The organism is Achromobacter sp. ISS7, assembly GCF_056523125.1.
The window spans coordinates 5,510,680-5,567,581 of sequence record NZ_JAWRZD010000001.1 but is presented as its reverse complement, the minus strand read 5'-3'; the positions used below and the strand labels follow the sequence as shown (position 1 = coordinate 5,567,581).

General features: G+C 67.2%; 49 protein-coding genes and 1 pseudogene (1 of these 50 cut by a window edge). 30 read left to right on the top strand and 20 right to left on the bottom strand.

Annotated features, from left to right (window positions below):
• The 11 genes and pseudogenes from AC1HFW_RS25255 to AC1HFW_RS25205 form a co-directional block, all read left to right on the top strand.
• Positions 1 to 94, top strand: the 3' end of a protein-coding gene (locus AC1HFW_RS25255) for a 2-hydroxymuconic semialdehyde dehydrogenase (RefSeq protein WP_116519845.1). The gene continues 1,364 nt to the left of window position 1, outside the view; only the last 94 of its 1,458 coding nucleotides appear in the window; the start codon falls outside the window, past its left edge; its stop codon occupies positions 92 to 94.
• Positions 95 to 120: 26 nt separating this feature from the next.
• Positions 121 to 552, top strand: a complete 432-nt coding sequence (locus AC1HFW_RS25250; protein WP_006391321.1) for a RidA family protein — start codon at positions 121 to 123, stop codon at positions 550 to 552.
• Between the two features lie 17 nt (positions 553 to 569).
• The gene (locus AC1HFW_RS25245; protein WP_116519888.1) at positions 570 to 1,622 is read left to right on the top strand and encodes a LysR substrate-binding domain-containing protein; all 1,053 of its coding nucleotides are present in this window, start codon (positions 570 to 572) and stop codon (positions 1,620 to 1,622) included.
• 146 nt (positions 1,623 to 1,768) lie between these two features.
• A complete protein-coding gene (locus AC1HFW_RS25240) occupies positions 1,769 to 2,320 on the top strand; it encodes a 3-hydroxyanthranilate 3,4-dioxygenase (RefSeq protein ID WP_006391323.1) in 552 nt (183 codons plus the stop codon).
• Positions 2,321 to 2,347: 27 nt separating this feature from the next.
• Positions 2,348 to 3,349, top strand: a complete 1,002-nt coding sequence (locus AC1HFW_RS25235) for an amidohydrolase family protein (protein ID WP_198486719.1) — start codon at positions 2,348 to 2,350, stop codon at positions 3,347 to 3,349.
• Between the two features lie 50 nt (positions 3,350 to 3,399).
• Positions 3,400 to 4,575: an ABC transporter substrate-binding protein gene (locus tag AC1HFW_RS25230; RefSeq protein WP_479285493.1), complete on the top strand. Its 1,176-nt coding sequence runs from the start codon at positions 3,400 to 3,402 to the stop codon at positions 4,573 to 4,575.
• A gap of 35 nt (positions 4,576 to 4,610) precedes the next feature.
• Positions 4,611 to 5,531: a branched-chain amino acid ABC transporter permease gene (locus AC1HFW_RS25225; RefSeq protein ID WP_006391326.1), complete on the top strand. Its 921-nt coding sequence runs from the start codon at positions 4,611 to 4,613 to the stop codon at positions 5,529 to 5,531.
• 19 nt (positions 5,532 to 5,550) lie between these two features.
• A complete protein-coding gene (locus AC1HFW_RS25220) occupies positions 5,551 to 6,537 on the top strand; it encodes a branched-chain amino acid ABC transporter permease (RefSeq protein ID WP_479285492.1) in 987 nt (328 codons plus the stop codon).
• 62 nt (positions 6,538 to 6,599) lie between these two features.
• Positions 6,600 to 7,046, top strand: a pseudogene (locus AC1HFW_RS25215) (ABC transporter ATP-binding protein); the annotation flags it as partial.
• A gap of 6 nt (positions 7,047 to 7,052) precedes the next feature.
• Positions 7,053 to 7,313, top strand: coding sequence for an ABC transporter ATP-binding protein C-terminal domain-containing protein (locus AC1HFW_RS25210; RefSeq protein ID WP_479286552.1), 261 nt, complete (start codon positions 7,053 to 7,055; stop codon positions 7,311 to 7,313).
• The gene (locus AC1HFW_RS25205) at positions 7,310 to 8,020 is read left to right on the top strand and encodes an ABC transporter ATP-binding protein (protein ID WP_479285491.1); all 711 of its coding nucleotides are present in this window, start codon (positions 7,310 to 7,312) and stop codon (positions 8,018 to 8,020) included. Before AC1HFW_RS25210 ends, AC1HFW_RS25205 begins: the two co-directional genes overlap by 4 nt.
• A 26-nt stretch (positions 8,021 to 8,046) precedes the next feature.
• Here the strand turns inward: AC1HFW_RS25205 and AC1HFW_RS25200 are convergent, their stop codons facing one another.
• A complete protein-coding gene (locus AC1HFW_RS25200; protein WP_479285490.1) occupies positions 8,047 to 9,690 on the bottom strand; it encodes a mannitol dehydrogenase family protein in 1,644 nt (547 codons plus the stop codon).
• Between the two features lie 267 nt (positions 9,691 to 9,957).
• Between AC1HFW_RS25200 and AC1HFW_RS25195 the strand changes: the two genes are divergently transcribed.
• The 3 genes from AC1HFW_RS25195 to pyrF are packed head-to-tail and all read left to right on the top strand — an operon-like array spanning position 9,958 to position 12,554.
• Positions 9,958 to 10,356: a diacylglycerol kinase gene (locus AC1HFW_RS25195; protein ID WP_006391332.1), complete on the top strand. Its 399-nt coding sequence runs from the start codon at positions 9,958 to 9,960 to the stop codon at positions 10,354 to 10,356.
• Between the two features lie 52 nt (positions 10,357 to 10,408).
• Positions 10,409 to 11,728: an NAD(P)/FAD-dependent oxidoreductase gene (locus AC1HFW_RS25190; protein WP_006391333.1), complete on the top strand. Its 1,320-nt coding sequence runs from the start codon at positions 10,409 to 10,411 to the stop codon at positions 11,726 to 11,728.
• Between the two features lie 7 nt (positions 11,729 to 11,735).
• A complete protein-coding gene (gene pyrF / locus AC1HFW_RS25185) occupies positions 11,736 to 12,554 on the top strand; it encodes an orotidine-5'-phosphate decarboxylase (RefSeq protein WP_061073317.1) in 819 nt (272 codons plus the stop codon).
• Positions 12,555 to 12,623: 69 nt separating this feature from the next.
• Here the strand turns inward: pyrF and AC1HFW_RS25180 are convergent, their stop codons facing one another.
• The 6 genes from AC1HFW_RS25180 to ribBA form a co-directional block, all read right to left on the bottom strand.
• Positions 12,624 to 13,190, bottom strand: a complete 567-nt coding sequence (locus AC1HFW_RS25180; protein WP_061073316.1) for a CinA family protein — start codon at positions 13,188 to 13,190, stop codon at positions 12,624 to 12,626.
• A complete protein-coding gene (locus tag AC1HFW_RS25175) occupies positions 13,187 to 13,693 on the bottom strand; it encodes a phosphatidylglycerophosphatase A family protein (protein WP_479286550.1) in 507 nt (168 codons plus the stop codon). Before AC1HFW_RS25175 ends, AC1HFW_RS25180 begins: the two co-directional genes overlap by 4 nt.
• A gap of 136 nt (positions 13,694 to 13,829) precedes the next feature.
• The gene (thiL, locus tag AC1HFW_RS25170; RefSeq protein ID WP_061073314.1) at positions 13,830 to 14,795 is read right to left on the bottom strand and encodes a thiamine-phosphate kinase; all 966 of its coding nucleotides are present in this window, start codon (positions 14,793 to 14,795) and stop codon (positions 13,830 to 13,832) included.
• Positions 14,796 to 15,046: 251 nt separating this feature from the next.
• On the bottom strand, positions 15,047 to 15,538 hold the full coding sequence (nusB, locus tag AC1HFW_RS25165; RefSeq protein ID WP_006391338.1) for a transcription antitermination factor NusB: 492 nt from the start codon (positions 15,536 to 15,538) through the stop codon (positions 15,047 to 15,049).
• Positions 15,507 to 16,037, bottom strand: coding sequence for a 6,7-dimethyl-8-ribityllumazine synthase (ribH, locus tag AC1HFW_RS25160; RefSeq protein WP_006391339.1), 531 nt, complete (start codon positions 16,035 to 16,037; stop codon positions 15,507 to 15,509). Before ribH ends, nusB begins: the two co-directional genes overlap by 32 nt.
• A 10-nt stretch (positions 16,038 to 16,047) precedes the next feature.
• Entirely contained in the window at positions 16,048 to 17,223 is a 1,176-nt protein-coding gene (ribBA, locus tag AC1HFW_RS25155) for a bifunctional 3,4-dihydroxy-2-butanone-4-phosphate synthase/GTP cyclohydrolase II (protein WP_035359520.1), read from the bottom strand.
• Between the two features lie 147 nt (positions 17,224 to 17,370).
• Between ribBA and AC1HFW_RS25150 the strand changes: the two genes are divergently transcribed.
• The 6 genes from AC1HFW_RS25150 (at position 17,371) to phnE (AC1HFW_RS25125) (ending at position 22,710) form a co-directional block, all read left to right on the top strand.
• Positions 17,371 to 18,177, top strand: coding sequence for an HAD-IIB family hydrolase (locus tag AC1HFW_RS25150; RefSeq protein ID WP_006391341.1), 807 nt, complete (start codon positions 17,371 to 17,373; stop codon positions 18,175 to 18,177).
• A 10-nt stretch (positions 18,178 to 18,187) separates the two neighbouring features.
• Positions 18,188 to 19,003, top strand: a complete 816-nt coding sequence (locus tag AC1HFW_RS25145) for an IclR family transcriptional regulator (protein ID WP_006391342.1) — start codon at positions 18,188 to 18,190, stop codon at positions 19,001 to 19,003.
• 212 nt (positions 19,004 to 19,215) lie between these two features.
• Entirely contained in the window at positions 19,216 to 20,214 is a 999-nt protein-coding gene (phnD, locus tag AC1HFW_RS25140) for a phosphate/phosphite/phosphonate ABC transporter substrate-binding protein (protein ID WP_061073312.1), read from the top strand.
• A 5-nt stretch (positions 20,215 to 20,219) separates the two neighbouring features.
• Positions 20,220 to 20,990: a phosphonate ABC transporter ATP-binding protein gene (gene phnC, locus AC1HFW_RS25135; RefSeq protein ID WP_006391344.1), complete on the top strand. Its 771-nt coding sequence runs from the start codon at positions 20,220 to 20,222 to the stop codon at positions 20,988 to 20,990.
• A complete protein-coding gene (gene phnE, locus AC1HFW_RS25130; protein WP_006391345.1) occupies positions 20,990 to 21,889 on the top strand; it encodes a phosphonate ABC transporter, permease protein PhnE in 900 nt (299 codons plus the stop codon). The genes phnC and phnE (AC1HFW_RS25130) overlap by 1 nt, the downstream gene beginning before the upstream one ends.
• Positions 21,886 to 22,710: a phosphonate ABC transporter, permease protein PhnE gene (gene phnE, locus AC1HFW_RS25125; RefSeq protein ID WP_479285489.1), complete on the top strand. Its 825-nt coding sequence runs from the start codon at positions 21,886 to 21,888 to the stop codon at positions 22,708 to 22,710. The genes phnE (AC1HFW_RS25130) and phnE (AC1HFW_RS25125) overlap by 4 nt, the downstream gene beginning before the upstream one ends.
• A gap of 110 nt (positions 22,711 to 22,820) precedes the next feature.
• Here the strand turns inward: phnE (AC1HFW_RS25125) and AC1HFW_RS25120 are convergent, their stop codons facing one another.
• Entirely contained in the window at positions 22,821 to 27,035 is a 4,215-nt protein-coding gene (locus AC1HFW_RS25120; RefSeq protein ID WP_479285488.1) for an autotransporter domain-containing protein, read from the bottom strand.
• A 320-nt stretch (positions 27,036 to 27,355) separates the two neighbouring features.
• On the opposite strand from AC1HFW_RS25120, the gene AC1HFW_RS25115 reads away from it, so the two are divergent.
• Positions 27,356 to 29,014: a CYTH and CHAD domain-containing protein gene (locus AC1HFW_RS25115; RefSeq protein WP_479285487.1), complete on the top strand. Its 1,659-nt coding sequence runs from the start codon at positions 27,356 to 27,358 to the stop codon at positions 29,012 to 29,014.
• 123 nt (positions 29,015 to 29,137) lie between these two features.
• Here AC1HFW_RS25115 and ftsY read toward each other — a convergent pair whose 3' ends face one another.
• Entirely contained in the window at positions 29,138 to 30,091 is a 954-nt protein-coding gene (gene ftsY / locus AC1HFW_RS25110) for a signal recognition particle-docking protein FtsY (protein ID WP_479285486.1), read from the bottom strand.
• Between the two features lie 469 nt (positions 30,092 to 30,560).
• Here ftsY and rsmD point away from each other — a divergent pair, with 469 nt between their 5' ends.
• From rsmD to AC1HFW_RS25090, 4 genes are all read left to right on the top strand, one after another.
• Positions 30,561 to 31,127, top strand: a complete 567-nt coding sequence (rsmD, locus tag AC1HFW_RS25105; protein ID WP_479286549.1) for a 16S rRNA (guanine(966)-N(2))-methyltransferase RsmD — start codon at positions 30,561 to 30,563, stop codon at positions 31,125 to 31,127.
• 58 nt (positions 31,128 to 31,185) lie between these two features.
• Positions 31,186 to 31,689: a pantetheine-phosphate adenylyltransferase gene (gene coaD, locus AC1HFW_RS25100; protein ID WP_006385942.1), complete on the top strand. Its 504-nt coding sequence runs from the start codon at positions 31,186 to 31,188 to the stop codon at positions 31,687 to 31,689.
• A gap of 120 nt (positions 31,690 to 31,809) precedes the next feature.
• Positions 31,810 to 32,061: a YfhL family 4Fe-4S dicluster ferredoxin gene (locus AC1HFW_RS25095; protein WP_006391351.1), complete on the top strand. Its 252-nt coding sequence runs from the start codon at positions 31,810 to 31,812 to the stop codon at positions 32,059 to 32,061.
• Positions 32,058 to 33,278: a benzoate/H(+) symporter BenE family transporter gene (locus tag AC1HFW_RS25090; protein ID WP_006391352.1), complete on the top strand. Its 1,221-nt coding sequence runs from the start codon at positions 32,058 to 32,060 to the stop codon at positions 33,276 to 33,278. The genes AC1HFW_RS25095 and AC1HFW_RS25090 overlap by 4 nt, the downstream gene beginning before the upstream one ends.
• A gap of 55 nt (positions 33,279 to 33,333) precedes the next feature.
• Here the strand turns inward: AC1HFW_RS25090 and AC1HFW_RS25085 are convergent, their stop codons facing one another.
• Positions 33,334 to 33,717, bottom strand: coding sequence for an MOSC N-terminal beta barrel domain-containing protein (locus tag AC1HFW_RS25085; RefSeq protein WP_006391353.1), 384 nt, complete (start codon positions 33,715 to 33,717; stop codon positions 33,334 to 33,336).
• A complete protein-coding gene (locus AC1HFW_RS25080; RefSeq protein ID WP_479285485.1) occupies positions 33,714 to 36,215 on the bottom strand; it encodes an AsmA family protein in 2,502 nt (833 codons plus the stop codon). The genes AC1HFW_RS25085 and AC1HFW_RS25080 overlap by 4 nt, the downstream gene beginning before the upstream one ends.
• Before the next feature lie 336 nt (positions 36,216 to 36,551).
• Here AC1HFW_RS25080 and AC1HFW_RS25075 point away from each other — a divergent pair, with 336 nt between their 5' ends.
• From AC1HFW_RS25075 to AC1HFW_RS25055, 5 genes are all read left to right on the top strand, one after another.
• Positions 36,552 to 38,150, top strand: coding sequence for an MDR family MFS transporter (locus tag AC1HFW_RS25075; protein ID WP_035359525.1), 1,599 nt, complete (start codon positions 36,552 to 36,554; stop codon positions 38,148 to 38,150).
• A gap of 3 nt (positions 38,151 to 38,153) precedes the next feature.
• Positions 38,154 to 38,600: a MarR family winged helix-turn-helix transcriptional regulator gene (locus AC1HFW_RS25070; protein ID WP_006391356.1), complete on the top strand. Its 447-nt coding sequence runs from the start codon at positions 38,154 to 38,156 to the stop codon at positions 38,598 to 38,600.
• A 133-nt stretch (positions 38,601 to 38,733) separates the two neighbouring features.
• Entirely contained in the window at positions 38,734 to 39,231 is a 498-nt protein-coding gene (locus AC1HFW_RS25065) for a DUF2938 domain-containing protein (RefSeq protein WP_035359527.1), read from the top strand.
• Positions 39,232 to 39,400: 169 nt separating this feature from the next.
• Positions 39,401 to 41,014, top strand: coding sequence for an ABC-F family ATP-binding cassette domain-containing protein (locus AC1HFW_RS25060; protein ID WP_479285484.1), 1,614 nt, complete (start codon positions 39,401 to 39,403; stop codon positions 41,012 to 41,014).
• Positions 41,015 to 41,258: 244 nt separating this feature from the next.
• Positions 41,259 to 43,553, top strand: coding sequence for a TonB-dependent siderophore receptor (locus AC1HFW_RS25055; protein WP_479285483.1), 2,295 nt, complete (start codon positions 41,259 to 41,261; stop codon positions 43,551 to 43,553).
• 58 nt (positions 43,554 to 43,611) lie between these two features.
• On the opposite strand, the gene AC1HFW_RS25050 is transcribed toward AC1HFW_RS25055, so the two are convergent.
• From AC1HFW_RS25050 to AC1HFW_RS25010, 9 genes are all read right to left on the bottom strand, one after another.
• Positions 43,612 to 44,322, bottom strand: a complete 711-nt coding sequence (locus AC1HFW_RS25050; RefSeq protein ID WP_238888900.1) for a M48 family metallopeptidase — start codon at positions 44,320 to 44,322, stop codon at positions 43,612 to 43,614.
• 3 nt (positions 44,323 to 44,325) lie between these two features.
• A complete protein-coding gene (locus AC1HFW_RS25045; protein WP_479285482.1) occupies positions 44,326 to 47,451 on the bottom strand; it encodes a type I restriction endonuclease subunit R in 3,126 nt (1,041 codons plus the stop codon).
• 4 nt (positions 47,452 to 47,455) lie between these two features.
• On the bottom strand, positions 47,456 to 48,511 hold the full coding sequence (locus tag AC1HFW_RS25040) for a PDDEXK nuclease domain-containing protein (RefSeq protein WP_479285481.1): 1,056 nt from the start codon (positions 48,509 to 48,511) through the stop codon (positions 47,456 to 47,458).
• Positions 48,508 to 50,370, bottom strand: a complete 1,863-nt coding sequence (locus tag AC1HFW_RS25035; RefSeq protein WP_479285480.1) for a restriction endonuclease subunit S — start codon at positions 50,368 to 50,370, stop codon at positions 48,508 to 48,510. Before AC1HFW_RS25035 ends, AC1HFW_RS25040 begins: the two co-directional genes overlap by 4 nt.
• Positions 50,361 to 53,141: a type I restriction-modification system subunit M gene (locus tag AC1HFW_RS25030; RefSeq protein ID WP_479285479.1), complete on the bottom strand. Its 2,781-nt coding sequence runs from the start codon at positions 53,139 to 53,141 to the stop codon at positions 50,361 to 50,363. Before AC1HFW_RS25030 ends, AC1HFW_RS25035 begins: the two co-directional genes overlap by 10 nt.
• Positions 53,142 to 53,534: 393 nt before the next feature.
• A complete protein-coding gene (gene ychF / locus AC1HFW_RS25025; protein WP_061073300.1) occupies positions 53,535 to 54,626 on the bottom strand; it encodes a redox-regulated ATPase YchF in 1,092 nt (363 codons plus the stop codon).
• Between the two features lie 96 nt (positions 54,627 to 54,722).
• Positions 54,723 to 55,502 carry a CPBP family glutamic-type intramembrane protease gene (locus tag AC1HFW_RS25020; protein ID WP_006391361.1) on the bottom strand — a complete coding sequence of 260 codons (780 nt, stop codon included), beginning with the start codon at positions 55,500 to 55,502 and terminating at the stop codon, positions 54,723 to 54,725.
• On the bottom strand, positions 55,502 to 56,098 hold the full coding sequence (gene pth, locus AC1HFW_RS25015) for an aminoacyl-tRNA hydrolase (protein ID WP_026384832.1): 597 nt from the start codon (positions 56,096 to 56,098) through the stop codon (positions 55,502 to 55,504). The genes AC1HFW_RS25020 and pth overlap by 1 nt, the downstream gene beginning before the upstream one ends.
• Before the next feature lie 97 nt (positions 56,099 to 56,195).
• Positions 56,196 to 56,810 carry a 50S ribosomal protein L25/general stress protein Ctc gene (locus tag AC1HFW_RS25010; RefSeq protein WP_006391363.1) on the bottom strand — a complete coding sequence of 205 codons (615 nt, stop codon included), beginning with the start codon at positions 56,808 to 56,810 and terminating at the stop codon, positions 56,196 to 56,198.
• Between the last annotated feature and the right edge of the window lie 92 nt (positions 56,811 to 56,902).

Sequence of the window (56,902 nt, the reverse complement as noted above, 5' to 3'; positions counted from 1 at the left end):
CGGCGGCAGCGGCCTGTCCGGCATCGGCCGCGAGGGCGGCCGCCATTCGCTGCATTTCTATACCGAACCCACCAACGTCTGCATCAAGCTGTGAGCCACAGCGCCTCCAAGGACTCCGCCATGACCCAAGCTTCCATCAGCGCCACCGTCGTCGCCGGCAAGGCCACCCCGCGTGGCAAGTATCCCCACATCAAGCGCGCCGGCGACTTCCTGTTCGTCTCGGGCACCAGTTCGCGGCTGCCGGACAACCGCATCGCCGGCGCCGAGGTCGACGCGATGGGCACCACCACGCTCGACATCCGCGTGCAGACGCGCGCGGTGATCGAGAACATCCGCGACATCCTGGCCAGCGCCGGCGCGGGCCTGGCGGACGTGGTCGAGATCAGTACTTTCCTGGTCAACATGAACGACTTCGGTGGCTACAATCAGGTCTACGGCGAGTTCTTCGACGCCGATGGGCCGGCACGCACCACCGTGGCGGTGCATCAGCTGCCGCACCCGCAATTGCTGATTGAGATCAAGGCGGTCGCCTACAAGCCGCTGGCGCGTTGACCGACACCCGCGCGGCCATGGCGCCAGACCGCCTTCCGGCTTTCCCTTCGGAACAGGATCGCCGCCCCGGCCGCCGCGCCGGGACGGCCGCGCGCATGTCGAACTTCCGCATCACGCCCAACGCGCTCAGCCACAAATTGAAGCTGCACCAGCTGCAGATCTTCGAGCGCGTGCTGGCGCGCCGCTCGCTGTCGCGCGCCGCCAGCGAAATGCACCTGACCCAGCCCACCGTCACCAAGGCCATCCACGACCTGGAAGCCTTCTTCGGCGCGACGCTGTTCGAGCGCTCCAACCGCGGCGTCACGCCGACCGAGCTGGCGCTGGTGCTGGGCCGCCGCGTGCACGCCATGATGGCCGAGATCCGCTACATGGCCGACGACATCGACGCGGTGCTGGGCGGCGCCAGCGGCCACGTGGTGGTGGGCACGCTGATCGCGGCCTCGGCCAAGCTGCTGCCCGAGGCCATCGCGCGGCTGATGACCGAGCACCCCGGCATCCAGGTCACGGTGCGCGAAGGGCCGTCGGCGCAGTTGCTGCCGGCGCTGGCCACCGGCGACGTCGACATCGTGGTGGGCCGGTTGCCGGGCGCCGACATGGCGTCGATCTCCGGGGTCGCCGTCGATCATCACATGCTGTACCGCGAAGACCTGTGCCTGGTCGCCGGCGCGCGCCATCCGCTGGCCGGCGCCGCGCACGTGACGCTGGCCGAGCTGGCCGACCACATCTGGATCCTGCCCGCGCCCACCTCGCCGCTGCGCGCCTCGATCGAGCGCAGCTTCTTCGACGCCGGCGTGCGGCTGCCCACGCGCCACGTCGAATCGCTGTCGCTGCTGACCAATATCGGCATCCTGATGCACAGCGACGCCCTGGCGCTGATGCCCTATGACGCCGCGGCCCAGTTCCTGGCCATGGGCGTGCTGACGCGCCTGCCCACCGACGCCTTCGGCGCGTTCGGCGACGTCGGCTATTCGATCCGCGCGGACCGGCCGCTGACGCCCGCCTGCCTGCGCCTGGTCGACTACCTGAAGCAGATCGCGGCGCAGCGCGCGCCGGGTCCCCAGGACGCCTGATCCGGCGCATCCGGGATATCCCGTTCAGGGAAACCCCGCAATAGATACCCCGCATATCCAACCGCGCAATTTCTATTGTGCCGCGGCCCCTTCCCCCGCCTAGACTTGCCTTCAGCGAAGTCCGCAAGAGCCTCCCGGAGACCGTCATGCCCGCCTATGGCCCGCCCCTGAATTTCCAGCGCTGGATCCAGGACCACGCCCACCTGTTGCAACCGCCGGTGGGCAACCAGCAGATCTGGCAGGACGCCGATTTCATCGTCACCGTCGTCGGCGGGCCCAACCTGCGCACCGACTACCACGACGATCCGCTGGAAGAGTTCTTCTACCAGGTGCGCGGCAACGCCTGGCTGTCGCTGTGGATCGACGGCAAGCCCGAGCGCGTCGACCTGAAGGAAGGCGACATCTTCCTGCTACCGCCGCACGTGCGCCATTCGCCGCAACGTCCCGAGACCGGCAGCGCCTGTCTGGTGATCGAGCGCCAGCGCCCGCAGGGGCTGCTGGACGGCTTCGAATGGTATTGCCCGCATTGCGGCCACCTGGTGCACCGCGTCGAGGTGCAGCTGAAAAGCATCGTGACCGACCTGCCGCCGCTGTTCCAGGCCTTCTACGCCAGCGAGGAAAAGCGCGCCTGCCCCGGCTGCGGCGCGATCCACCCCGGCAAGGCGCAAGCCCCCGCCGCGCAGCCGTCGCCCGCCTGACGCCCCCAACCTGTCATCCGTCCTTCTATGACCTTGAAAATCGATATGCACGCGCACTTCTTCCCGCCCATCACGCGGCAGGAAGCGGCGGCGCTGGACCCGGTGGATGCGCCCTGGCTGCGGCGCGACGGCGATGGCTCGACCGGCCAGATCATGGCCGGCGACCGTCCGTTCCGTCCGGTCGACGCGACCCTGTGGGACCCGGCCCTGCGCGTGGCGCAGATGGACCGCCACGGCGTCGACCTGCAGATCCTGTGCGCCACGCCGGTGATGTTCGGCTACACCTATCCGGCGCAGGCCGCGGCCGATTGGGCCGCGCGCATGAACGACCTGGCGCTGGAGCACTGCGCGTTCGCGCCCGACCGCCTCAAGGCCCTGGCGCAGGTGCCGCTGCAGGACCTGGACCTGGCCTGCCGCGAGGCCTCGCGCGCCCGCGCCGCCGGCCACCTGGGCGTGCAGATCGGCAACCACGTCGGCCCGCGCGACCTGGACGACGACACGCTGGTGCAGTTCCTGGTGCATTGCGCCGAACACGACATCCCGGTGCTGGTGCACCCCTGGGACATGATGACCGACGGCCGCATGAAGCGCTGGATGCTGCCATGGCTGGTGGCGATGCCGGCCGAGACGCAGCTGGGCATCCTGTCGCTGATCCTGTCCGGCGCCTTCGAGCGCATCCCGCGCAGCCTCAAGCTCTGTTTCGCCCACGGCGGCGGCAGCTTCGCCTTCCTGCTCGGCCGCGTCGACAACGCCTGGCGCCACCGCGACATCGTGCGCCAGGACTGTCCACGGCTGCCCTCGTCGTACACCGACCGCTTCTACGTCGACAGCGCCGTGTTCGATCCGCGCTCGCTGCGCCTGTTGATCGACGTGATGGGCGAGGACCGCGTGCTGCTGGGCTCCGACTATCCGTATCCGCTGGGCGAGCAGGAGGTCGGCCAACTGGTCTCGAACTCCGAGCTGCTGCCCGCCGTGCAGCAAAAGATCCTGTCGGGCAACACGCAGACCTTTTTCGGGCTGGGCCGTTGAAGCACCCGCCAACCATGACCGTGAGACACGGCAACGCAAGGGGAATCACCATGAAACGCATCTATCTGCTGGCCGCCGCCGCGGCCATGGGACTGGCGCCCGGCGCCGCCGCCTGGGCCGACGTCAAGATCGGCCTGCTGACCACGCTGACCGGTCCCGGCTCGGTGCTGGGGCAGGACCAGCTCGACGGCTTCATGCTGGCCGTCGAACAGGGCGGCGGCAAGCTGGGCGGCGTGCCGGTGCAGGTCATCAAGGAAGACGACCAGTTCAAGCCCGAGGTCGGCGTGCAGGCCGCGCGCAAGCTGGTGCAGAGCGACAAGGTGCCGATCATCACCGGCGTGGTGTATTCCAACGTGATGCTGGCCGTGGCGCGGCCGGTGACGGGCGCCGGCGTGTTCCTGGTGGGCTCGAACGCCGGCCCCACCAACCTGGCGGGCAAGGACTGTTCGCCGTTCTTCTTCTCGACTTCTTGGAACAACACCCAGCGCCATGAAGGCAGCGGCGAGATGGCCAACCAGATGGGCTTCAGAAAGGTCTACCTGCTGGCGCCCAACTACCAGGCCGGCAAGGACGCCATGGCGGGTTTCAAGCGCTTCTTCAAGGGCGAGGTGGTCAACGAGGTCTTCACCCAGGTCAACCAGCCCGACTACTCGGTCGAGCTGGCGGCCCTGGCCGACGCCAAGCCCGATGCCGCCTATGTGTTCTTTCCCGGCGGCATGGGCGTGAACTTCATCAAGCAGTACCGCCAGGCCGGCCTGTTCGACAAGATCCCGCTGCTGTCGGTGGACACCATCGACGGCGCCACGCTGCCCGCGCTGCAGAAGGATGCGCTGGGCGCGGTCACCAACGTGCCGTACTCGCCGGACCTGGACAACGCCGCCAACAAGGCCTTCGCTGCCGCCTTCCGCCAGAAGTACGGCCGCGAGCCCTCCAGCTACGCGGCCCAGTCTTGGGACGCGGCGCAACTGATCGGCTCGGCGCTCAAGCGCACCGGCGGCAAGACCGACGACAAGGAAGCCTTGCGCAAGGCATTGGAAGCGGCCGACTTCCAATCGGTGCGCGGCGAGTTCCGCTACCAGCCCAACCACTTCCCGGCGGCCGGCTTCTTCCGCGCCGACGTGGCGGCGGGCGCGGACGGCAAGATCGGCTTCGTCAACAAGGGCCCGATCTTCGCCGACCTGTCCAAGGTCTCCGACCAGTACGCCGCGCAATGCGCCATGAAATGACGCCGGCCTGCCGGGCAAGAACGAGGTAAGGCGCCATGTCCGCGACATTGCTGCTGGTGCAGGCCCTGAACGGCCTGCAGCTGGGTATCCTGCTTTTCCTGCTGGCCGCCGGCCTGACGCTGGTGTTCGGCATCATGAACTTCATCAACCTGGCGCACGGCTCGCTGTACATGATGGGCGCGTTCATTGCGGCCACCGTGTTCCGCCACAGCGGCTCGTTCCTGCTGGCCGCCGCCGCGGTGGTGGCCGGCATGGCGCTGCTGGGGCTGCTGCTGGACCGCATCGCGCTGGCGCGGCTGTATCCGCGCGAACACCTGGACCAGGTGCTCGCCACCTTCGGCTTCATCCTGTTCTTCAACGAACTGACGCGCATCATCTGGGGCCCGGCGCCCATCAGCATGGGCCTGCCGTCGTGGCTGTCGGGCACCATCGACCTGCTGGGCGTCACCTACCCGCTGTACCGCTTCCTCATCATCGTGGCGGGGCTGGCGGTGGCGGCGGGCTGCTACGTGCTGATCCACCGCACGCGGCTGGGCATGCTGATCCGCGCCGGCTCCACCGACCGCATGATGGTGGGCGCGCTGGGCGTGAACATCGCGCGCCTGAACACGCTGCTGTTCGTGCTGGGCGCGGTGCTGGCGGGCGTGGCCGGATTGATGGCCGGGCCGATCCTGTCGGCGCAGACCGGCATGGGCGAACCGATCCTGATCCTGACGCTGGTGGTGATCGTCATCGGCGGCATCGGCTCGGTGCGCGGCGCCTTCCTGGCGGCGCTGATGGTGGGGCTGGTCGACACGCTGGGGCGGGCGCTGCTGCCCGCCCTGCTGCGCGCCGCGCTGCCGCCGGCCGCCGCCAACGCGGCGGGGCCGGCGATCGCCTCGATGCTGATCTACATCGTCATGGCGCTGGTGCTGGCGCTGCGGCCGCAGGGCCTGTTTCCCGTGCGGCACGGATAGCGCCCAAGGAGGCCACGACATGCTTCGACTCTCTCCCCGCACGCTCGCCGCCGGCGCGCTGTTGCTGCTCCTGGCGCTGGTGCCGCTGTACGCGCAATGGCAGGGCGAACCTTTCCTGCTGGCGCTGTTCGGCCGGGTGCTGGTGTACGGCATCGCCGCGCTGGCGCTGAACCTGCTGCTGGGCTACGGCGGCATGGTCAGCTTCGGCCACGCGCTGTACCTGGGCCTGGGCGCCTACGCGGTCGGCGTGCTGAACCACTACGGCATCGAGAACGGCTGGCTGCACCTGCTGGCCGCGCTGGGCGCCTGCGCCGTGGTCGGCCTGGTCAGCGGCTACGTGGTGATGCGCACGTCCGGCATCGCCTTCATCATGATCACGCTGGCGTTCGCGCAGATGTTCTATTTCCTGGCCACGGGACTGGAGGGCTTCGGCGGCGACGATGGCATGTCGCTGTTCGCCGGCAGCGACTTCGGCCTGTTCCGGCTGGATACGCCGCTGGCGCTGTACTACACCGCGTTCGGCGTGCTGCTGCTGGCGCTGGCCGCGCTGCACCGGCTGGTGCACGCGCCGTTCGGCATGGCCCTGCGCGGCTGCCAGGCCAACGAGCGGCGCATGCGCGCGCTGGGCTTCGCGACGCTGCGCTACCGCCTGGCGGCCTACGTGCTGTCGGCCATGGTGTGCGGCGTGGCCGGCGTGCTGCTGGCCAACCTGACGCTGTATGTGTCGCCCTCGTACCTGGCCTGGACCACCTCCGGCGAACTGATCGTGATGGTGGCGCTGGGCGGGCTGGGCACGGTCTTCGGCCCGGTGGCCGGGGCGCTGGCCTTCCTGTTGCTGGAGGAAGGCCTGAAGCTGCTGACCGACCACTGGATGCTGGTGATGGGCCTGCTGATCGTGGGCGTGGTGCTGGTGTCGCGCCGCGGCCTCTATGGCGGCCTGTCGGACGCGCCGATACGCCTGCGCGCCACCCGCGCCCTGCCCCATCCCACCGGAGAACCGCGATGAGCGCGCTGCGCGTCGAACACCTGGTCAAGCGCTACGGCGGCCTGACCGTCACCGACGACCTGTCGCTGGACATCCGGCCGGGCGAACTGCATGCCGTGATCGGCCCCAACGGCGCCGGCAAGACCACGCTGATCGGCCAGTTGAGCGGCGAGCTGCGGCCCGACGGCGGCCGCGTGCTGCTCGATGGCGAGGACGTGACGCGCCTGCCGGTCGAGCGGCGCGTGCGCCGCGGGCTGGCGCGCTCGTACCAGATCACGTCGGTGTTCAAGCCGTTCACCGCGCTGGAGAACGTGGCCATGGCGGTGCAGGCGCGGCGCGGCCACAGCTTCCGCTTCTGGCGGCCGATGCTGTCCACCCCGGCGCTGCGCGAACCGGCGCGCGACGCGCTGGCGCTGGCCGGACTCGACGGCCGCGCCGATACCCCGGCCGCCGCGCTGGCGCATGGCGAGCTGCGGCAACTGGAATTGGCCATGGTGCTGGCCTGCCAGCCGAGCCTGCTGCTGCTGGACGAACCCATGGCCGGCATGAGCCAGCACGAATCCGAGGCCATGACGCGGCTGCTGCAGCGGCTGCGCGGGCAGTACACCATCTTGCTGGTGGAGCACGACATGCAGGCCGTGTTCGCGCTGTCCGACCGCATCACGGTGCTGGTCTACGGCCGCGCGCTGGCCTGCGGCGACGCCCACCAGATCCGCAACGATCCGCAGGTGCGCGAGTGCTATCTGGGCAGCGAGCGCGGCCATGCCGGCCGCCGCGCGCAGGGAGCCCCCGCATGAGCGCGCTACTGTCGCTGCGCGGCGTGACCGCGCATTACGGCGCCAGCCAGGCGCTGTTCGGCATCGACCTGGATATCGGACCCGGCGAATTCGTGACGCTGCTGGGCCGCAACGGCATGGGCAAATCGACCACGGTCAAGGCCATCATGGGCCTGAACCGCGCCAGCCACGGCGTCATCACGTTCGGCGGGCGCGACGTCGCCGCCCTGCCGGCCTACAAGGTGGCGCAATGCGGCATCGGCCTGGTGCCCGAGGGCCGCCACGTGTTCCCCAACCTGTCGGTGCGCGAGAACCTGGTGGCCACCGCGCACAACCGCCAGGGGCTGGCGCAGCCGTGGATCCTGGAACGCGTCTACACGCTGTTCCCGCGGCTGGCCGAACGCGCGCGCCACCTGGGCAGCCACCTGTCGGGCGGCGAGCAGCAGATGCTGGCCATCGGCCGCGCGCTGCTGACCAACCCGCGCCTGCTGATCCTGGACGAAGCCACCGAGGGACTGGCGCCGGTGGTGCGCGAAGAGATCTGGCAGGCCCTGGAAAGCCTCAAGCGCACCGGACTGGCGGTGCTGTGCATCGACAAGAACCTGGAGCCGCTGCTGGCCACCGCCGACCGCCACGCCATCATCGAGAAAGGCCGGGTGGCCTGGAGCGGCACGTCGCAGGCCTTCATCGACGACGAGCCGCGCCTGCTGCACTACCTGGGCGTGTAGCGCGACGGCGGCCGCCGCCGCGCGGGTCACGCGCCGACGCTGGCCGACTCTTGCGATGCCAAAGCCGTGTCGCCGGCCTCGTCGAGCGGTGCGGCCGGCTCAGGTGCGGCCGGCTCAGGCGCGGCCGGCTCAGGCGCGGCCGGCTCGGGTTCGCGCGCCACCGCCGCCAGCGCGTGCAACACGCCATGCTCGCGCAGGCTCTCCAGCTGCGCGGCCAGCGCCGCCACGAACACCGGCTTCTCGCCAAGGTCGCCGAACACCGGCCGATAACCGGCCAGCACCAGCGCGCGGCGATACGCGGCCTGCTTGGGCGCCGCCGCCCGCGCCGCGACGTCGGCGCGCGCCACCAGCCTGGCCAGCGGCCGGGCCAGCGGATCCTGGATCTCATGGCTGGCGCCGTTCTCGTCCTCGCCGCGCAGATAGTGCAGCCAGGCCGCCACCGCCAGCGCCAGGCGGCGGATATCGTCACCGCCGCGCAGGCGGTCGCGGATGGTGGCCAAGAGCCGCTGCGGCAACTTCTGCGAGCCGTCCATCGCGACCTGCCGCGTCGGCTGCGGCAGCGCCGGGTTGTCCACGCGCGCCAGGAAGCGCTGGCGATAGCCTTCCAGCCCCGAGTCCGGGATGCCCTTGAGCGTCGGCGCGATCTCGTGGCGCATCATGTCATCGAGATACTCACGCAGCGCCGGCAGAATCGCGGCTTCGCGGATGGTCTCGATGCCCAGCAGCGCGCCCAGATAGGCCAGCGCCGAATGCGGACCATTGACCATGCGCAGCTTCAGGCGTTCGTAGGGCGCGGCGTTGGCCACGAAGGTCACGCCCGCCGCTTCCCAGGCGGGACGGCCGGCCGCGAACTTGTCCTCGATCACCCAGTTCAGGTAGGGCTCGCCGACCACCGGCCAGGCGTCTTCCATGCCCAGCCGCTGCGTGATGCGCGCGCGGTCGTCGTCGCGGGTGGCCGGCACGATGCGGTCGACCATGGAATTGGGAAAGGTGCAGTGGGCGTCGATCCAGCCGGTCAACGCCACGTCCAGCCGCAGCGCGAAGGCCAGCACCAGGCTGCGCAGGGTATCGCCGTTGGCCTGCAGGTTGTCGCAGGACAGCAGCGTCAGCGCCGGCAGGCCGCGCTCGCGCCGCAGCGCCAGGCCGTAGACCAGCAGGCCGATGGCGCTGCGCGGGCGGATCGGGTTCTCCAGGTCATGCAGGATGTCCGGATCGTCCCATCGCAGGTGGCCGCTGGCCGGCTCGTGGCAATAGCCCTTCTCGGTGATGGTCAGGCTGACGATGCGCGTCTGCGGATAGGCGATGCGCTCGAGCACGGCGTTGGGGTCTTCCTCGGCCACCATCACGCGCTGCACCGCGCCCACCACGCGCAGTTGCTCGCGCGGCTGGCCGTCGGCGTCCTGGTCGCGCAGCGCCAGCGTATAGAGGCCGTCCTGCGGCGCCAGCGCGTCGCGGGTGGCGGGGCTGCGCAACGACACGCCCAGGATGCCCCAGCTCAGGTCCTGGCTGGCGGCCATGGCGATGTCCGTCGCCACCGCCTGGTGCGCGCGGTGAAAGGCGCCCAGCCCCAGGTGCACGATGCCCGGCGTGAGCCGGCTGCGGTCGTAGCCGGGTTTTTCCACGTCTGCGGGAAGACGCGCCAAGGACTCCGTATTCAAGCGTTCGAGCATGGATTGCCGTGCCATAGAGCGCCGTCATGCGTCTGCCGCGTGGCCTGCAGATAGGCGCGTTGGTAGGGAAATTGCACGCGGCGGACGAGATCGATGGCCCCGTCGCGCATCCGCGCGTCGCAAGGGTATCGCATGGGCGTGACGAAGGCAAAACGTAACTCGACGTTACCAAGACGATGTGCTGCCGGCCTGCCCGCCGTGCGTCGCGTCACGCCGGCAATCCATATCTGTTAAAAAGCCGCCACACCCGGCCTTATTACGCTCCCCATGTCGACCGATCCGCATCACTCGCCCTACAAAAGCACTGGCGGCCTGCGCCGCATCCTGAACGCCCTGCGCTATTCGCTGCAGGGCCTGCAGGCCGCCATCAAGTACGAGGCGGCCTTCCGCCAGGAACTGGCGCTGGCCGTGCTGCTGATCCCGGCCGCGTTCTTCCTGGGCCGCACCACGGTCGAGGTCTTCTTCCTGATCGGCACCGTGGTGCTGGTGCTGGCGGTGGAACTGCTGAACTCGGCGGTCGAGGCGCTGGCCGACGCGCTGTCGGTGGACACCCATCCGCTGCTGGGCCGGGCCAAGGACCTGGGCAGCGCCGCCGTCATGCTGCTGCTGCTGTTCACCGTGGCGGTCTGGGTCGGCGTGGCGGTCAGCCGCTTCGTGATGCACTGAATCCCGGCGCAGGCTTGCCCGTCCAGGGGCCCGCGCCTCTATACTGGGAGCCATGATGCCCAACTCGACGCCAGCCACCTCGGAACGTATCGTCATCGTCGGCGGGGGTGCCGGCGGCCTTGAACTGGCCGCCAAGCTCGGCCGCATCCACGGCCGCCAGCACGTCACCCTGGTCGACAGCCGCCCGTTCCACATCTGGAAGCCGTCGCTGCATGAAGCGGCGGCCGGCACGCTGGACATCCACCAGGAAGGCCTGTCCTACCTGATGCTGGCGCACCTGAACGGCTTTTCGTTCGCGCAGGGCCAGCTGGTCGGCGTCGACCGCGAACGTCGCCAGGTCACCGTGGACGCCGTGGCCGACGCGCAAGGCCAGGAAGTGCTGCCGCGCCGCGAACTGGCCTACGACACGCTGGTGCTGGCGCTGGGCAGCACCTCCAACTTCTTCAACACCCCGGGCGCGGCCGAGCACGCCGTCACGCTGGACACCACCGAGAACGCCGAGCAGTTCCGCCTGACCATGCTCAAGGCCATGGCGCTGGTCGACCAGGCCAAGGTGCGCGATCCGTCGGCGCGGCTGGACCTGGTGATCGTCGGCGGCGGCGCCACCGGCGTCGAACTGGCGGTCGAACTGGTCGAGGCCAGCCACGTCGTCAGCGCCTACGGCCTGCCGAATTTCCGCGCCGAGCGCGACCTGGCGATCACGCTGGTCGAGGGCGCCCCGCGCATCCTGTCGGCGCTGCCCGAAAAGATCTCCGCCGCCGCCACCGCGCGGCTCACCGAACTCGGCATCCGCGTCGAAACCGCCTGCCGGGTCTCGGAAGTCACCGCCGATTCGGTCAAGACCGCCGACGGCCGCGAATTCCCGGCGCGGCTGTGCATGTGGGCCGCCGGCATCAAGGGCCCGGCCCTGCTGGCCGAGCTGGACCTGCCGCTGAACAAGCTGGGCCAGCTCGAGGTCAATGAACGGCTCGAAACCGCCGACCCGCATATCCTGGCGCTGGGCGACTGCTGCGCCGCGCCCTGGCGCGAAGGCCGCACCGTGCCGGCCCGCGCCCAGGCCGCGCACCAGCAGGCCGACTACCTGTGCAAGAAGCTCACCGCGCGCCTGCGCCGCACGGCCGAGCCCACCGCCCCCTACGTCTACGAGGACCACGGCTCGCTGGTCTCGCTGGGCCAGGACGCCGGCGTGGGCAGCCTGATGGGCAAGCTGGCCGGACGGGGACTGTTCGTAAGCGGTACACTGGCGCGCCTGATGTACATGAGCCTGCACCTGATGCACCACAAAGCGGTGCTGGGCATCTCACGCACCGCCTCCCTGGCCCTGGCGCGCCTGCTCATGCGGCGCACGCGCCCCCGGGTCAAACTGCACTGAACTCCCCATGAATTTCCTTCAAAGACTCGAACACGCCTGGACCACCAGCAACTCGCTCCTGCAAGTCGGGCTCGATCCCGACCCGCAGCGCTTCCCGCGCGAACTGCAGGACAAGCCGGACGCGATCTTCCAGTTCTGCCGCGACATCGTCGACGCCACCGCGCCGTACGCCTGCAGCTTCAAGCCGCAGATCGCCTACTTCGCCGCGCACCGCGCCGAAGAGCAGCTCGAAGCGCTGTGCCAGCACATCCGCGACAAGCATCCCGACCTGCCCATCGTGCTGGACGCCAAGCGCGGCGACATCGGCTCCACCGCCGAGAACTACGCCCGTGAAGCCTACGAGCGCTACCAGGCGCACGCGCTGACGGTCAGCCCGTACATGGGCCTGGACTCGGTCGAGCCCTACCTGGCGTGGCGCGACCGTGGCGTGATCGTGCTGTGCCGCACCTCCAACCCGGGCGGTTCGGACCTGCAGTTCCTCAAGATGGATAACGGCGAGCCCCTGTACCTGCACGTGGCGGGGCTGGTGGCCGACAAGTGGAATGCCAACGGCCAATGCGGCCTGGTGGTGGGCGCGACCTTCCCGAACGAGCTGGCCGCGGTGCGCCAGCGCATCGGCGACGCGGTGCCGCTGCTGGTGCCGGGCATCGGCGCCCAGGGCGGCGACATCACCGCCACCGTCAACGCCGGCGCCAACGCCGCGCGCAACGGCATGATGATCAACTCGTCGCGCGCCATCATCTACGCCAGCGGCGGCGACGACTGGCGCGAAGCCGCCGGCACGGCCGCGCGCGGCCTGCGCGACGCCATCAACGCGGTGCGCTGACCCGCGCTTGCGGGGGCCGCCCGGCCCCTGCCTGCGTGTTTCCCGACCGCGCCCTCGCGCGCGGCCGCCTCAACGCCGGTTGACCGGCGCTCCCAGCAGTTCAAGCAAGCCGCGCAACGCGAATTCGACCGAGGCGTGGCGCACCTGCGCGCGGTCGCCGCTGAACACGTGGGTGACGGCGCGGCTGCTGATGCCGTCGCCGACCCGCTGCGCGAAGCCGAAGCACACCATGCCCACCGGCTTGCCCGGCGTGGCGCCGCCCGGGCCGGCGATGCCGGTGGTGGACACCGCCACCTGCGCCGCCGGCGACGCCAGCAGCACGCCGTTGGCCATTTCCAGGGCCACCGGCTCGCTGACCGCGCCGAAGTGATGCAAGGCATCCGGCGACACGTCCAGCTCGGCCACCTTGGCGTCGTTGCTGTACGTGATGAAGCCGCGGTCGAACCATTCGCTGGAACCGGGCACCGCGGTCACGGCGCCGGCCAGCAGGCCGCCGGTGCACGACTCGGCCGTGCCCAGGATCAGGCCCTGGCGCCGCAGCGTGTCGCCCAGCCGTTCGGCCAGGCCGTAGGCGGTGGCTTGCGCCAGTTGTTCGGCCGACAGATTGGACCGCGTGCTTTCCTGTTGCTGGTTCATCCCAAGACTCCTGTGCGCACGGCCAGCGCCATGATCAGCAAAGCGTATCCGGCCGCGACGATATCGTCCCACATTACCCCGAAACCGCCCTTCAGGCGGGCATCGAAGAACTTGATGGGCGGCGGCTTGACGATGTCGAACGTGCGGAACAGCAAGAACGCCAGCGTCTGCGACAGCCAGCCGGCCGGCGTCAGCCACAGCACCAGCCAGAACGCCACCATCTCGTCCCACACCATTCCGACATGATCGGGCTGCTGGAGTTCGCGGCCGACGCGATCGCAGGCCCAGCAGCCGTACAGGAAGGCCAGCGCCAGGAAGATGCCGATGGCCAGGTCGGACGCGGCCGGCGCGGCGGCGACCCAGATGATCCAGGCCAGCAGCGTGCCCCAGGTGCCCGAGGCGGGCCGGACCAGGCCGCTGCCCAGGCCGAAGGCGATCAGCCGACCGGGATCGCGGCAGACCCAGGAAAGCGACGGATAGACCGCGCGCGAGCGTTCGCGCATCGACGGGGAATGGGGGGATGAGGACGGCATGGATGAGGGCCCGATGATGACAGGGGGAATGGCGCTATTGTTGGCGGCGCGTATGGCAGCGATTGTGGCAGGGTTTGGCGGCGCTCGCCGCCAAACCGGCGGCCGCTCAGGCGGCGGGAAAATGGTCGAAGCCGGCAGGCAAGCGCGCCAATGGCTGCCCCGCGGCGTCCAGCACCGCCAATCCCGACTGCGCCACGATGCTGCCCACCCGGGTCACGCGCGCGCCCGCCGCCTGCGCGGCGGCCAGCACGGCGTCGCGGCGGGCGGCCGGCGCGGTGAAGCAAAGCTGGTAGACGTCGCCGCCGCCCAGCACGGCGCGGCGCACTTGCTCGGCGGGCATGCCGGCCAGCGCGGCCGCCACGGGCATGCGGTCTTCATGCAGCACCGCGCCCACCCGGCTGGCCGCCAGGATGTGGCCCAGGTCCTGCAACAGCCCGTCGGAAATATCGATGGCGGCGTGCGCGATGCCGCGCAGCGCCAGGCCCAGCGCCACCTGCGGCGCGGGCCACTCCAGCGCGCCGCGGGTCGCGGCCAGCCGCGCCGCGTCGGCCGGATACTGCCCGTCGAGCAGGCGATAGGCCACGTCGGCCGCGCCCAGTTCGCCGGACACCCAGATATCGTCATCCGCCCGCGCGCCGTCGCGGCGCAGCGCGGCGCCCGCCGGCACGGCGCCGAACACGGTCACGCTGATGGCCAGGTCATGGGCGCTGCGGGTGGTGTCGCCGCCGATCAGCGGGCAGCCATGGACCGCCGCCAGCGCATGGAACCCGTCGGCAAACGCCGCCAGCCACGGCTCGTCCAGGCGCGGCAACGCCAGCCCCAGCACGCAACCGATGGGCCGCGCGCCCATGGCGGCCAGGTCCGACAGGTTCACCGCCAGGGCCTTGTGCCCCAGCGCCTTCGGATCGACATCGGGAAAGAAATGCCGGCCTTCCAGCAGCAGATCCGTGCTGGTGGCCACCTGCTCGCCCGCCGGCACCGGAAACAACGCGCAGTCGTCCCCCACGCCCAGCAGGCCCGCCGGGGCGGAGCGCGTGAAATAGCGCGCGATCAGATCGAATTCGGACGCCACGACAACTCCGCAGTCCGGCGCAACAGCCGGTATTGACTCCCAACCAGGAGCCACGCCCCAAAGGGAGAATCGCCAAAGGAACGAGGGAAAGCTCCCCCAATAGGAAGCTTGCCCCAGGAAGCTCCCCCAAAAAATGGGCTCCCCAAACGAAATAGGCCTCCCCAAACCCGGGCCGCGCGGATCCGGGCTCCGCCGGTCCGCAGCGGCGCCCCCCTGGGGGGGAAGCGCTCCGCGCTTCGGGGGGGGGGAAACTACTTCTTAATTTCGTGCGCCCGCACGTCGGCAGCCAGCTTGTCGAGCACGCCGTTGACGAACTTGAAGCCATCGGTGCCGCCAAACGACTTGGCCAGCTCCACGGCTTCATTGATGGCGACCTTGTACGGCACTTCGACATGATGGATCAGTTCGAAGCTGCCGATCAGCAGGATGCCATGCTCGACCGGCGACAGCTCGGCCAGCGGGCGGTCGACGTAGGGCGTGAAACGCTCGCGCAGCGCGGGCGCCTCGCGCAGGACGCCATGCAGCAAGGTCTTGAACCACTGCGCGTCGGCCTCGGAGAATTCCTCGGTGTCGCGCAGGTGGGCGTCGATCTCGCCGGCGTCCTGCGTGCCTTCGCCGCCGCGCAGCAGCCACGCGTACACGCCCTGCAGCGCGAATTCGCGCGCACGGCGGCGCGCGCTGCGGGCGTTGGCGCGGGCTTGCGCCGCGCTATCAGCGCTGGTCGTCGTCTTCTTCGTCGTCAAAATCTTCGTCCTCGTCTTCGTCGTCTTCGTCTTCTTCCTCGGGCTCCAGGGCCGCCACCAGGTTGGCCATTTCAACGGCCACCTGCGCGCAGTCGCGGCCCTTGCCGGCGGCGCGGGCTTGCGCCTGCTCGTCGGTGTCCACGGTCAGCACGCCGTTGGCGACCGGGATGCCGGTCTCGAGGGAGATGCGGGTGATAGCAGTGGCCATTTCATTGCTGACCACTTCAAAGTGATAGGTCTCGCCGCGGATGACCGCGCCCAGCGCGATCAGGGCGTCGAACTCGAACGTCTCGGCCATGTGCGACAGGGCCACGCCCAGTTCCAGGGCGCCCGGCACGGTGGCGACCATCACGTCGCGCTCGTCCACGCCGAGTTCGGCCAGTTCCTTCAGGCACGCCTCGAGTTCGGCCTGGCCGATCTCTTCGTTGAAGCGGGCGCGTACGATGCCGATGTGCAGCCCTTCGCCGTTCAGGTCGGGGGTAAGGATGTAAGGGTTCATGTGTCGGCCTTCAGTGTGTTGCGGGAGTGTTCAGAGGGTCGCAATCGTAACCCGTAATGGTGAGCGAGAAGCCCGCCATGCTGGGCATCTTGCGCGGCCGGGCCAGCAGCCTCATCTGGCCCACGTTCAGGTCGCGCAGGATCTGGGCGCCGATGCCGTAGGTGCGCAGGCCGAAACGGTCGGCGTTGGCGGGGTTGGCATTGGCCTTGGGGTCGCTCCAGCCGGCGATCTGCGCGAACAGGTGCTCGGTGGAGGACTGGCAGTTCATCAGCACCAGCACGCCGGCGGGCGCCTGCGAAATGGTCTGCAGGGCCTGCGCCACGCCCCAGCTGTGCGGGCTGGCGCCGGTATCCAGCACGTCCAGCACCGAGGCCGGCTCGTGCACGCGCACCAGGGTCTCGACGTCAGGCGCCACGGTACCATGCACCAGCGCCAGGTGGGCCGAGCCGGTGGCGGCGTCTTCGTAGGCCACGGCCTCGAAGGTGCCCCAGGCGGTCTGCATGCTGCGCTTGCCGACGCGCTTGACGATGGATTCGTGCTCGCTGCGGTATTGGATCAGGTCGGCGATGGTGCCGATCTTCAGGCCGTGCTCGCGGGCGAACTGGACCAGGTCGGGCAGGCGCGCCATGGTGCCGTCCGGCTTGAGGATCTCGCAGATCACGGCGGCCGGGGTCAGGCCGGCCATGGCGGTCAGGTCACAGCCGGCCTCGGTGTGGCCGGCGCGCACCAGCACGCCGCCGGGCACGGCCCGCACCGGGAAGATGTGGCCGGGCTGGACCAGGTCGGACGGCTTGGCGTCGCGCGCCACCGCCACCTGGATGGTGCGGGCGCGGTCGGCGGCCGAAATGCCGGTCTCGACGCCTTCGGCGGCCTCGATCGACTGGGTGAAATTGGTGCCGTATCGCGTGCCGTTGCGGGCGGCCATCAGCGGCAGGTCCAGCTGGCGGCAGCGCTCTTCGGTCAGGGTCAGGCACACCAGGCCGCGGCCATGGGTCACCATGAAGTTGATGGCTTCGGGCGTGACGAATTCGGCGGCCATGACGAGGTCGCCCTCGTTTTCGCGGTCTTCCTCGTCAACCAGGATGACGATGCGGCCGGCGCGCAGCTCGGCGATGATCTCGGCGACCGAGGCGATATCGAAGGATTCCGGCTCGGAGCCGGGCAAGGGGGACAACTGGACGGACATGGCGGGCACGTAAACCAGGCGGGAAAGCCCGGATTTTACCGCCCCTGGCGCCATATCCCCTACCGGGCCGCGCCGCCCCCGCCCAAACAGGGCCATCCGGTTAAACTTTCGGCCGGAGAACACCCCATAAAACCAAGGAAAAACGCCATGCAAGCCCTTGCGGCCATGCCTTTGACCGTCGCCGCGGGGATCCGCGTCGTGCTCACCGACATCGACGACACCCTGACCACCGAAGGCCGGCTGCCCGCCGACGCCTACGCCGCCCTGGAACGCCTGGAACAGGCCGGCATCCAGGTGGTGCCGATCACCGGCCGCCCGGCCGGTTGGTGCGACCACATCGCCCGCATGTGGCCGGTGCGCGCGGTGGTCGGCGAGAACGGCGCGTTCTACTACGCCTACGACCGCCAGGCGCGCCGCATGGTCACGCACTACTGGACCGACGCGGCCTCGCGCCAGGCCAGCCGCAAGCAGCTCGACGCGATCCGCGACCGGGTGCTGGCCGAGGTGCCCGGCGCCGCCGTGGCCAGCGACCAGGACTACCGCGTGGCCGACCTGGCCATCGACTTCTGCGAGGACGTGCCGCCCCTGCCCGAGGCCGACATCGGCCGCATCGTGCGCATCTTCGAAGACGCCGGCGCCCAGGCCAAGGTCAGCTCGATCCACGTCAATGGCTGGTTCGGCGACTACGACAAGCTGACCATGACGCGCACCCTGTTCCAGCGCGAATTCGGCATGGACGTGGCCGGCGCACTCGACAGCACCCTGTTCATCGGCGACTCGCCCAACGACGAGCCCATGTTCGCCTACTTCCCGGTCTCGGTCGGCGTGGCCAACATCCAGTCGCAGCTGCACCGCCTGACGCATCGCCCCGCCTACGTGGCCGCGTTCCACGGCGGCGCCGGCTTCACCGAGATGGCCGACCGCCTGCTGGCCGCCCGCGCCGTCACTGCCTGAGGCTCGCACCGTGGCCACCGCCAAACCTTCCGCCCCCGCCGCCAACGACGGCCGCCGCAGCATCCAGTCCATCGAGGTCGGCGTGCCGCTGCTGGCCGCGCTGGTCGACGCAGCCAAGCCGCTGACCCTGCGCGACCTGGCCGCCGGCGCCGGCATGACCTCGGCCAAGGCCCACCCCTACCTGGTCAGCTTCATCCGCGTCGGCCTGGTGCAGCAGGACAGCATCACCGGCCAGTACGAGCTGGGGCCGTTCGCGCTGCAGATGGGCCTGGTCAGCCTGCAACGGCTGGATCCGGTGCGCATCGCCATGCCCGAGATCGCCAAGCTGCAATCCGAGATCGGCCACACGCTGGGGATCGCGGTGCTGGGCTCGCACGGCCCCACCATGATCCACATGACCGAGGCCAGCTACCCGGTGCACGTGAACATGCGCAAGGGCACCGTGATGTCCATGCTGCACACCGCCACCGGCCTGGTGTTCGCGGCCTGGCTGCCGCCCAAGGTCAGCGAGCACTACATCGCCCGCGAGGAAGGCGACACCGCCGTCATCGCCAGCGTGCCGCCGCCGCGCAAGGCCAGCCGCGCCAACATCGAGGCGCAACTGGCCGACATCCGCGTGCACGGCATGGCCCGCGCGCTGGGCAACCCGCTGCCCGGCGTCGACGCCCTGTCGGTGCCGGTCTTCGACAACACCGGCAACATCGTGCTGGCGCTGACCAGCCTGGGCCCCACCGGCCTGTTCGACGTGTCCTGGGACGGCGCCATCGCCCGCCCCCTGCTGGCCTGCGCGCAGGAAATCTCGCGCAAGCTCGGCTACCGCGCCTGACCCTGCCACCCCGCCTGACCCGCGAGCCCCCAGGGCGGATCCGCCGATCCGTCCACGGGGCCCTCGCGCCGTTCGCGCAAAAACGAACCTGAAGCGAACAAAACGAACAAAACCCGAAAAAAAAGGCAGGGACTTTCCCAAGTGTCCGTCCCCCGCTTGTATGTTTGAATTCAGTTACTAGTCATATTCATACCTACAAGAGGAGACATACGATGCGCGCCTTGCGTCTACTGCAAGCGGCCTCCCTGGCCGCGCTCGCGTTCGGGGCGTCCGCCGCCCACGCCGCCGACACCTGCCCGAACCGGGGCGACCTGGACCAGATGTACTGCGACGCCAACAAGGACCTGGTGGCCGACACGCCCACCGATCCGGCCAAGCTCAAGACGCCGTCGACGCTGGTGTTCACCTATACCCCGGTGGAAGACCCGGCGGTGTATGAAGACATCTTCAAGCCGTTCACCAAGCACCTGTCGGAATGCACCGGCAAGCGCGTGGTGTTCTACCAGGTGCAGAGCAACGCCGCCGAGATCGAGGCCATGCGCTCGGGCCGCCTGCACGTGGGCGGCTTCTCCACCGGCCCCACCGCCTTCGCCGTGAACATCGCCGGCGCGGTGCCGTTCGCCGTCAAGGGCTACGCCGACGGCTTCCAGGGCTACAACCTGATCGTCATCGTCAAGAAGGACAGCCCGTACCAGAAGCTCACCGACCTCAAGGGCAAGAAGCTGGCGCACACCGCGCCGTCGTCGAACTCCGGCCACATGGCGCCCGTGGCGCTGTTTCCCAAGGAAGGCCTGACGCCCGACAAGGACTACAAGGTGGTGTTCTCCGGCAAGCACGACCAGTCCGTCATGGGCGTGAACTCCGGCGACTACGACGCCGCCGCCGTGGCCTCGGACGTGTTCAAGCGCATGATCGAGCGCGGCCAGGTCAAGGAAGCCGACTTCCGCGTCATCTACAAGAGCGAGAAATTCCCGACCTCGTCGTTCGCCTACGCGCATGACCTGGAGCCGAAGTTCCGCGACCAGATGCTCAAGTGCTTCTACGACTACCGCTTCCCGGCCGAGATGTCCAAGGCCTTCGACGGCGCCGACCGCTTCTACCCTGTGACCTACCAGAAGGACTGGGCCATCGTGCGCCAGGTCGCCGAATCCGGCGGCGAGAGCTTCAACCGCGCCGCCTACGACCGCGAATCCGCCAAGAGCAAGAAGTAATCAGCATGACGACGTCGCTACGCATTTCCGGCCTGGTCAAGGAATACCGGGCCGGCCGGCCGGTACTGAACGGCATCGACCTGCAGATCGCGGGACGCGGCCTGACGGCCATCATCGGCCCGTCGGGCACCGGCAAGAGCACGCTCCTGCGCTGCATCAACCGGCTGATCGAGCCGACCCGCGGCGAGATCGTGCTGGAGTCCGGCGACGGCGCGGTCGACCTGGCCCGGGTGCGTGGCGCGTCGCTGCGGCGCGCGCGCCGGCGCATCGGCATGGTGTTCCAGGAATACAACCTGGTCGAACGCCTGACCGTGATGGAAAACCTGCTGACCGGACGGCTGGGCTACACCGGCGCCTTCAAGGCCTGGACCCGCCGCTTCGAGGCCGAGGACATCGAGCACGCCTACCAGCTGCTGGATACCGTCGGCCTGGCCGGTTTCGCCGACCAGCGCGCCGACGCCCTCTCGGGCGGCCAGCGCCAGCGCGTGGGCATCGCCCGCGCGCTGATGCAGCGCCCGCAGTTGCTGCTGGCCGATGAACCGACCTCGTCGCTCGACCCCAAGACCTCGGTCGAGATCATGGAGCTGCTGGCGGCGCAGGGCGACGCCAGCGGCATCCCCGTGATCGTCAACATCCACGACGTCGAGCTGGCGCGGCGCTATGCCGGCCGCATCGTCGGCATGTCCGGCGGCCACGTGGTCTATGACGGCGACGGCCACGGCCTGGACGCCACCATGCTCAAGACCATCTACGGAGGCGAGTCTTGGCTGGCTTGATGACTCCCCGTTCCTCCCACCCGCGTCCCTTCGCGCTGTCCGGCCGCGCCAAGGCCGGCGTGCTGCTGCTGGTGCTCTACACGGTCTACGCGGCCGCGCAGCTGGACTTCAGCTGGGCCCGCTTCGAAAGCGGCATGGGCCACGCCTCGACCTTCCTGGCGCGCATGTTCCCGCCCAATTTCGAGAAGCCCGCCACGCTCTGGAAGGGCATCGCCGAAAGCCTGGAGATCGCCGTGCTGGCGTCGGTGCTGGGCATCCTGTTCGCGCTGCCCGTGGGGCTGCTGGGCGCGCGCAACCTGATGCCGGCCTGGGTCTCGTGGCCGGCGCGCTCGATCGTCGCGCTGTGCCGCGCGCTGCATCCGGTGATCGTCGCCATCCTGTTCGTCAAGGCCGTGGGCTTTGGCGCCCTGGCTGGCATCCTGGCGTTGACGGTGGCCTCGATCGGCTTCATCGGCAAGCTGTTCACCGAGGCCATCGAGGAAATCTCGCTCAAGCAGGTCGAGGCGGTGCGCGCCACCGGCGCCTCGTTCGCCAACGTGCTGGCCTTCGGCGTGCTGCCCCAGGTGTTCGCGCGTTTCATCGGCTTTGCCACCTACCAGTTCGACTCGAACCTGCGCAACTCCACCATGGTCGGCATCGTCGGCGCCGGCGGCGTGGGCGGCACGCTGTTCTCGGCCTTCCAGCGCTTCGACTACGACTTCGTCAGCGCCATCCTGCTGACGCTCATCGCCATCATCATGCTGGGCGAGATCCTGGCGGGCTTCGTGCGCGCCGTGTTCCTGGACAACCTGGGCTTCGACCGCATCCTGCAGGGCCGCTTCGCCGGCGCGCGCGGCATCGGTTCCAGCAGCTCGAAGGCGGCCTACCAAGCCGCCCGCAAGGCGGAGGCGGACCAATGAACACGCACGCCCCCACCCTGCCCAGCAATGGCGCGCCGCGCGTCTGGCACCGCTACAGCCTGGGCCAGCGGCTGCTGCGCTTCGCCCTCTACCTGCTGCTTGTGGCCGCCATCGTGCAGGCCATCCGCGGCGTCGAGGTCATCCCCGAGTTCCTCTACGACGCGCCCGAGCAGATGGCCGACCTGTTCCAGCGCATGTGGCCGGTGGACTGGGCCCACTACCGCGGCGGCGTGCACGACGCGCTGATCGAGACCCTGCACATCGCCACGCTCGGCACCATCCTGTCGGTGTTCATGGCGGTGCCCGTGGGCCTATTGGCGGCCAACAACCTCACGCCCAGCAAGACCATCAACATGCTCGCGCGCCTGGTCCTGGTGTCGAGCCGCTCGGTCAACTCGCTGGTATGGGCGCTGCTGTTCATCGCCATCTTCGGCCCCGGCGCGCTGGCCGGCACGCTGGCCATCGCGTTCCGTTCCATCGGCTTCGTCGGCAAGCTGGTGGGCGAAGCCATCGAGGAAGCGCAGCGCGGCCCGATCGAGGCCGTCACCGCCACGGGCGCCAGCAAGGCCTCGGTGATCTGGTACGCCTACTGGCCGCAGATCCGCCCGGCGTTCTGGTCCATCGTGCTGCTGCGCTGGGACATCAACGTGCGCGAATCGGCGGTGCTCGGCCTGGTCGGCGCCGGCGGCATCGGCATGGCGCTGGACACCGCCCTCAACCTGTTCCAGTGGGACCGCGTCGCGCTGGTGCTGGCCGCCATCTTCGTGGTGGTGGTGCTGGCCGAGATCCTCATCACGCAGGCGCGCAAACGCATCCTCTGACGCGCCCGCGACCGACGTTCCTTTGCGCCGCCCGGCAACGGGCGGTTTTTTTTTGCGCGCGGGAACGCGGGAAGATCGTGGACGACAAGTGGCCGGCCAGGCGGAACGCCTCAGAAGCGGATCGCGAGGTTGGCCCGCACGCCATGATCCTGCCCCGCGCTGGCGAGCTGCCCCTGATAGGCCAGGCCGAAGGTGGCGGCGCGCGTGACCTGCAGATCCAGGCCCGCCTCGATCACCGCGCTGTCGCGGGCGATGGCCACGCCCGCCACCGTGAACGCGTCGCCGGCCGAGAAGGCCTGCGTGGCCAGCGGCCTGACGTCGCCCAGCGCATGGCGCCAGCCGAGCGAGCCGCGCGCCACGGCCTGCGCCCGGCCCAGTTCGAAACCGGACGCGGCGCGCAGGCCCAGTGTGGTGAAAGTCGTGTCGGTGGTCTGGCCGCTGGCGTGCAGCGCGGCGGCGCCGCCGCTTTCACGCCAGCCGTCGGTGCGCAGGTTGACATAGGCGAGGTTGGCGAACGGCTCGAATGCGACGGCCGCCGTCTCGATGCGATACCCCAGGTCGATGAAGGCCTGCGCGGTGCGGCCGCCGTAGCCGGCCTTGAGCCGGTCGGCAAACCCCGGCATGGCGACCGAGCGGCGCGTCGCGATGTCGTGCCAGGTGTAGGCGAGGCCGCCACGCAGGCCCAGCGCGCCCCATTGGCCGCCGCCATAGGCGCCCAGGTGGTAGTTGTCGCTGTGGCCTGACGAGGCGCGGTCGTCCGCGTCGAAATCGGTGCGGCTGTAGCCCGCCATCAGCCCGACGCGCCAGGCCTCGGCGAGTGGCGCGTCGACGCCCATCAGGAAGCCGCCGGTCGAACTCTTGACGCGGGCGGCATTGCCGTCGCCGTCGATCCGGCTCCAGCTGCCCATGCCCTGGATCCAGCTGGCGGGCCCGTTCAGGCCAGCCGGCAACGGCGCGCCGCCGCCGAGCGCCGCCACCAATGGCGCGGGACCGGCGCCATTGCCGGCGGCCGCGCGCAGGCGGCCGCTCATGGCGTCGCGCAGATAGCGGCTGTCCTGCAGCAACACGGTCTTGGCCGAGGCATGCACCTCGCCGGAGACCTGGTCGAAGCCGGCTTGCAGCGTGCCCGCATCGTCCGGCAGGCGCGCGACGGCGTCATAAAGCGCATGTCCGCCGGCCAGGCCGATGCTGTCGATGGCGGCCGCCGCGGCGCGCTGGTTGCGGGTCGCGCCTTTCGAGGCCATGCCGGTCTGGTTGCGCGCCAGGCTCAGCGACACGCGGCCCGCGCCGTAGTCGTAATCCAGGCTGGGCGTGAGGAAGGCGAAATCGGAAGACACGCTATCGAAGCGGCCGGACAGCGTGCCGTCCACCTGCATGATCGTGTATTGGGTGCGCAGCCCGTAGTTGCCGCTGGCGCCGATATGCACCACCGAACCGCCGTTGAGCGTGGCGTTGCCGGTGACGTGGACGCGGTCGGCGCTGCTGCCCGCGGGGTCGGCCTCGACCAGGTAACGCGCCCCCGGCTGCATCACCAGGTCGCCGTCGATGGTCAGCATGCCGATCGAATTGCCCGGCGACAGCACGCCGCCGTTGGCCACGGTGACCATCGATCCGGCGCCAGCGCCCAGGGTGCCATTGCCGCCCAGCACGCCGCCGTCGGCCACCGTGAACGAGCCGCCCAGGCGGCCATTGATCGCCAGCCGGCCGCCGTTGACGAGCGTGCGGCCGGTGAAGCCGGAACTGTCGCCCTTCAGGTCGAGCACACCGTCGCCGGCCTTGATGAGGTCGCCGCTGCCGGACAGCGAACCGGCCAGGCCCAGCGTCGTATTGGCGGCCACGTCGAAGCCGCCCGACTGGGTCACGGTGATCGCGCGCGCCGTGTCGAACGACGCGGTGGTCGCCAGCATGCCGCCGTCCAGCGCCAGGCCGCCGGCGGCTGCGCCAAGGTTGGCGTCGCGCTCGACCTGCAGCGTGCCGCCCGTGATGCGCGTACCGCCGCGGTAGGTGTTGGCGCCGCTCAGCACCAGCGTGCCGGCGCCGGCCTTGGTCAGCGTGGCGCCGTTCCAGCCGGTCGCGGCATTGGCGGCCTGGTCGGCCAGCACCGCGCCGACCGTGAAGCGATCCGTGGCGTTGGCCAGCGTGAACGTGCCATGCCCCAGGCTGTTGCCAGCGGTCCAGGTCAGGCCGTAGCGGGCCAGGTACTGCAGGTTGTCCGCCGACTTGCGCGTGTTGACGCTCAGGTAGTCCACCGCGCCGGCGAAGCCGCCGGTGTTGATCCTGGCGAAGTCGCCATTGATGCCGCGGGCGGTATCGATCAGCACGACCTCGGCCGGGCTGGCACTGTCGATGCCGCCCAGCCGGAAAGTCACGTCGGCGCCGAGTGTCACCGTGTCGGCGCGCAGCGGCGTGCCGTTCGCGGCCGCCGTGAGGTCGAGCACGGTGTGGTCGCCCATGCCGATATCGCCCGTCGTCCCCAGCGTCGCCGGCCCCTGCACCGCCAGCGTGCTGCCGGCGCCCGACACCTTCAGGTCGCCGGCCAGCCTGCTGGCCGCGCCAGAGGCGCCATCGCCATACTGCAACGTCCCGCCCGTCACTTGCGCCGAGCCGCCCAACTGTCCCAGCACCACCAGTTTGCCGCCCGACACCGTGGTCTTGCCCAGGAAGGCGCCATTGGCGCCCGTCAGGAACGTGGTGCCGGCGATCTGGTTCAGGCTGTGCGCGCCGCTACCCGTGCTCTGCAACCGTGTCGCGAACCGGTAGCCGGTATCGGTATGGTTGAAGTTCAGCGTGGCAATGCCCGCGCCGAACTGGACCGCGCCGGCGTTGAGCGTGCCCGCCCCCGCGGCCGGCATCCCCGGCGCCGCGCCGATATTGAGGATGCCGGTGGTGGGAAAGATCAGGAACCGGTCCAGCGCCAGCGACACGATCCCCGTGCCGAACGCGCCGACGTTGACGACGCCCCGTTGTCCGATCGTCAGGGTGCCCACGCCCGTTCCCACGCCGAAGCCCAGGGTCATCGCGCCGCTGTTGTTCCAGGTGGAGCCGGCGCCGCGCACCACGACATTGCCGTTGCCGCTCATGCTGCCCACATAGCTGTCGCGGTTCGAGACGGTGCCGCCCGACTCGATGCTCAGGGTGCCCTGGCCGGATACGTCGCCCACCCTGAGCTCGCCGGCATTGGCCCAGGTCGACCCGCGTCCCGACACCTGGAAATTGCCGCTGCCGTTCTGATTGCGCCCGACGACCCCGTCGACGCTGGCGACATACCCGCCCGCCAGGACCGACACGGCGCCCCTGCCGCCCTCCGAGCCGACCAGCAGCGCCGCACGGTTGTTCCAGAGCGCCCCCACGTCCGAAACCGTGACCGTCGCCGCGCCGTTCTGCTGCGCATCGACCGTGGCGAACTGGTTCGAGACCGTGCCTTGATAGAAGATGCTCAGGTCGCCGAGCCCGCTGCCGCCAACGAACAGATTGCCGGTCAGGGCCCAGGTCGCGCCCGCGTTGTACACGTTGACCCGGGCCGAGGCGCCAGGCGCCGCGCCGGCATCGATCCGGCCTTGCGCGGTGCCCAGCATGTTGGCGACCTGCAGGGATCCGCCCGTGACGGTGGTATCGCCATCGAACCGCGAACTGTCGCCCAGCAATAACGTGATGCCGGCGTAATGATTGAGCTGGTGCTGCCCGCCCTGGCCGCTGTTCAGCGCGGACGCGAAGATCTGGGAGCCCGTCGTATTGAAGTTCAGCGTACCGCTGCCCGCGCCAAAGCGCACCTCGGACGCGTCCAGGATGCCGGCGGCATCGGCGGCCGCGCTGCCGGGCGCACTGCCGATGTTGATGACGCCGACCGCGTCGCGATTGCTGGCCAGCTCGACGGCCCCCTGGCCGTTGGCGCCCACCGAGACCATGCCTTGATTGGCGAGCGTCAGCGTGCCGCTGCCGTTGGCGCCGACGACCAGGCGGCCGTTGACCTCCCAGGACGCGCCCTGGCCCGATACCGTCACCGTGCCCTCGCCGCCTGGCGTCGCCCCCAGCCAGCCGTTGGCGCTGCGCAACGTCGTCGCCGGGGACTGGATCAACAGCGAGCCCAACGCGGAATTGCCGACGACCATGTCATTGGAGCCGTTCCAGTTCACCGCGGGGGTCACGTCGCCGATCGCCACCACACCGGCCAGCGCCTGCGCCACGGGCGCCCCGCAGGCCGCCGTCAGAATGCCCGCCAGCACCGCGGCCCGCGACCGGTTCCCGCCCCGCCCCCGCGCGTGCTCGCTGGCGACCCGCCACTGGCCCGTGCGGAGGTTCAGGACGATGCGGTAGGTGCGGTTCATGGGGCCTCTCTTCTTGTCATGGCCCGTCGCCGGCATGGCCGGGGCGGGCGCGAATGGGGATCGAGGCCCCGCAAGACGCGTCCGGCCCGCCACTTACAATTAGAAAATCCGCGCGCGCCCTTGCCTATCACTGAAACTGGGTAATTGAGCGGACGCAATCAAGACCCAAAATATCCATCGGCCGGCTCGCGGACGATTGTTGATGCACCGCAACCCGGTCTATGCTCGGACGAGCATTTGTGAACTAAATATGACCGGTCATCAAACATCTCCCCCCATTTGATTAACATCTCGGCTTTTGCCGCTGGACACCCGCCGCCATGTCGGAACAGGAATTGAAACTGCACGTGCCCACGGCTTCGCGCCAGGCCGTGCTGCGAGAGATCAAGCAACGCGAGGCGACGCGCATCCGCCTGCATGCGATGTACTTCGACACGCCCGAGCGTGAACTGGCCAAGGCGCGTATCGCCATCCGCCTGCGCCAGGAAGGGCGCGACTGGGTGCAGACCCTCAAGATGCCCGGCATCAACGCCATCACCCGCATCGAACTGAACCACCCGCGCCCCGGCCCCGTGCTCGACCTGTCGGTCTACGCCGGCACCGAGGTCGAGGCGGCGCTGGCCGCCATCAAGGGCGAGCTCGGCCTGCGCTATGAAACCGACGTGCAGCGCATGCTGCGCAAGGTGCGCACCCGCTACGGCACCGTCGAGCTGGCCTATGACACCGGCATCCTGCGCGCCGGCGCGCTGGAACTGCCGATCTCCGAACTCGAATTCGAACTGGTCTCGGGCCGTCCCGCCGCCATCTTCGCGGTCGCGCGCGGCTGGCAGCAGCGCCACAGCCTGGTGCTGGACCCGCGCAGCAAGTCCGAGCGCGGCGACGCGCTGGCCCAGCTGGCGCAGCGCCTGGCCGACGTCGACGCCATTCCCGGCGACGACCTCGATAGCCGCCGCGCCCAGGCCATCGCGCAATTCTGGGCGCCGCGCGGCGCCGCCGCCGTCAAGCTGCGCGAGGACATGACCGCGGCCCAGGCCATGGGCCGCATCGCCGCCGAATGCCTCGACCAGATCGCGCGCAACGCCGCGGTGCTGGCCGAGGTCGACACCGAGGGCGTGTATCGCGCCGGCAATTCCGAACACGTGCACCAGCTGCGCGTCGGCATCCGCCGCCTGCGCTCGGCCTGGAAGCTGTTCGACGGCTGGATCGCGCCGGTCTCCGATTCCATCATGCAGGGCGTGCGCGCGCACTTCGCCGCTTTCGGCGCCAACCGCGACCAGGACGTGCTGAACGAAACCGTGGCGCCCGCGCTGATGCGCGCCGGCATGCCGGTGATTCCGATGGAAGCCGCGCCGCCCGAACAGGACGCCCGCGCCATCGCCGGCGGCAAGGCCTTCCAGGCCTGGCTGCTCGAATTGCTGGAATGGAGCCTGGACGTGCCGCCCGCGGTGCCGACCAGCGACGGCCTGCCCATCCCCAACGGCATGCCCAGCGACGTCGCGCCCGAACCGGCCATCCGCCTCGAAGGCGGCATCGCCGGCCCCAGCGTCAAGCCCACCATCATCCCGATGCTGGCGCCCGAGCCCGACACGCAGCAGCTGCACAAGCAGCTGGCGCGGCGCCTGCATCGCTGGCACAGCAAGGTGGCCGACCAGGGCACCCAGTTCGCCACGCTCGACATCCCCACGCGCCACGATCTGCGCAAGCGCGGCAAGCGCCTGCGCTACAGCCTGGCCTTCGCCGAATCGCTGCTGCCCCCGACCAAGCTGCGCGGCTACCGCAAGCTGCTGTCGCGGGTGCAGGACATCCTGGGCGAGATCAACGACCTGGCCGTGGCCAAGGACTACTACGAGTCGTGTACGGCCACGCATCCGAAAGCCTGGTTCGCGCTGGGCTGGATCAGCGCGCGCCTGGAGGAACTGGCGGTGGATGCGCAACGCGCCTTCGACGACCTGGCCGGCAGCAAACCCTTCTGGAAATAAGGCGGCGCGGTCCCTCGCGGACCGCGTTTACGCCTGCTGAAAACACCGCGCCCCACGTCTCCTGTATCGGAGGCGTGGGGCGCGGTGTTTTCAGCGCCGGGCGGCAAGGCCCGGCGGCTGCGATCAGTCGGCCAGCAGAGCGCCGGCGAATTCGTCGGCCACGAACGGCTGCAGGTCTTCCAGGCTTTCGCCCACGCCGATCCAGTACACCGGGATCGGCCGCACGCCCTGGCTGCCCGCCGCCACCGCCGCCAGCGTGCCGCCCTTGGCGGTGCCGTCCAGCTTGGTCACGACCAGGCCCGTCAGGGTGATGGCCGCGTCGAACGCGCGGATCTGCGCCAGCGCGTTCTGGCCGGTGTTGCCGTCCACCACCAGCAGCACTTCGTGCGGCGCGGCCGGGTCGGCCTTGCCGATGACGCGGCGGATCTTCTTCAGTTCTTCCATCAGGTGCAGCTGGGTCGGCAGGCGGCCGGCCGTGTCCACCATCACCACGCCCATGCCGCGCGCGCGGCCGGCGTTGACCGAGTCGAACGCCACCGCCGCCGGATCGCCGCCATCCTGCGAGATCACGGTGACGTTGTTGCGGCTGCCCCATTCGATCAGCTGCTCGCGCGCGGCGGCGCGGAAGGTATCGCCCGCGGCCAGCAGCACGCTCGCGCCCTGGCGCTGGAAGGTATGGGCCAGCTTGCCGATCGAAGTCGTCTTGCCGGCGCCGTTGACGCCCGCGATCATCACCACCAGCGGCTGCGCGCGCTTCAGGTCGAAGGCGCGCTCCAGCGGGCGCAGGTGGTCGGCCAGCAGCTGGCGCAGCGCGGTCTTGACCTTGGCCGGGTCCTCGATGCGTTCTTTCTTGACCCGCGCACGCAGCGCGGTCAGCAGCTTCTCGGTGGCCTCCAGGCCGGCATCGGCCATAATGAGCGCCGATTCGAGTTCCTCGAACAGGTTCTCGTCGACCTTGACGCCGACGAAAATGCCGCCAATGCTCTGGCCGGTGCGTGACAGGCCCTGCTTGAGCCGCGACAGCCACGACGCCTTCTTGGGCGCGGGCTCGGGTTCGGGCGCGGCAGGGGCCGGCACGATCGCGGCAGGCGCCGGCGCGGCGACGACCGGCGGCGGCGTGACGACGGGCGGCGGTGCCACCGGCGCGGGCGCAACTGGCGGCGCGGCAACGGCCGGCGCGGCAGCGCCGGGCGTCGCGGCGACAACGGGCGCGGAAACGGGCGCGGCGGAAGCGGGTGTGGAAGCGGGCGCGGCGGCAGGCGCAACCGCCGGCGCCGAGGCCTGCGGCTGCGGCACCACGGCCGGCGCCGGTTGCGGCACACTGGCCGAAGCCGGCGCGGGCACCTCGGCGGCCGGCACCGGCAGGGTCACCTCGGGCGTCGCGACGGGCGCGAATTCGCGCACCGGAACGACGGGTTCAACGGGTTTGGCGGGGACCTCGACCTCGGCTTGCGGCGCGATCCCGGCGTCCACCTGCTCCGGCGGCGGCGCGGGCTGGGCCGGCGCGGCGGGCGGAGGGGATTTTTTCTTGAAGAAGCGGCTAAACATGGGTAACAAGTATATTCGTATCGTCGGGGGCCAATACCGGCGCACCCCTATCGTCGTGCCCGACGTGGAGACGCTCCGCCCGACGCCCGACCGGGTGCGGGAAACGCTGTTCAACTGGCTCAACCACCTGTGGGGCGGCGAATTCGCCGACAAGCAGGTGCTGGATCTGTTCGCCGGCAGCGGCGCCCTGGGCTTCGAGGCGGCCTCGCGCGGCGTGGCGCATGTGCAGATGGTCGAGCGGGACAAGACCGCCGCGTCCGCGCTGCGGACACTGCGCGACAAGCTCAAAGCCGACATGATACGCATCCATGTGGGCGATGCGATGCAGGTCGCCGAAAGAATGGATGCGTCCCGATTTGATCTCATCCTGCTCGATCCGCCCTTCGGACAGGGCTGGCTGCCGCGCCTGTGGCCGATCCTGCCGGGCATCCTGGCCGACGGCGGCCTGGTCTACGTCGAGGCCGAAGACGCCATCGAGCCCCCCGAGGGATTCGAGATCCTGCGCCAGGACAAGGCCGGGGCGGTGCACTACCACCTCATGGAATTTGCTGCATTGCGCAAATAGATCAATAATCCGAGCTTCGGAGGATGGTGTACACCACTAATAACGGTACGGAGCTCGCATGATCATCGCTGTTTACCCCGGCACTTTCGACCCGCTGACCAGAGGCCACGAAGACCTGGTCCGCCGCGCCGCCACGCTTTTCGACAAAGTCGTGGTCGGCATCGCGCACAGCCGCAACAAGAAGCCCTTCTTCAGCATCGACGAGCGCGTGGACATCGCGCGCGAAGTGCTGGGCCACTATCCCAACGTGGAAGTGCAGAGCTTCGGCGGCCTGCTCAAGGACTTCGTGCGCGACCAGGGTGGCCGCGTCATCGTGCGCGGCCTGCGCGCCGTGTCCGACTTCGAATACGAATTCCAGATGGCCGGCATGAACCGCCATCTGCTGCCCGACGTCGAGACCCTGTTCATGACGCCGTCGGACCAATACCAGTTCATCTCCGGCACCATCGTGCGCGAAATCGCCCAGCTGGGCGGCGACGTCAGCAAGTTCGTGTTCCCCTCGGTGGAACGCTGGTTGCAGGAAAAAGCCAAGGAACGCCGCGAGCAATCCTGGCCGGGCTGAGCGTCCCCGCTCCCCGCCTCACCGAACCCTCCCGGAGGGCGCCTCGTGCGCCCTCCCTGCGTTTTGGGGGCCCGGCAGTACAATTGCAATATCCCTGCCGGATTCCGTAGCCTTTCCATCATGGCCCTGACCATCACCGAAGAATGCATCAATTGCGACGTTTGCGAGCCCCAGTGCCCGAACGACGCGATTTCCATGGGCGAGGACTACTACGTCATCGACCCCGACCGCTGCACCGAATGCGTCGGCCATCACGACGAGCCGCAATGCAAGGTGGTCTGCCCGGTGGAATGCATCGAGCTGCATCCGCAATGGAATGAAGGCCAGGAACAGCTGATGGCCAAGTACCGTCGCCTGACCGGTGCCGCATGAGCGACACCGCCCAGCCTGGCTTCGACACTCCCTCCTCCCGCCCCAACGCCCGCCGCGACCTGTCCGCCTCCGCCATCGCGGCCGGCCTGGTCGCCGTGCTGGTCAGCTTTGGCGGCACCGCGGTGCTGATGGTGCAGGCCGGCCACGCCGCCGGCCTGGACGCCGCCCGCATCGGTTCCTGGATCGGTTCGCTCAGCCTGGTGCTGGGCCTGGGCGGCGCGGCCTACAGCCTGCGCACCGGCCTGCCCATCGTCATGGCCTGGTCCACGCCCGGCGCCGCGCTGCTGGTCACCGCGCTGGCCGGCGTGCCGTTCCCCGAAGCCATCGGCGCCTTCGTGCTGGCCGCCGCGCTGACGCTGGCCTGCGGCCTGTTCGGCTGGATCGATCCCATCCTGCGCCGCATTCCCGGTGAAGTGGCCGCCGCCATGCTGGCCGGCGTGCTGCTCAACTTCGGCATGGGCATCTTCACCAACGTCGGCAAGCAGCCGGCGCTGGTGCTGGCCATGTGCGCCGCCTACCTGGTGTGCCGCCGCTGGGCGCCGCGCTACGCCGTGCTGATGGTGATGGCCGTGGCGGTCGCTATGGCCGCCGGCCTGGGCCTCATGCGGGTCGACCAGCTCGACTGGCACCTGACCGAATTCGTCTGGACCACGCCCGTCTTCAGCATGCAGGCCGCGGTCAGCCTGGGCGTGCCGCTGTTCGTGGTGGCGATGGCCTCGCAGAACCTGCCCGGCCTGGCCATCCTGCAGGCCGCCGGTTATCGCCCGCCGGCCTCGCGGCTGGTGGCCGCCACCGGCTTCCTGGGCCTGCTGGCCGCCCCCTTCGGCGCCCACAGCGTCACGCTGGGCGCGATCAGCGCGGCCATCTGCACCGGCCCCGAGGCGCACGCCGAGCCGTCCAAGCGCTACATCGCCGCGGCCACCTACGGCATCAGCTACTTCGCGCTGAGCATCGTCGCCGGCGCGGTCGCGGTGTTCTTCCAGGCGCTGCCGGCCGCGCTGCTGGCGGCCCTGGCCGGCCTGGCGCTGCTGGGCACCATCATGGGCGGCATGGCCGCCGCGATGGCCAACCCGCAGCGGCGCGAAGCCGCGCTCATCACGCTGCTGGCGACGGCGTCGGGCTTCAGTTTCTGGGGCATCGGTTCGGCCTTCTGGGGCCTGGTGGCGGGCCTGCTGGCCCACACCGTGTTCGAATTCAGGCGCAAGCCGGCGGCCTGAGGCCGGCGTTGCCGCGCATTGCCCGCGGGCACGCCGGCGGTTCGCCGCGCCGGGCTCAGTCCGGCCAGGCGGACACGGGCGTGTCCGGGTGCACCTTCATGATGCGGCACGGTACCTGCACGAAATTCGAGATCCAGGCGGCGGCCAGTTCGCCTTCGTCGACCACGTCGATGACCTGCTCGCCGACCTTCATGCTGTAGCGCACGCTGTCGTCGTCCTCGATCACGTCCAGCGGAATATCCATGCGCAGCATGCCCGGCGCGCGCAGCACCAGGTAGCCCAGCCGCAGTTCCACCGTCACGTCGGCCAGCCGCGGGCACAGCTCGCGGTTGAGCCATTGGCCCGAATCATTGGCGATCAGCCACTGCCGGTGATAGGCGGCGGCCTCGGCCTGTTCCGTGTAGCCGCATTGGGCGATGGGCTGGAAGGCTGCGCTCATTTGCCCAGCAGGCCCTTGAGCGCCTTGTCCACGGCCGCGCCGCCCTTGCCCTTGCCGGTCACGGCTTCACGCAGCTTGTTTTCCAGGCTGCGCTTGAGGATGCCGGCGATGGCGTCCTTCCACAGCAGCGTGTAGGTGGGCTTTTCGAACGGACCGCGCACGTGCACCGGAATCGTCACGTCCTTCAGGTCGATCAGTTCCTTGCCTTCGGGGTCGGCGGCCGGATTGACGACGCGCGCGCGCGCCACCAGGTCCAGCTCGCTCTTGACGAAGTCGATGGTGGCCGGCTCGCCCTGCGTCACGCGCAGCAGCGGCGACACCACGTTCAGCCGCTTCACGCTCGCCACGCCCTTGGTGAACGCCAGGTCGGCATCCATTTCGGAGAACGCGGTCTGCTTGCTGGTATCGGCCGGCACGGTCTCGTCCTGCGCCTCGGGCTTGAGCGCGGCCTTCAGCTCGCGCAGCGTCTGCGTCAGGTTGATGCCCTTGACCGCGCCATCGCGCAGCCGCACCTGCAGCGTGCCGCCCAGGCCGCTCTTCATGGCGTAGGCGTTGGCGCCGGCGGTCTTCAGGTCCAGCGCCAGGCTGCCCGTGCCGCTCAGCACGTTGCGCTGCGCCAGGTCCATCAGCAGCGGTTCGATCGAGATGCCCGCCAGCGACATCTTGGTCGCCAGCTGGTTGCCCTGCGCCGCGTCCACCGACAGCGCGCCGGCCAGCTTGCCGCCGTACAGGCCCGCGGTCAGGCTGGAGATGTCGAGCTTGCCGCGATCCAGCTTGACGGCGGCGGCGACGTCATCGGCCTTCAGGCCGCGCACCACCAGCTTGCCGACCTTGAGCGTGCCGTTCACGCTCGGACCGACCAGCGCCGACAGGTTGATCGAATCGTCCGCGGGCGCGGCCGGCGCCGGCGGCACCGGCTTGTTTTCGTCCTTCTTGCCATCGGCGGGCGGCTTGGCCGGCGCGGCGGCAGCCACCGCCGGCGGCACCAGCTTGTCCAGGTCCAGCGTGTCCACCGCCAGCGCGAAGTTCACCTGCGGCGCGTCGCTCAGCTTGGCGATGTCGGCGCTCAGGTCGAACTTGCCGCCTTCGAGCACGGCGTTGATCTTGCTGCTGGCCGTGTCCTTGAGCAGGTCGACGTTGAGGCTGCCGATCACGGGGATCTGCAGGCTGCCCTTGGGCAGGCCCGGATCGGTGATGTTGACGTCGCCGCGCAGGCCCGACAGGCCGCCCTGGCGCTGCAGCAGGTTCAGCGACAGCGGCGAGGCGAACGTCAGCTTGACGACGCGCTCGCCCTTCTTGGAGGTGCTGTCGAGCTTGGCTTCCTTGATGTCGAGTTCGGTGGCGTTGCCGCTGATGCCGTTCAGGCCGAAGCTGGCGTCCAGGCCGCTGATGCGCACGCGGCCGGTCAGGGCCTCGCCCGTGGCCTGCGTCGGCGAGATGTTCAGCGCCGGCGCGTCCACGGCGAATTCGAACGGGCCGTCGGCCACGCCGCCCTTGGCGCGCACCGCCAACTTCTCGATCTGCAACTGGCTCTTGTGCGGGTCGATCGACAGCTTGGGCATGGCCACGCTGGCATCGACATTGGTGGCGCGCGCGGCCGGATCGGTGACGTCGCCCTGGAACACGACTTCCAGGCCGGCCACGTCCAGCGCCGACTTCTGGCCGTTGAACGCCAGGTTGCCGCGCATCGCCAGGCTCTTGGCCTCGGCGCCCGGCAGCTTGCCGTCCATGCGCAGGTCCAGCTTCTGCGCCGCGTAGCGCTTGGCGGAGGGATCCAGCGTCAGCAGCGCCTGGCCGGTCAGGTTGGCGTCGATGCGCGGGTTGCCGCCTTCCAGCCGCGCCGTCAGGCGCACGTCGAACGGCTGGTTGAAGGTGACGCGGCCGGTGTTGGCGTTGATCTTGGTCACGGCCACGGCCATGCCCGACATCTCGTCCTGCAGCAGCACCTCGCCGTCCTTCAGGTCGAGGCCGGCGATGTCGATCTGCATGTTGTTGCGCGACGGCGGCAGCGTGCCGCTGGTCAGCGCCTGCGCGGCGGTCTGCGCCGCCCCCGCGAGGGCCTCGGCAGGGTTGGCGGGCGTGGCCACCACGGGCGCGGTGCCGCCCACCAGGTTGCTGAAATTGAACTGGCCGTCCTTGTTGCGCACCACGCGCGCCTTGAAGCCGCTGATGGCGACGTGGTCGACCACGAAGCTGTTGGACAGCAGCGGCCACACGGCGACCGCCAGGCGCGTGCTCTCGATGGAGGCGAAGGTCTCGGTGCTATTGACCTCGGACAGCGACACGCCCTGCACCGACAGGCCGATGCGCGGGAACAGCGACAGCTCGATTTCGCCGTCGATCGTGAGCGTGCGGTGATAGCGTTCCTGGACCAGCTCTTCGAGCTTGTACTTGTACGCGTTGGGGTCGAACGTCAGCAAAAAGATGGCCAGGCCAACGACGGCCACGACAATCAACACCACCAGGCCTATCAGAATGCGCTTGAACCACGTTTTCATTGCCGCCCCGTCGGTACCTCGACTGGTAATCCTTGAATGCCACCCGCCGCGCCTGGCGCGGGAATGGCGCTTTGCCGTCGCGCCGGACGCGCGGCTTCCTGATTTATCCGTCTTCGATCGCGTGCCGCCGCCTGCGTCAGGCCGGGGGCCGATACGCCAAGCGGAGAGGAACTGCCATGGAAAGACCTGCTGAAGACGCCGGCATGACCAGCGTGCACATACCGCTATCGTAACAAATCGGGCCCGCCTGCGCGCCGGCCCCGAAACTGACGGTTTTCTGTCTCGGGGATTGTAGGACTAGAATTGTTGATCCATCAATAATTGATCCATCCAACAATGCCCGCCCCCGCCCCCAGCACCCCTTACTCGCCCGGCCAGGTGCTCCCCTTCCGGCAGACCCTGCTCGCCATGCTGGGCATGTGCTTCGTCATGATGATGGTCGCCATCGACCAGACCGTGGTGGGCACCGCCCTGCCCACCATCGTGGCCGAGCTCAAGGGCTTCGAACTGTATGCGTGGGTGGCAACGTCCTATCTGCTGACCTCGGTCATCACCGTGCCGATCTTCGGCCGGCTGGGCGACTACTACGGCCGCAAGCCCTTCGTGGTGGCGGCGATCGTGCTGTTCACGCTGGCCTCGGTGCTGTGCGGCGCCGCCGACAGCATGTTCACGCTGGTGCTGGCGCGGGCCCTGCAGGGCGTGGGCGGCGGCATGTTGGTGGGCACGGCCTTCGCCTCCATCCCCGACCTGTTCCCCGATCCCCACGTGCGGCTGCGCTGGCAGGTCATGCTCAGCTCGGCCTTCGGCATCGCCAACGCGGTCGGCCCGACGCTGGGCGGCGCGCTGACCGAGCACTACGGCTGGCGCTCGGTGTTCTACGTCAACCTGCCCATCGGCATCCTCGGCCTGTGGTTCGTGGCGCGCTACCTGCCGCACCTGCGCAACCACACCGAGGGCAAGGTGCGCCTGGACTGGCAGGGCGCGCTGCTGATCGCCGTCGCGCTGGGCGGCCTGCAACTGCTGGTGGAACTGCTGCCCAAGCAGGGCCTGAGCGCCACCATCGTGCTGCTGGGCGTCGGCAGCATCGCCGCCTTCGGCCTGCTGTACTGGTGGGAACGGCGCTGCCCGCATCCGCTGCTGCCGTTCGACATGTTCCGCAACCGCGGCCTGGCCACGCTGTTCACGCTGGCGCTGCTGGTGGGCGTGACCATGTATTCGCTGCTGTTCTACGCGCCGCTGCTGCTGCAGGGCGGCTTCGGCCTGTCGCCGCAGGACGCCGGCCTGCTGATCACGCCGCTGGTGGTCTTCATCACCGTGGGCAGCATCATCAACGGCCGCATCATCACTCGCATCCGCAACCCCAACCGCATGCTGTACGCGGGCTTCCTGCTGATGGCGCTGTCCTGCCTGGGCATCGTCACCACCCACAACTACACCGCGCACTGGCTGATCGCCGGCTACATGCTGATGGCCGGCCTGGGCATGGGCTTCATCATGCCCAACCTGACCGTGTTCGCGCAGCAGACCGCCGGCCGCACCCACCTGGGCATCGCCACCGCCCTGCTGCAATCGCTGCGCATGATCGGCGGCATGCTCGGCACCGCGGTGGTCGGCACCATGGTCAACCACAGCTACTTCAGCGGCGTCGAATCGACGCTGCGGGGCGCTTCGGCGCGCTGGCTGCCGCAGCTGGACGACCCGCAGATGCTGGTCAATCCCGAGGCCCAGACGCAGTTCCTGGCACAATTGGCGCATCAAGGCCAGGATGGAGCGTCGCTGATCGAGATCGCGCGCGTGGCGCTGGTCAGCGCCATCCACGAAGGGCAACTCATCGCCCTGGCGGTCGCGGTGCTGGCGCTCTGGTGCGTGCGGCGCGTCCCCCTGGTGCAATTGGCGCGCGTCTCCAAGCCGGAGCCCGCCAGCGTCGGAGAGTAGCTTTTGCCCAAACAACAACAGGGCCTGCAGGTCATCCAGCACATGGGCCAGACCTACCGCGTCATGCAAAGCGCCTTCAGCGGCCGGGTCGGCCACGCACTGCCGCGCTGGCGCATCCTGCTGGCGCTGCATGAAAACGGCCAGTGTTCGCAGAAGCACCTGGCCGAGCGCTGCCGCCTCGATCCCGCCTCGCTCACGCGCCAGTTGCAGGCAATGCAGAAGCTCGGCTGGATCGCCCGCGCCGTCGATACGCACGACAACCGCCTGACCAACGCCCGCCTCACGCCGGCCGGCCAGGCCGTGGTCGACGAGGCCCTGCCCAAGCGCGCGGCCTTCTTCGACGAATCGCTCAAGGGCCTGTCGGCCGCCGACATCGACACGCTGAACCGGGTGCTGAACGTGCTGGAAGAAAACTTCCTGCGCGCGGCCGGCGGCAACAAGAGCGAATAACGCCGCGCCTGGCGGCCCATGGCGGCGCGCCAACGCCGCCCCCCTCCGCCCGTGACATTGACACCCTGGAAGGTTATTGAATAACATTCAATTAATCTATTGATTGTTATTTTATTTAGCCGGAGCCCTCCGCATGCCCCCAGACCTTCTTCTTCGCGCCGTGCTGATCGGCATCGGCGCCACGCTCGTCATGGACCTGTGGGCGCTGCTGCTCAAGCGCCTGTTCGGCGCGCCCTCGCTGGACTACGCCCTGGTCGGCCGCTGGATCGGGCACCTGCCGCGGGGCCGCCTGACCCATCCCGGCATCGCGCGCTCGGCGCCGGTGGCGGGCGAGCGCGCCATCGGCTGGATCGCCCACTACGCCATCGGCATCGGGTTCGCCCTGCTGCTGCTGGCGATCTGGGGCCCGGCCTGGGCCGCGCGGCCGACCCTGCTGCCGGCGCTGATCGTCGGCATCGCCACGGTCGCGGCGCCGTTCCTGATCCTGCAACCCGGCATGGGCGCCGGCATCGCGGCGTCCAGGACCCCGAAGCCCGGCGTGGCGCGGCTGCGCAGCCTGATGGCGCATGCGTCGTTCGGCGTCGGGTTGTACCTGGCGGGATGGGTGGCGGCGGCAAGCCTGGATGCCTGAGGCCCGCGCGTTTTGCCAATTCCACGCAGGGCTTTTAAAGTAACGGCCTGAACTCCATTCATCGAGGTATTCGTCCCATGCGCCATTGATGCCGCCGTCACCCTGACGGCCAGTCTCCACCCGCCCCCGCTCGCAGGGGGAGTTCCTGGCATCCCTGGAAGCATCACGCATGACGACTCCCTATCTCACGCTGGAAAGCGTGTCGTATCTGCTGCCCGATGGCAGCCCGCTTTTTTCCGGACTCGACGAAACCTTCGACCAGCGCCCCACCGGCCTGGTCGGACGCAATGGCGTCGGCAAGACCGTGCTGGCGCGGATCCTGGCCGGCCAGTTGCCCCCGTCGAGCGGGCGTTGCCTGCGATCGGGCAACGTCTTATACCTGGCCCAACAGGTGTCCCCGCCCGTCGGAGCCACCGTCGCCAGCCTGGCCGGCGTGCAAGCCACGCTGGACGCCCTGGCGCGCATCGAAGCCGGCAGCAGCGCGCCGGAAGACTTCGAGCGCGTCGGCGACCGCTGGGACATCCGCCAGCGCCTGCAACACCTGCTGGCACGCGATGGCCTCGGCCATCTCGACGCCTCGACGCCCGCCAGCGCCCTCAGCGGCGGCGAGGCCATGCGCGTGGCGCTGGCCAGCGCCATGCTGTCCGACGCGGACTTCCTCATCCTCGACGAACCCAGCAACCACCTAGACCGGCGCAACCGGCAGGCGTTGATCGAACAGCTGCGGCATTGGCCGCGCGGACTGCTGGTCGTGAGCCACGACCGACTACTGCTCGACAGCATGACGCGCATCGTCGAACTGTCGTCGCTGGGCCTGCGCAGCTACGGCGGCAACTACGAGGCCTACGCCGCCGGCAAGGCGCAGGAACGGTCGAATGCGCTGGAGCGGCTCGAACACCGCAAGCTCGAACGCCGCCGCGAAGAACAGGCCATGCAGGCGCAACGCGAACGGCAGGAACGCCGCCAGGCGCGCGGCCAGCGGCATGGCAAGGAAGCCAACCAGGCGAAGATCCTGCTCGACCGGCAAAAGGGCCGCAGCGAGGACTCGGCCGGCAGGCTGCGCCAGCAACATGCCGCCGCCCACGACCGCCTGGCGCAGGCCGTGCGCGACGCCGCGGCGCAGGTGGAAAGGGATGCCGGCATCTCGCTGCACGCCCTGCCCGTCTCGCCAGCCGCGCAGCGGCGCGTGGCGACGCTGGATGCCGTCACGCTGCCATTCATCGCGGGCCCGACCCGCCACGTCGACCTGCTGCTGGGCGGCCAGCAACGCGTCGCGGTCAACGGCCCGAATGGCTGCGGCAAATCGACCTTGCTCAAGGTGCTGGCCGGCCAGCTGGCGCCGCTCGCGGGCGAACGCAAAAGCGTGCCCGAATGCGTCTATCTCGACCAGCGGCTGGCCGACCTGGACTCGGACCGATCCGTGCTCGAGCAATTGCAGGCCGTCAACGCCGCATTGGCCGAAGGCGAGCTGCGCATGCGCCTGGCGCACCTCGGCCTGGACGCGCACAAGATCACGGCGCCGAGCGGCGCGCTCAGTGGCGGCGAACGCCTGAAGGCCGCGCTGGCGTGCGTGCTCTACGCCGATCCGCCGCCACGGCTGTTGCTGCTGGACGAGCCGAGCAATCACCTCGACCTGCCTTCCACGCTCGCGCTGGAAAGCATGCTGCGCGGTTATCCGGGCGCGTTGGTGGTGGTGTCGCACGACGAGGCCTTCCTGGCCAACCTTGCGCTCACGGACAGGCTGCGTGCCACGCAACAGGGTTGGCTGCTGGAACCCTGGTGAGCGCACACGAAGCCGGTGCGTCGGCATGGCGATGAGGCCCCGCGGCCCTCGCCATCGCATCGCATGATCCCGTTCGCGCGGCGGCGCCACGCCCCCCCTTCAACAAGTCTTCTTTTGCCGCGCCATCGCGCGTTGCGCGGTCCATCCCGGCTGATATCCGGCATATTCCCTGGGCAGCCATTTTCATAAATAAAAATACCAATCAATGGCGCTTCTTTTCCAATATGAACAGGGATGAATTGTCATGCACCACCACTCGTCGGGCTCGTCCGTACTGCTTGGCCTGATCACGCTTGCCCTGGCATCCGCTGCCGTCCCCGTCCAGGCGCGGCAGCCAGATGCCGCCGGCAACGCATCGCCCGGACCGGCCACGTTGCCGGCCATCGAAGTGAGCGGCCAGGCCGACGAGCCCACCGAGGCCACGCGCGCCTATACCGTGCCCTCGACCCGCGCCTCGACCGGCCTGACGCTGAGCCCGAAGGAAACGCCCCAGTCCGTGTCGGTGGTGACCCGCCAGCAGATGGACGACCAGGGCATGCAGTCCATCGGCGACGTCCTGGGCAGCACCACGGGCATCACCTTCATCGAGTTGGACAACGGCGGGCGCACCACCTACCGGGCCCGCGGATTCAGCATCACCAACTACAAGGTCGATGGACTGTCGATCATCGGCGGCTCGTCGTTCAACAACGGCGGCAGCGGCGCGATCAACATGGATCTCTACGACCGCGTCAGCATCGTGCGGGGCGCGAACGGCTTGATGGGCGGCACCGGCGATCCCTCCGCCACCGTCGACCTGGTGCGCAAGCGCCCTGGCCGCACGCTCGGCGCGAGCCTGACCCTGCGCACCGGAAGCTGGAACAAGAAGAATGCCGTGGGCGACATCAACATACCGCTGGCGGCGGACGGCCGCGTCCGCTCGCGCCTGGTATTCAGCGGCGAGGACTCCGACGGGTTCCGCGACCACTCGAGCATCGAACGGCAGGGGTTCCTGGCCAGCTTCGCCATGGATGTGACAGACCGCACCCAGGCGGGCCTGGGCTTCCAGTACGAACACAGCATCTTCCACGGCGCCTCCTGGGGCGCCAACGTGCCCGCCTGGTTCGCGGACGGATCACCGACCGATTTCCGCCGCAACCTCAACCTCGCGGCGGACTGGAGCAAGACCGACATGGAAGCGAAGACGCTGTTCGCCTCGCTCGATCATCGCTTCGACAACGACTGGAAGCTGCGCGCCGATTATGCCCACACCTCGCGCGCGGACCTGGACAACAAGGGCGCGGTCAAGGTCAACAACGGCAAGGTTCGCTGGCCCCATTGGAAGCAGGACGGCAGCGGCGCCTACCTCAATGCCATCCACTCGGAGAGCGAAGGCGAAACCGACGCGTTTTCGCTGGATCTATCGGGTCCCCTGGAACTGCTCGGACGCCGGCATGAACTGCTCGTCGGCCTGAACGGCTCGCGCATGGAAGAACCGTCCTGGACCTTCAACAGCCGCAACTGCAGCATCGACGGCATCGCCGGCTTCAAGGGCCGCTGCCAATACCGCACCGAGTTGCCCGTGGCGGATTGGCGCGCCTGGCGCGGCGACGAATACGGCAACATCCGCGCGTTCCGCACCGACGCCCGCCGCGTCACCCGGACGACACTCTACGGCGGCTACGTCGCGGGCCGCTTCGAACTCGCCGACGACCTGACCCTGATCACCGGGCTGCGCCGCAGCGTCTACCAGATCCATAGCGACAACTACAACGCGGCGGGTGTCCGCGGCGCGCGCACCGGCGAAAACGCCGCTCACGCCTGGACGCCCTACTACGGCCTGGTCTATGGGCTGACGCCGAACTACTCGGTCTACGCCAGCTACACCGATGTCTTCACGCCGCAGAGCAACAAGAACGAAAGCGGCGACACCCTCAAGCCCATCACGGGCGCCAGCTACGAGGCCGGCATCAAGGGCGAATGGTTCAATGGCGCGCTCAATGCCGCCGTGTCGGCATTCCGCAGCCTGCAGAAAAACGTCGCCCTGAAAGACGGCGACAGGCTGACGCCCGATGGCGACCAGGCCTACCGGCCCGGCACCGGCGTCACCGTCAAGGGCCTCGACGCCGAGATCGCCGGCGCCATGAGCGCCGCCTGGAACGTCTATCTGGGCTACACCTACCTGGACGTCGGCAACAAGGACACCGCCGAGCGCCCCGACCCGCGCCATCTGCTGCGGCTGAACACCACCTACCGGCTGCAGGGAATGCTGCGAGGGCTGACCATCGGCGGCGGCATGTCCTGGCAAGGCAAGACGGTGTCCGAGCCCTACCCCGGGCGGCCGAATGGCCGCGGCGGCTTCGACGACTCGCCGATTCCCCTGAAGGGCTATGCGCTGTTCAACGCGATGGCGCGCTACGACATCAACCGCCATCTGTCGGCCATGCTCAACGTCAGCAACCTGTTCGACAAGACGTACTACCGGCAGTATGGGTTCTACAACGGCTTGATCTATGGCGAGCCGCGTAGGGTGACGTTGAGCCTGCAGGCGAAGTTCTAAATGGAAAGGGCAGGCCCTTTATGCCAAAGCCTGCCCTTCCGTGAAGCGCGACCAGACTTCAAACAGTCTGTCCCAGCGGCAGCGCATTCAGCTCCGCACGAGCATCCCGCCAGGCAGGATAGTGTTGGGCCAGCAACGATATGAAGCGCTCATTGTGCGTCGGTTCGATCAGATGGATCATTTCATGCACGATCACGTATTCAAGCAAGTCACGGGGCTTCTTGGCCAGCTCCGTGTTGAGCCGAATATGAGCCTGGCGATGATTGCAACTGCCCCATTTGGTTTTCATCCGTTGCAGGAAGTAGCCATTGACCTTCACGCCGATACGTGGCTCCCAGTATTCGATCAGGGGCGCAATAGCCTGGTGTAGCAAACTGCGTTGCCAGCGTTGATAGATGGCTTCGCGCTTGGCTGCATTGGTGCCGGGGCGCACATGCAGGGTGATACGCCGGTGGTCCATCTTCATTGAAGGTGGGGCATCGCGCTCCAGCACCGTGAGCAAATAACGGCGTCCCCAGACGTAATGGCTTTCTCTGGTGACGAACTGGCGAGGAGTTTCGCGGGACTGTGCCTGCAATTGCGCCTGTTGCTGGCGAATCCAACGCAGCTTGGAAACAGCATAGGCACGAGCAACTTCCAGCCGCGTGCCTATCGGGGCCACCAGCGTCACCGCACCCTCGGGCGGATGCACGGAAAGATGGACATTCTTCACAGCCTTGAACGTGACGGCGATGTCCAGTTCCCCCAGACGTATATGCGTCTGCGTCATCAATCAGTAACCCGGCTGATTTCTCAGCAAATCGAACAGTTTGAGCGTGGCCTCGCGGTTCTTCCCAGTCAACGGGTGCAGGAAATTCTGCACGATGCGCTCCTTAGCTTCATCGCCACGCCATCCTGCCGGGGCTTCGTCACACATCAAACGGTCGATCTTCAGCGCCATCAGGGCCAGCGGGTCGCCGTAATCCGCCTGTGGCTCTTTGATTACACCATCCGCATTGGGCAACACATCGCCGGAAATGATGTCAGGCAGATTGCGATAAATCACCAGCGCACCTGCATTGCCGCGCAACATGGCAGGTTCATCGATATCGTGTTGTTTCGCGCGGTGCTTCTTCAGTATGTCTTCCGCCTTGCTCAGGAATGATTCGTAGGCCTCAGTGCCTTCACGGCTTTGCTGGATTAGGTCATCGAGCAGCTTGGACATCTGTTCGTAAAAGCGCGGATCGGTCAGGCGATCTCGGATGATGGTCTTGCGGACGTTGTTGATGATGGTTTCCGCAATGGCGTTCTTCGACAGCTTGCCCTTCTCGTTGAGCTTCTTGGCGATGGCATTGTGGATGCCGGTCTCGATGATCAGCTCGGTCAGCGACAGTTCGGCCAAGTCCCCCAACGCCTGCGCTGGCTCGGCCTGAATATAGGTGTTAATGAGGTGGCGCATGTCGGCCTCATAGGGCTTGATGTCCAGCTCTTCGCCGCTGTAATGCTTGATGGCCGAACGCACTTCGGCATAGAACTCGGTTTCCCGCCGCAAGGTGTCAGCTTCGCTGTCTGAGTAACCCGCCTCGGTCAGGTCCTGAGCGATGTCCGCGAAGGCACGCAGATAGGTCGCCACCGCCTTGTAGAAGGCAATACGCAGCGCCTCGCTTTCCAGCAGCGCCTCCGGATTCCCGGCATGGCCGCAGAAATAGTGGATGAACTGCTCCAGATCTCGCGGCTGCGGAACCGGCTCGCACAGGTAATGCAGCGTTTCACGGGCTTCGTCCAGTTGCTTGCGGCCTTCCTCCAGCCAGTTCTTCAGGTGGACGTTGTTCTCGCCGCCGTTACCCGTGTCGATGTCCAGTTCGTTGGAGCTGTACACCGCAATGGCCTGTTGCACGTCACCGAACAGCTCCTTGTAATCGACGATATGGCCATAGTCCTTGTCGTCACCGTCAAGCCGGTTGGTACGGCAGATGGCCTGGAACAGGTTATGGTCGTGCAGTTCGTTGTCCAGGTAGATGTAGGAGCAGCTGGGTGCATCGAAACCAGTGAGCAGCTTGCTGACCACGATCAGCAGCTTCATGCTGGCAGGCTCTTCGATGAAGCGGCGCTTGGTTTCGTCTTCGTACTGTTTGGTAGTCTGGCCGGCGCGCAGCACATGCTGCTTGTAGGTGTCGTATTTGTAGCGTTCGTCGCTACCGGCCGATTCTTTCGAGATGGCAACCGGGTTGGGTTCGTACGAGGTGATGATGCCCACATAGGGGCCGAAATGCGTGTTCTGGAACAACCGGAAGTAATGGCAGGCATCGTAGATCGAAGCCGCCACCAGGATCGCCGTGCCGCGATCATTGTCCAGACGAGGCTTGAGGCTGAAGTCCTCGATGATGTTGGCGACGATGCGATCCTTGCGTTCCTTGGCGCTCATCAGCTCTTCCATCGTCGCCCAGCGCTTGCGCAGGATGGATTTCTGGAAGTTGTTCAGCCCGCGTGTTTTCTTCTCGAACCAGGCATCGATGGCCTTGCGTGAGGTCAGCCGCTGCGGCACATCACGGGCCTCGTATTTCAGATCCAGCACCACCTTGTCAGCCACCGCTTCGTGGAACTTGTAGGTGTGGATATACGTGCCGAATACTTCGCGGGTGGTTTGCCGGTCCTTGCGCAGCAGCGGCGTGCCGGTGAAGCCGATGAAGATAGCGTCGGCCAGCCAGCGCTTCATCTGCTTGTTCATGTTGCCGCCCTGGGTGCGGTGGCACTCGTCCACGAACACGTAGAAATGCCCATGGATGGGCGGTGGCTCGCCCTTGAGATCGGCCGCATCGAATTTGTGGATCAGCGCACACAACAAGCGGGGAGCGGTGGCACCGAGTTTTTGCACGAAGTCTGCGCGTGAAGTGATGCGCGGGGGAGCCGATCCCTCGCCGATCACCCCGGCATTGCGCATCACACCTTCAATCTGTTTGTCCAGCTCGTCGCGGTCAGTCACCACCAGCACCCGCGCCTGCGAGTCATGCTCCAGCAACCACTTGGCCAACAATACCATCAGGATGCTCTTGCCGCTGCCCTGGGTGTGCCAGATCACACCGCCCTCGCGTTTGGCGATGCGTTCCTGTGCGGCCTTGATGCCCTGGTACTGGTGCTGCCGGGGCACCTTCTTGAAGCCTGAATCGAAGATCACGAAGTTGCGGATCAAATCCAGCAACCGCGCCTTCTCGCACATCTGAACCAACGGGCGATCCAGCAATGCGCCCGCTGTTGCCATGGCTGATGGTTGCTCATCCTTCCACTGCACGAAGAATTGTTCCGGTGTGCCGGTGGTTCCGTAGCGAAGGCCTTGCGAATCGCTGCCCGCCAGCAGCAACTGCACCGTGCTGAAGAAGCCCTGATTGAAGGTTTCCTCCTGATTGCTGCACAACTGGCGAATACCATCACCCACATCCACCGAGCTGCGCTTGAGCTCGATCACCGCCACCGCCAGGCCATTGATGTACAAAACGATGTCCGGCCGGCGGGTGCTCCCGCCCCGTAGCGTCACTTCCTCAGCCAACGCGAAGTGATTGCTCTCGGGCTGCGCCCAGTCGATCAACTGCACTGTCTCATGCGATTGACCCGCCGCGATCTGCACCGGCACACCATAGCGAAGTAGCTGGTAGGTGCGCAGATTGGCCTGATAGGGCGTGATACCGGTGACATCCACCGCGACTTCCAGCTTCTGCAAGGCTGCGCTGATGTGAGCGGGCGAGTATCCGCGAGCGGCCAGATTGACGCGTAGCAGTTCGGTTTCGATGGCGCGGTTGTGATCGCGCTTGCTCCAGTTGCCCAGGTGTTCATAGCCCAGGCCGCCATCGGCCGCAGGGGTGGTGAACAGCCGCGCCACGCGGTTTTGGCTGTTGCGCTCGGAGCGCGGCATGGGTTGGGTCATCGCATCATTCCTCGGTGCCGTCATCCATAGGCTTGCCCAGCTCCCGCTCGATCTGTTCGATCGTCGGCAGGCTGGTTTGCAGTTCTTGCGGCAGGGACTCCACCAGCTTGTATTCGGCAATGCCCATCGGCTGCGACTTGTCACCCAGGGCGTATTCGGCCACCACCTTGTTCTTGCTCTTGCACAGCAGCAGGCCAATGCTCGGGTTGTCCTGCGCGTGCTTCACCTGCCGATCCACCGCCGTCAGGTAAAAGCCCAGTTGTCCCAGGTGCTCGGGCTTGAACTTGCCTGCCTTCAGTTCGATCACCACGTAGCAGCGCAGCTTGAGGTGGTAGAACAACAGGTCGATGAAGAACTCCTCGCCGCCCACGTCCAGCAACACCTGCCGCCCGACGAAGGCAAAGCCCGCACCCAGCTCCAGCAGGAAATCGGTGACGTGCTGTACCAACGCCTTCTCGATTTCGCGTTCCTGTGCTTCTTCTCCCAGGCCGAGAAAATCGAAGCGGTACGGGTCTTTCAGCGACTCGATGGCCAGATCGGACTGCAATGCAGGCAGGCGCTGATCGAAGTTAGTGACGGCTTTGCCCGTGCGCTCCAGCAGGCGGGTTTCGATGTGGATGTTCAACACATTGCGCGACCAGCCATGTTCAATGGCGGCGCGAGCATAGGCCAGGCGCTCCGTTGGCGCTTTCAGGCGATCCAGCAATACCAAGTTGTGACCCCAGGGCAATTGTGCAGCAGCCTGCTGCACAATTTCGGCGTCCGGCCAGGCCTCGGCAAACGCCCGCATGTACTTGAGGTTGCGCGGCGAAAAACCTTTCATCTCCGGGAACGCCGTGCGCAGATCATGCGCCAACCGATCGATCACCTTGGCACCCCAACCCTGTTCGGCCTGCCGCGCCAGAATGTCGCGGCCGATTTGCCAGTACAGGCTCACCAGTTCCCGATTGACCGCCAGCGCCGCACGTTGCTGCGCGGTGTGGATGCGACCCTTCAGGTCGGACAGCCAGTCGGCGTAGCCTTGTGGGGCTGGAATTAGTGAGGCGGGCTTGTCAGTCATGGCAATGTCGCTCCCTTCGGCACAAAACCTTTCCCTCGCATCCAGCCAAGAGCCACCAGCCAGCGATCCTCAGGTATCCGCTGCTTTGCTTCGTGCCAATTGTGCAGCACCTCGTGCACAATCATTTCATCGGAGACGGTTCCTTTTTCACGCAGCAAATCGCTCCACGCCGCCAGCAAGGTGGCGACGATTTCGCACTGCTCCGTTTTCGCAGTTTTGAAGGCGCTCAGAATCTTCTCAAGAGTTTCGCCAATTCCGGAGAAATGCCGCTCGAAGTACGGTTTGTGACCGCCACGCTTCGCCAGTGGCACGTATTGGTAACGGCCTTCTTGCTTTCGCGCCTCGAACCATAGTTGCTTCTGCAACTGACTGTCTATCGAGCGAAGTGCCCGGTTGTCATATGGGCCAGCGGCCTTGCGGTGGTAAGTAGAGCCGGTATCTACCTGACACAGGTGTTCGGCAAGGAACATCATCTTCTCGAACTTGACGTGACCAAAGGTCGGCTGATCGTGCAACTGGTCGATGATTTCGGCTGCCAGCACGCTTCTCAGGAAGTGGACGTTCGCCTTGCGTCCTTCTGTTTGCGCCGCCTCCTCGCCAACCGGTTTGGCATCAGGCATTACCAACCGCGTCCTGCCAGTCAGCAGTTCCTGCATCATGGCCTGCTTGAGGGCGCGGGTCTTGGCGCGGCGGGTTTCGAGGGCGGTGATTTCAGTATCCATGTCGCTGAGAACTGTGGCGATGGCTGTTTGTTCGTCCTTCTCCGCTGGAAGCTTGACTTCATATTGTCGTAGCTGCGTCTTGCCGATCTCCAGAAAGGTGCTTCCTGCGGAAAGCCCGATCAGCCCTTGCGTTTGGGTGGAGAGTAGGTAATACAGAAATTCAACATCTACGGAATCGTGCGGAACAAGATTCTTGAAGCCCTGATTGGTCGTCACGGGAACGGCATTGATTGCACACTCGCCTATCGTTGCACGCGATGTCATCACGATCGAGCGGGCAGGAATCAGTTCCGCCGAACTGGTGCTCAGTCCGTACTCGGTAATGGCTCTACTCGTCGTAGTCAGATACTTTCTGCCTTCCAACGCAGTAATGTCCGTAGGAGTACACCATGGAATCGTGCCATCCCAGGCTCCTGCGTCTCCAGTACTAGGGGTGCCACCACTGCGAATGTCTGCCAAATCCCCCAACCGCTTCAGCTTCCACTCCCCACTGAATCCCGGCAGGCGAGTTTGGCCGGTGAGGAGTTGCTGCATGGCGGCCTGTTTGATGGCGCGCTTTTTGGCGATCAGGCGATCCAGTCCGTCCAGCAGCGCGTCCGTATCGCTGAGGGCAGCGGAAATGACGCATTGCTCAAATTTAGTAGGTGGAATCGGCAACTCAAATTGGCGAAGAGTAGCAATGGAAAACTCCAACCGAGTTGTTCCAACGACAGAGCGCATAATTCGCTCTTGTGTTCTACTAGCTTCAAGCTGATAAGCAACATATGACGGATCAATATCATTGATCACTCTCAGCCTTGCCAACTCTCGACTGATATTCCCTTCAAAGCCTTGAGGAACAATTCCTATTCGCCCAATCGTTCCTTTGATTGAGATAAGAACGTCATTGCCTTTTACTCTACTGCGAGCATATATTTTTTCAACATTAATAGCGGCTTTATGAAGTGGAGCATGCGCAATTTCTTTCACATACTTAATTGCTACAACGGGAATGCCATCTTCAACATTCTGACCTACTTGAACTACTCCGTAGCAAATAGGCGATGTCGGTTCAACAAGGTTGACAACGAATTCCGTGTCCCAATCCTCCGGAATCACCCCCACTTCCGTCTGCTTGTACCCCGGCTTCAGTTCCATACCGCCCCCATCTTCTTCAGGTGCGCTTCCACCTTGGCACTGAGGTCTACCACATCATCTTCCAGCTTGGGCAACGGGGTGTCGTAGCGTTCGGCCAGTTCGCGGATGCGCTGGGCGAGGGTTTGCGAAATGCGTTCCAGCTCCTGCCGCACATCGGCTTGCAGGCTGGCCAGCCATTTTTCTTCCACCACCAACGTTTTGACCTCGGCTTCGCTCAGAGTGAAGTAGTGGTCATAGGCTTGACGGTCGAGTTCCACCTCCAGCGTTTTGACGGTTTTCTTCAGTGCGGCTTCGCGGGCACTGAGTTGCTGCCACTGCTTGAGCGCGGCGCGTTCATCAGCACTGTCGGATTCATCACCAATTTCGGCGAGGCGGTCTTTGACCTGCGCGGCGTTGATCTTGTCGAAACCTGCGAAGGCACCATCTTCGCCGCCGTGTTCTTCTTCCAGTTCAGCGATCTGGCTGGCGATGCTTTCCAGTTCGGCCTGCTTCGCCTCCAGTTCGGCCTGTTCGGCGGCAAAGTAGCGGGCGACGATGTATCGCTTGGGCAGCAGGTCGCAGGTCCAGCCCTTGTCCTTGGTCTTGCCCTTCTTGTCGGTTTCCACGATACGCCGGGGCAGCGCCGCCCAGCCGTCAGCGGCGATCAGGTAAGCGTCGTCCTGCATAGCCTCGGCCCAGTAGTCCATCAGGTGCTGGTAGATGTCGTAGGGGTCGAGCAGCGGCGCGGCGTGGAAGGTGGTGAGCAGGGTTTCGGAGACCTGCGCGATCAGCGCCTTGGGTTTGTCGCCGGGCTGGATGCTGGTGAGCAGCGGCATGACGGCCTGCTGCCATTTGCCGAACAGGGTTTCCACCTTGCTGCGGAATTGCTGGAATTGCGGGTGGGCGAGGATGATGGAACGCACTTCGGCCATCGGCTGGCGCAGCCGCGCATAACCGGGGCGCTCGGCCTCGAACAGCGCCTGGCGCAGGGCAGGCATTTCCTGCCAGTCGGCAGCAAAAGCGTCGATGTCGCGCTCGGGAATGCCGCCGTTGAGGTGGGCATCAATATTGTGCAGATCTTCCGGCTCACTGCTGTCGATGTAGCGCGGCAAGTTGAGGTTGTAGTCGTTCTTCTCGTTCGCGATTTCGTCCAGCGGCACCATGCGGGCATAACGCGGCTCGTCCGCGCTGCGGCGAAAGGCATCGACGATGCGGTGGATGTCCTGCTCGCGCAGGCGGTTCTTGGGGCCGTCCTTGATGAAGCCTTTGCTGGCGTCGATCATGAAGATACCCTTGCGGGCGCTGGCGTTTTCCTTGTCCAGCACCAGGATGCAGGCGGGAATGCCGGTGCCGTAGAACAAGTTGGCAGGCAAGCCGATGATGCCCTTAAGGATGCCGGAGCGCACCAGTTGCCTGCGGATATGGGCCTCCGCATTGCCACGGAACAGCACGCCGTGCGGCAGGATGATGGCACCCTTGCCGGTGGTGGCCTTCATGCTGCGGATGATGTGCAGCAGGTAGGCGTAGTCGCCCTGCTTGGCGGGCGGCTCGCCCCAGGTGAAACGGAGGTACGGGTCGTTGGCCGGGTTGAGGCCGGTGGACCATTTCTTGTCGGAAAACGGCGGATTGGCGACCACGTAGTCGTAGGCACGCAGTTGTTCGCCATCCTTGAACTTGGGGTTCACCAGCGTGTCGCCGCTGAGGATGGTGGCGCTGGGGAAGTCGTGCAGAATCATGTTCATCCGCGCCAGACCGGCGGTGGTCACGTCCTTTTCCTGCCCTTCCAGGGTGATTTGCCGGCCTGCCTCTGCGGCCAATTTCAGCAGCAGCGAGCCGGAACCGCATGTCGGGTCATACGCAGTAGTGGAAGCCTTGGTGTTGGCGTGCGAGATGCCAATCACCTGGGCAATGATGCGGCTGACTTCGGCCGGGGTGTAGAACTGGCCCTTGCTTTTTCCCGAATCCTGCGCGAAGTGGCGCATCAGGTATTCGTAGGCATCGCCGAGCAAATCGTCGTTGTCGGCACGGTTGTTGGCGAAGTTCAGCTCGGGCTTTTCGAAGATGGCGATCAGGTTGCCCAGCCGTTCGACCATGGCCGAGCCTTCGCCGAGCTTGTTGGGGTCGTTGAAGTCAGGGAAGTCGCTATAGGCCAGTTTGCTGTTTTTTTCGACCAGTTCGCGAATGACCTGTTTGTTGATCCTGTCGCCGATTTCCGGATCACCTTTGAGCGCCACCATGTCCTTGAATGACGCACCGGGTGGGATGACCACCGGCGGGGCGAAGTCGTCGCTGTTGCCGTACTTATCGCTGATGTACTTGATGAACAGCATGAACAGGACATAGTCCTTGTACTGACTGGCATCCATGCCACCGCGCAGTTCGTCGCACGATGCCCAGATTGAGCTATAGAGATCGGATTTCTTGACAACGCCGTTGCGTACGGCAAGCGTCTTCGCGGCAGGGGCAGCCGCCGCTCTATCCTGCGATGACGAATCTGCTTTCGCCTTGGTTTTCAGGTGCGCCACGGTGGTTTCACGAGCCTCCGCCGGAGTCGCCGATTCTTGATCGACAGCATGGGCTATTGCGGACAGGGTAACCGAGCCGCCACGTCCTCGGCCAGGAATGATCCGGCCTGCATCGAGCAATTGCTGCTTGATGCCATCGTAGGTGGATTCCTGCCATCCCAATGCTTCACGCAATCGCTGGTTCCCGCAGGAACCGCCCATGGCTTCGAGCGTGCTGATAAATCGCTCGATTTTTTGTTCAGTACTTGTCACTTCAATATCCATCATTGGTGCCGGTTGGGCGAGACGTCGACACTCTGTAGTCTAGGGTTTGGCCGGGAAACCCTGTGTCCCAGCATCTGCGAATAGGTCACGAGGAATCTTCTACAGCGGGCATGGCAGGAGGGCTGCAGTAAGAAATCGACCTATCCCCCCTCAAAAATTTGCAACAAGGGAAATTACCCTATTTATTCATTAATTACCCTGTTTCTAGGTTCGAACCGTGGCAAACGCGAACGACAAGGAGATGGCTTCCCGCAGGCAATACCCCAGTCAGGAAAAGAAAAGGCCGCCTCAGCCCTTTCGCTGCGGCGGCCTACGGCCAAATCTCTTCTATACCGCGCCGCGTTCCTCCGCAGCATTCCGACAGCCGCCCAATGAGCAAGCTGCCAATCGACTGCGTCAGACGTTGAACAGGAAGTTCATCACATCGCCATCCTGCACGATGTATTCCTTGCCTTCGGCGCGCATCTTGCCTGCTTCCTTCGCCCCCTGCTCGCCCTTGTAGGCGATGTAGTCTTCATACGCGATGGTCTGCGCGCGGATGAAGCCGCGTTCGAAGTCGGTGTGGATGACGCCCGCGGCCTGGGGCGCGGTGGCGCCGATCGGCACGGTCCAGGCGCGCACTTCCTTCACGCCGGCGGTGAAGTAGGTCTGCAGGCCCAGCAGCTTGAAGGCGGCGCGGATCAGGCGGTTCAGGCCCGGCTCTTCCATGCCCATGTCCGACAGGAAGGCCTGGCGGTCGGCGTCGTCCAGGTCGACGATCTCGGATTCGATGGCGGCGCAGATGGCGACCACCGGCGCGTTGCGGGCGGCGGCGAATTCGGTCAGGCGGTCCAGCAGCGGATTGTTGGTGAAACCGTCGTCGGCCACGTTGCCCACGTACATCGCGCGCTTGGCGGTGATGAAGCACAGCTGGGCGATGTCGGCCTTTTCCTCGGTGGTGAGGTCGAGCGCGCGGATCGGCTTGGCTTCGTTCAGTTGCGCCACGCACTTTTCCAGCACGGCGACCAGGCGCTGCGATTCCTTGTCGCCGGAACGCGCGGTCTTCTGGTGGCGCTGCAGGGCCTTTTCGGCGGTCTGCAGGTCGGCCAGCGCCAGTTCGGTTTCGATGACTTCGATGTCGGCGATCGGATCGACCTTGCCGGCCACGTGGATCACGTTGGGATCCTCGAAGCAGCGCACCACGTTGACGATGGCGTCGGTTTCGCGGATGTGCGAGAGGAACTGGTTGCCCAGGCCTTCACCCTTGCTGGCGCCGGCCACCAGGCCGGCGATGTCGACGAATTCGACCGTGGCCGACAGGATGCGCTCGGGCTTGACGATCTCGGCCAGCTTCTGCAGACGCGGATCCGGCACCTCGACCACGCCGACGTTCGGCTCGATGGTGCAGAACGGGTAGTTCTCGGCGGCGATGCCGGCGCGGGTCAGAGCATTGAAGAGTGTCGATTTGCCAACGTTGGGCAGGCCGACGATGCCGCATTGCAGAGCCATGGGAATCCTGTGTAAGTACGGTATTGATCGTTAACGTTCTAGTTTACCCCGCCGGGCGGCGCGCCATGATGACCGCGCCCCGGGGGGACGGACGGCTCAGCTGGCCGCCGTGGGGGCCCAGCGCATCACGGCCCAGATCAGCAAAATGGGGCCGGCATTGAACATCGCATGCAGCGCGATCGCCGCGCCGATGCCGCGGCGGATGCGGATCCAGCCCAGCACCAGGCCGGTCAGCCATTGCGGCAGCACCAGCAGCGGCAGCAGCCAGTAAGGCGTGTGGTTGAAGACGAAGTTGGTCAGGTGCACCGCGGCGAAGGTCAGCGCCACCAGGTGGAACACCCAGCCGAAGTGCTTCAGGTAGTGGCGCCGCCAGGCGGTGTTCCAGCCCTTGAGCGGCTCGGGACGCGGGCGCAGCGACCAGCAGGCCAGCAGCACGAAGGCGGCCAGCAGCAGGCCCGTCCAGATGCGCGGGCCGTACAGCACCACCGGCAACAGCGCCGGACACAGCCACAGCGCCTGCTTGGGCCGGCGCAGGCCGTAGCGGAACAGCATTTCCTCGACCAGCGGGGCCCAGATCACCGCCGTCAGCCACGGGATGTTGGCCGGGTCCAGCCGGTGCGTGACGCCGCCGACGCCGGCCGCGGCGACCGCCACCGGCCCCAGGGCGAACAGGTTGATCAGCCACAGCACCGCGGCCCAGGCCAGCAGGCGTCCGGGGCCGACGCCCGGCCACCAGTCCGACACCCAGCCGATCGCCGGCGTGCGCCCGGGCAGGCGGCGCGCCGGATGCGGATGGCGCACGAAGCGCCAGAAGTCCGCCAGCTCGCTGCGGAAGCGCAGCTTGCGCGGCGCGGCGGAACCCGGGGCGCCGTCCATCAGGCGTCGTTGCCGCTGTGCAATTGGCGGGTGGCCAGGGCGAAGTCGCCGGCCAGCATGGCCGGCACCACGGCGCGGCAGCGGTCGATGACCGCCTCGATTTCCTTTTGCTCTTCGCGGCGCGGCGGATGCAGCACGAAATCGGCCACCTGCTGCGCCAGGCCGAGGGTGCGCGGATGGCCGATGCCGATGCGCAGGCGCCAGAAGTTCGGGCTGCCGAGCGCGGCCTGGATGTCCTTCAGGCCGTTGTGGCCGGCATGGCCGCCGCCCTGCTTGAGTTTCACCTGGCCCGGCATCAGGTCGAGCTCGTCGTGCAGCACCAGCACCTGCTCCGGCGTCAGCTTGTAGAAGCGCGCCAGCGCCCCGACCGCCTGGCCGGAACGGTTCATGTAGGTGTTGGGCTTGAGCAGCAGGACGTTGTCGGCCCCCAGGCGGGATTTGGCCACCATGCCGAAGAACGACTTCTCCAGCGCGAACGAGGCGCGCAGGTCGTCCGCCAGGTGGTCGGCCAGCCAGAAGCCCGCGTTGTGGCGGGTGGTTTCGTAGTCGGGACCGGGGTTACCCAATCCCACGATGAGGCGTATGGGAATAGACATGATGGGGGGTGTTTAAACCAAAAAACCCTGCGCATGCAAATGCACACGCAGGGTTTCGGACGCAAGCCGCGGGAAAGCCGGAGCTTTCCGGCAGGACTTAGGCGGCGGGAGCGGCCGGAGCGGCGTCGGCTTCGTCGGCGGCAGCGCCACCCTTGACGACAGCGGCGGCCAGCAGCGGGTTCTCTTCACCACCGTGCGGGACGTAGGTCACGCCCATCGGCAGCTTGATGTCGGCCAGGTGGATCGAAGCGCCGGCCAGGATGTCGGCCAGGTTGACTTCGATGAACTGGGGCAGCGCCGACGGCAGGCAGGTGATTTCCAGTTCGTTGGCGACGTGGCTGATGATGGCGCCGCTCAGCTTGACGGCCGGCGAGACTTCAGCGTTCACGAAGTGCAGCGGCACCTTGGTGCGCAGCGCCTGGTTGGCGTCGACGCGCTGGAAGTCCACGTGCAGGACTTGCGGCTTGTAGGCGTGCCATTGAACCGAGCGCAGCAGGACCTGTTCGTCCTTGGCGCCTTCGAGTTGCATTTGCAGGATCGACGCGTGGAATTCTTCCTTGCGCAGGGCATGGTAGATCTCGTTGTGGTCGAGCTCGATGTTCAGCGGGGCAGCCGTACCACCATAGACAATGGCGGGAACGCGGCCCGCGCGGCGCAGGCGGCGGCTCGCACTCGAACCCTGGACGCTACGCGCAGTGGCAGTAAATTTCATGGAAAACTCCAAAAACAAAAATTGGCGAAGCGGACTTCGCCGGTTGTGATCACGGCGCACAACAGGTGCGCCGTGTTGCTTGCGTCTTGCCG

Excerpts from the sequence above, each read along its gene's own strand:
- AC1HFW_RS25020 (WP_006391361.1), bottom strand. The coding sequence starts at position 55,502 with ATGGACGGCGCCCCGGGTTCCGCCGCGCCGCGCAAGCTGCGCTTCCGC.
- AC1HFW_RS25085 (WP_006391353.1), bottom strand. The coding sequence starts at position 33,717 with ATGAGCGCAGCCTTCCAGCCCATCGCCCAATGCGGCTACACGGAACAG.
- AC1HFW_RS25010 (WP_006391363.1), bottom strand. The coding sequence starts at position 56,810 with ATGAAATTTACTGCCACTGCGCGTAGCGTCCAGGGTTCGAGTGCGAGC.
- AC1HFW_RS25175 (WP_479286550.1), bottom strand. The coding sequence starts at position 13,693 with ATGCGCGAACGCTCGCGCGCGGTCTATCCGTCGCTTTCCTGGGTCTGC.
- ribH (WP_006391339.1), bottom strand. The coding sequence starts at position 16,037 with ATGAACCCTTACATCCTTACCCCCGACCTGAACGGCGAAGGGCTGCAC.
- AC1HFW_RS25230 (WP_479285493.1), top strand. The coding sequence starts at position 3,400 with ATGAAACGCATCTATCTGCTGGCCGCCGCCGCGGCCATGGGACTGGCG.
- AC1HFW_RS25035 (WP_479285480.1), bottom strand. The coding sequence starts at position 50,370 with ATGGAACTGAAGCCGGGGTACAAGCAGACGGAAGTGGGGGTGATTCCG.
- AC1HFW_RS25065 (WP_035359527.1), top strand. The coding sequence starts at position 38,734 with ATGCCCCCAGACCTTCTTCTTCGCGCCGTGCTGATCGGCATCGGCGCC.
- phnE (WP_006391345.1), top strand. The coding sequence starts at position 20,990 with ATGACTCCCCGTTCCTCCCACCCGCGTCCCTTCGCGCTGTCCGGCCGC.
- AC1HFW_RS25190 (WP_006391333.1), top strand. The coding sequence starts at position 10,409 with ATGATGCCCAACTCGACGCCAGCCACCTCGGAACGTATCGTCATCGTC.
- coaD (WP_006385942.1), top strand. The coding sequence starts at position 31,186 with ATGATCATCGCTGTTTACCCCGGCACTTTCGACCCGCTGACCAGAGGC.
- AC1HFW_RS25060 (WP_479285484.1), top strand. The coding sequence starts at position 39,401 with ATGACGACTCCCTATCTCACGCTGGAAAGCGTGTCGTATCTGCTGCCC.
- AC1HFW_RS25240 (WP_006391323.1), top strand. The coding sequence starts at position 1,769 with ATGCCCGCCTATGGCCCGCCCCTGAATTTCCAGCGCTGGATCCAGGAC.
- AC1HFW_RS25095 (WP_006391351.1), top strand. The coding sequence starts at position 31,810 with ATGGCCCTGACCATCACCGAAGAATGCATCAATTGCGACGTTTGCGAG.
- AC1HFW_RS25090 (WP_006391352.1), top strand. The coding sequence starts at position 32,058 with ATGAGCGACACCGCCCAGCCTGGCTTCGACACTCCCTCCTCCCGCCCC.
- AC1HFW_RS25045 (WP_479285482.1), bottom strand. The coding sequence starts at position 47,451 with ATGACCCAACCCATGCCGCGCTCCGAGCGCAACAGCCAAAACCGCGTG.
- ychF (WP_061073300.1), bottom strand. The coding sequence starts at position 54,626 with ATGGCTCTGCAATGCGGCATCGTCGGCCTGCCCAACGTTGGCAAATCG.
- AC1HFW_RS25075 (WP_035359525.1), top strand. The coding sequence starts at position 36,552 with ATGCCCGCCCCCGCCCCCAGCACCCCTTACTCGCCCGGCCAGGTGCTC.
- ribBA (WP_035359520.1), bottom strand. The coding sequence starts at position 17,223 with ATGTCCGTCCAGTTGTCCCCCTTGCCCGGCTCCGAGCCGGAATCCTTC.
- rsmD (WP_479286549.1), top strand. The coding sequence starts at position 30,561 with ATGGGTAACAAGTATATTCGTATCGTCGGGGGCCAATACCGGCGCACC.
- pyrF (WP_061073317.1), top strand. The coding sequence starts at position 11,736 with ATGAATTTCCTTCAAAGACTCGAACACGCCTGGACCACCAGCAACTCG.
- phnD (WP_061073312.1), top strand. The coding sequence starts at position 19,216 with ATGCGCGCCTTGCGTCTACTGCAAGCGGCCTCCCTGGCCGCGCTCGCG.
- AC1HFW_RS25180 (WP_061073316.1), bottom strand. The coding sequence starts at position 13,190 with ATGAACCAGCAACAGGAAAGCACGCGGTCCAATCTGTCGGCCGAACAA.
- AC1HFW_RS25080 (WP_479285485.1), bottom strand. The coding sequence starts at position 36,215 with ATGAAAACGTGGTTCAAGCGCATTCTGATAGGCCTGGTGGTGTTGATT.
- AC1HFW_RS25030 (WP_479285479.1), bottom strand. The coding sequence starts at position 53,141 with ATGATGGATATTGAAGTGACAAGTACTGAACAAAAAATCGAGCGATTT.
- phnE (WP_479285489.1), top strand. The coding sequence starts at position 21,886 with ATGAACACGCACGCCCCCACCCTGCCCAGCAATGGCGCGCCGCGCGTC.
- AC1HFW_RS25050 (WP_238888900.1), bottom strand. The coding sequence starts at position 44,322 with ATGACGCAGACGCATATACGTCTGGGGGAACTGGACATCGCCGTCACG.
- AC1HFW_RS25210 (WP_479286552.1), top strand. The coding sequence starts at position 7,053 with ATGGCCGGCATGAGCCAGCACGAATCCGAGGCCATGACGCGGCTGCTG.
- AC1HFW_RS25250 (WP_006391321.1), top strand. The coding sequence starts at position 121 with ATGACCCAAGCTTCCATCAGCGCCACCGTCGTCGCCGGCAAGGCCACC.
- AC1HFW_RS25245 (WP_116519888.1), top strand. The coding sequence starts at position 570 with ATGGCGCCAGACCGCCTTCCGGCTTTCCCTTCGGAACAGGATCGCCGC.
- AC1HFW_RS25220 (WP_479285492.1), top strand. The coding sequence starts at position 5,551 with ATGCTTCGACTCTCTCCCCGCACGCTCGCCGCCGGCGCGCTGTTGCTG.
- phnC (WP_006391344.1), top strand. The coding sequence starts at position 20,220 with ATGACGACGTCGCTACGCATTTCCGGCCTGGTCAAGGAATACCGGGCC.
- AC1HFW_RS25195 (WP_006391332.1), top strand. The coding sequence starts at position 9,958 with ATGTCGACCGATCCGCATCACTCGCCCTACAAAAGCACTGGCGGCCTG.
- AC1HFW_RS25235 (WP_198486719.1), top strand. The coding sequence starts at position 2,348 with ATGACCTTGAAAATCGATATGCACGCGCACTTCTTCCCGCCCATCACG.
- pth (WP_026384832.1), bottom strand. The coding sequence starts at position 56,098 with ATGTCTATTCCCATACGCCTCATCGTGGGATTGGGTAACCCCGGTCCC.
- AC1HFW_RS25225 (WP_006391326.1), top strand. The coding sequence starts at position 4,611 with ATGTCCGCGACATTGCTGCTGGTGCAGGCCCTGAACGGCCTGCAGCTG.
- AC1HFW_RS25205 (WP_479285491.1), top strand. The coding sequence starts at position 7,310 with ATGAGCGCGCTACTGTCGCTGCGCGGCGTGACCGCGCATTACGGCGCC.
- AC1HFW_RS25200 (WP_479285490.1), bottom strand. The coding sequence starts at position 9,690 with ATGCTCGAACGCTTGAATACGGAGTCCTTGGCGCGTCTTCCCGCAGAC.
- AC1HFW_RS25055 (WP_479285483.1), top strand. The coding sequence starts at position 41,259 with ATGCACCACCACTCGTCGGGCTCGTCCGTACTGCTTGGCCTGATCACG.
- AC1HFW_RS25120 (WP_479285488.1), bottom strand. The coding sequence starts at position 27,035 with ATGAACCGCACCTACCGCATCGTCCTGAACCTCCGCACGGGCCAGTGG.
- AC1HFW_RS25040 (WP_479285481.1), bottom strand. The coding sequence starts at position 48,511 with ATGACTGACAAGCCCGCCTCACTAATTCCAGCCCCACAAGGCTACGCC.
- AC1HFW_RS25115 (WP_479285487.1), top strand. The coding sequence starts at position 27,356 with ATGTCGGAACAGGAATTGAAACTGCACGTGCCCACGGCTTCGCGCCAG.
- AC1HFW_RS25150 (WP_006391341.1), top strand. The coding sequence starts at position 17,371 with ATGCAAGCCCTTGCGGCCATGCCTTTGACCGTCGCCGCGGGGATCCGC.